Here is a 57,671-nt window from a genome sequence, read left to right as displayed (position 1 = left end):
CAGCGGCTCGGGCTGCGGGTGCCCGAGGAGGCCGAGGACATCGCCGAACAGCTGCCGATCGAACTCGACGGCCTGGCGAAATGGGATCTGGGCGAACGGATGCTGACCGCACGGCTGACCGGCGCCGACCCCGCCGGTCTGCGCGCCGCGGAATGGCGGCGAGGCACGTTGCCGCCGTTCGGTTTCGGCGCCGCGGTGCTCGACGAGGTGGAAGGCACCGTCGACACCCTCGTGCGCACCGCACTGCCCGACTACGAAGCGTCCCCGCGTGCAGTCGACATCGCGATCGATCTCGGCAACGGCCGCACCCTGGCAGGCACCGTCCCCGAGGTCCGTGGCGAGACCCTGGTGCGCACCACCTACTCCCGGCTGGCACCCAAACACCGTCTGGCGGCGTGGGTGTCGCTGCTCGCGCTCGCCGCGACCGAGGACAGGTCGTGGCGGGCGATCAGCACCGGACGCGGCCAGTTCCGCAGCAGGCCGGTCGCCCGATCGGTGATCGTGGCGCCCGAGGCTCCCGCCGCGCTGGCCGTGCTGCGCGACCTGGTCCGCCTGCGCGACGAGGGGCTGTGTGAACCACTGCCGGTCGCGCCCGCGGCCACCGCGGCCTACGCCGAGCGCCGTTTCCGCGGTGACAGCGTCGCCGATGCCCTGCTCGCCGCCGAACACGCCTTCGACGGCGGACCCAACGGCCCGGACAAATTCGGCGACCACACCGACCGCTACCTGCGCTACGTGTGGGGTCGTGCACCCCGATTCGCCCAGCTCGCTGCCGAATCCGCGCGGGCGGGCGAGGCGGAGAGCACCCGCTTCGGCGCGGTCGCGCGCCGCTGGTGGGCGCCGCTGCTCGCCGCCGAGAGTCAGGGGCAGCCATGACCGGGACGATGTCGGCGCCCGCCGCTTTCGACGCCGCGGGCGCGCTGCCCGAGGGAACCACCGTCCTCGAGGCCAGCGCGGGCACGGGCAAGACGCACGCCATCGTCGGACTCGCCGTCCGCTATGTCGCCGAGGCGGGGATCGGCATCACCGAACTGCTGCTGGTGACCTTCAGCCGCGCCGCCACCCAGGAACTGCGCGAACGGACCAGGGACCGCTTCGTCACCGTCGCCGCCGCCCTGGCCGACCAGGACATCGCGCGCGCCCATCCGGACGAGCTGGTGCGCGCACTGGCCGACACCGACCCCGCGACGCTGCGGCTGCGCAGGCACCGATTGCTCACCGCCCTCGCCGATTTCGACGCGGGCACCATCGCCACCACGCACTCGTTCTGCCAGCGCATGCTCGACGAACTCGGCCTGGCGGGCGAGCACGACCCCGGCGCCCGGCTGGTGGAATCTGTCGACGACCTCGTCGCCACCGTCGCCGACGACCTCTACCTGGCGCGCTACGCCCGCGACCGGGCGCCGTTCACCCTCCGCGAGGCGCACACCCTCGCCCTGGCCGCCGTAGGAGACCGGCACGCCGACCTCGCGCCACGGTCCGACGGCGCGGCCGGTGAGCGGGTCGCCTTCGCGACGGCGGTCCGCGCGGAGACCGAACGCCGCAAACGCCGTGCGGGACTGCGCGATTTCGACGATCTGCTGGTCCTGCTGCACGAGGTTCTCGCCGACCCCGAGCACGGCCGGCGGGCCTGCGCGCGGATCCGGCAGCGGTACCGGGTGGCGCTGGTCGACGAGTTCCAGGACACCGACCCGCTGCAATGGGACATCCTGCGCCTGGCCTTCCACGGACACGCCACCCTCGTCCTGGTCGGTGACCCGAAACAGGCCATCTACGCCTTCCGCGGTGCGGAGGTGCTCAGTTACCTCGACGCCGTCGCCCTCGCCGAACAGCGCAGCGAACTCACCCGCAACTGGCGCAGCGACGCGGGTCTGCTGCGCGCCGTCGACCATCTGTGCGGCGGTGCGGAATTGGGCCACCCCGAGATCAGCGTCTACCCCGTCACGCCGACCCGGCCCGCGACCCGGCTGCACGGTCACCCCGAGGTGATCACGCCGTTGCGGCTGCGAGTGCTGCCGCGCACAGGGGCAGGGCCACGCAACCGGTCGGGGTTCCCCTCGGTCGGCAGGCAGCGGGCGAAGGTGGCCGACGACCTGGCCGCCGACATCGTGACCCTGCTCGAATCCGGGGCGATGATCGAGGCCAAACCCGAACGCGGCGCGGATCATTCGCTGACCGAGATCGGTGACGGGCGGGTGCGCAGGCCGATCGGGCCCGGCGATATCGCGGTCCTCGTGCGTACCCGCACCCAGATCGAGGTGGTGCGGGCCGCGCTGGACCGAGTCGGCGTCGCGTCCGTCCTGGCCGGTGGCACCAGCGTTTTCGCGACCGTGGCCGCCACCGATTGGCTGTGGGTGCTGCGGGCGCTGGAGCAGCCGCATCGCGGCGACCGGGTACGGCTGGCCGCGTGCACGCCGATCCTGGGCGTGACCGTCACCGAGATCGATGCAGGCGGAGCCGATCTCGTCGGCCGGGTCTCCACCCAGTTGCGGGAGGCGGCCCGGCTGTTCGGCCGCGCGGGCTTCGCCGCGGTCTTCGACAAGCTGGCCACCGAAACCGATCTCGCGCCGCGCCTGCTCGCGGTGGACAACGGCGAACGCGAACTGACCGACCTGCGCCATATCGCTCAGCTGCTCGACGAGGTCGCCCTCGCCGATGGGCTCGGCCTGACCGCGCTGACCCGCTGGCTGGCCGATCGGGTGCGCGACCCGGAGGCGGGCAGCATCAGCGGCCGCAGCAGGCGCCTCGACCGGGACGCGGCGGCCGTGCAGATCGCGACCGTGCACGCCAGCAAGGGCCTCGAATTCCCCATCGTCTACCTGCCTTTCGCCTGGGACAGCGCCAAGAACCCCTATCCGGCGACGCTGCTGTTCCACGACGACAACGGCACCCGCGTCCTCGATATCGGCGGCAAGGAGGCGCCCGGCTACAGCGAACGCCAGATGCGCTGTGAGGCCGAGGAATCGGGGGAGGAGCTGCGACTGCTGTATGTCGCGCTGACCCGCGCCATGTGCCAGGTCGTCGCCTGGTGGGCACCCGCGGTGACCACCGGCGCCGCGCCTCTGCACCGGATGATCCTCGGTAGACGGCCCGGGTCGGCCCAGGTGCCGCGGCGGGCGGAGATCCCCACGGATACCGCCGCGATGCAACGGATCTCCGAGTGGGCCGCACCCGCGTCCGAGGTGATCTCGGTGACCGCGGTCGACCGTCCCGAGGATGTCGCGCCACGGCGGGTCCGCACCGAACTGCCGACCGGTGAGCTGGCCGCGGCCGGTTTCACGCGAGTGCTCGACCAGCAGTGGCGACGGACCTCGTACTCCGCGCTCACGGCAGGCGCCCACGATATCGCCGGGGTCACCGAGGAAGAGCCGGAGGACGGCCCTGGTCCCGACGACGAACCGGCCGAAGCTCCCGTCGACGCCCCCACCGGCGGCACGGGCGCGCCCTCCCTGATGAATGCCCTGCCTTACGGCGCCGAGTTCGGCACGCTCGTGCACGGCGTCCTCGAAATGGTCGACACCTCGGCGCCCGACCTCGCCGCCGAGGTCCGCACCCGCTGCGTGGCAGCGGTCGAGCACACCATGGCCGAACTCGACGTCGACCTGCTGTCCACCGCGCTCCTCGAAGTCCTGCGCACCCCCGCCGATTTCGGCTCGCTCGCCGCGATCGCGACCCGTGATCGACTGTGCGAGCTGGAATTCGAACTCCCGCTCGGTGGCGGTGACACCCCCGGCGCCCGGTCGGCGGGAATGCACGCGATCGCCGACCTGCTCCGCACCCATCTGCTCGCCGACGACGTGCTGTCCGGCTACGCCGACCACCTGGCGGCGCTCCCGGACACCGTCCTGCGCGGCTACCTCACCGGCAGTATCGACGCCGTGCTGCGGGTACCCGACGCCGCGGGTGAGCACCGCTACCTCATCGTCGACTACAAGACGAACCGGCTCGGCACCGGTGATCTCACCGTCGAGCACTACCGGCGCGAGCACATGGTGACGGAGATGATCCGCTCCCACTATCCGCTACAGGCCCTGCTGTACGCGGTTGCGCTGCACCGCTATCTGCGGTGGCGGCTGCCCGGCTACGACCCGGCCCGCCACCTCGGCGGTGCCCGCTACCTGTTCGTGCGCGGCATGATCGGCGCGGCCACCCCGCCCGGCCACGGAATCTTCGACTGGCATCCTCCCGCCGAACTCGTTGTCGCACTGTCGGATCTGCTCGCAGAAGGGGCGCGATGACGTCTATCCAGGTGGCGCAGAGGGGAACTGGGCTCCTGCGTGTCTTCAACGAAGCCGGAGTGCTCTCCGCCGCCGATGTGCACGTCGCGGTGCGGCTGGGGCGGATGGGTCGTGAGGCCGACGAGGATGTGCTGTTCGCGGCCGCGCTGGCGGTTCGCGCGGTGCGGTCGGGGTCGGTGTGCCTGGAGCTGGCGCGGATGCGGGAGATCGGCATCGATGCCGACGAAACCCGCGACACCGCAACGGGAATCGACCCGGCGACACTACCGTGGCCGGACACCGATCGGGTGCTTGCCGCATTGCGGCGCAGTCCGCTGATCTGCGGTGGGCAAGCCGGGCCGTTGCGGCCGTTGCGGATTGTCGAAGCCGACGCCGAGGGTGGCGCGCTGCTCTACCTCGCCCGGTACTACCAGCAGGAGCAGACCCTGCGGCGGGTGCTCACCGAGCGCAGTGCCGATCACCCGTCGATCGACACCGAACTGGTGCGCGCGGAACTCGATCGGCTCTTCGCAGACCCCCTCGCTGAGGGCCCGGACCGACAGCGGTTGGCCGCCGCGCTCGCCGCTACCCACTGGACCACCGTCGTCGCGGGTGGCCCCGGCACCGGCAAGACCCACACGATCGCCCGGATCCTCGCCCTGCTCACCGCACACCGCCGCGCCACCCCGAAACTGCCCGCCCTGCGCATCGCGCTGGCCGCGCCGACCGGCAAGGCGGCCGCGCGACTCCAGGAAGCGGTGCGTGAGCAGGCCGCCGAGCTGGGTCTGCCCGAGCTGACCGCCGCGACCCTGCACCGCCTGCTCGGCTGGCAGCGCGGACGCACCACGCGGTTCCGGCACCACGAACACAACCGGCTGCCCTACGACGTCGTGGTGGTCGACGAGACGTCCATGGTGTCGCTGACGATGATGAGCCACCTGTTCTCCGCATTGCGGCCCGACACCCGGCTCGTCCTGGTGGGTGACCCGGACCAGCTCGCCTCCGTCGACGCGGGTGCGGTGCTGGCGGATCTGGTCGCCGGGCCGATCGGCGGCGCACCGAACCCGGCGCTGCGGGAGTTGCTGCAGTCCGATTCGACGTTCGGCGCGGAGCTTACAGAAGACGGCGCGGCTGAGTCGCCGCTCTGGACGGGCGCATCGGCGAATCTATCCGGGCCGCAAGCGGATACGGAATCGCTCACCGCGCTGGAGCAGCGCCGCCTGCGCGGTGGCATCGTGCGGCTGACGCGGGGCAGGCGCTTCGGCGGCCGGATCGCGGACCTGGCCGTCGCCGTGCGCGCGGGTGACGCGGATGCCGCGCTGGCGATCCTGCGGGCGGGCGGTGACGATGTCTCGCTGTGCGCGCCCGACGACACCGCCGCGGTGCGCGCGGACGTGACCACCGCGGCCCTCGCCGTCACCGAGGCCGCCAACGCCGGCGACGCGGTCGGCGCCCTCGCCGCGCTGGAATCGCATCGACTGCTGTGCGCCCACCGGCAGGGCCCGTTCGGTGTGGAGCGCTGGGACCGGATGGCCGCGGACTGGGCCGCGGCGGGCGGCGCGGGACCTGAAGGGCCGCAATCGGTCTGGTACCCGGGCCAGCCGCTGCTGGTCACCGCCAACGATCACGAGGCCCGCATCTACAACGGCGACACCGGGGTGATCGTGCGCCGCCCCGACGGTTCCCTGCGCGCGGCCCTGCAACGCGGCAGCGAACCGTATTTGGTGCACCCGACCCAGTTCCCCGCGGTGGTCACCGTGTTCGCGATGACCATCCACCGCAGCCAGGGCAGCCAGTACGACACCGTCTCGGTGGTTCTGCCCGAACCCGAATCCACGCTGCTGACCAGGGAATTGCTCTACACCGCCATCACCCGTGCCCGGGTCCACGTGCGCATCATCGGCACCGAGGAGTCGATCCGCGCCGCCATCGGACGGCGGGTGCTCCGGGCCAGCGGACTGTCCCGGAGCACCCCGCCGTCATAGCGGTCAGCGGGCGGAACTGCGCGAGAAGTTCCAGGACCACCAGTGGTCGTCGTCGAGGTCGGCGCGGATGGGCTCCTCGATCTCGGTGCGGAGCTCGGGCGGCAGCTGCGTCAGCGCGGGAATGATGTCGGGGGAGAGGTCGCTCAGATAGGCGGTGTCGAGGCGTTTGCCGTGCTCCCAGCGATCGATATTCCGTTCGGCGACAAGATGTTCCGGGTTGAGGATCGCCAGCGCGATGAGCGTGCCGAGCGCGGTGCCCACCGCGGCGCGTGGCACCCAGCTCCACCGCAACCGGGCGATCGCGACCAGGACGAGCACGTACACCACGCCCACCCACAGCTCACACACCTCCACCAGCAGTCGCAGCACCGTGAACCCGTAGGCCTGCTGATAGGTCCACATCCGCGCGAGCGCCGACCCGACGATCACCAGCGCCAGCACGCTCACCGCGCTCAGCAGAATCCGCAGCCAGCGCCGGTCGGCCGCCGTCTCGTGCGAGGACCAGCGCAGCACCGCCAGGATCACCGCCAGCGTCAGGATGCTCACCGCCGACAACTGCCAGAACCCACTGCGCGCGTACTCGGCGTAGGTCAGGCCGGCGGTCCGCTGGACGTAGTCGTTACCACCGAACAGCGCGACGAACTGGGCACCGACGAACACCCCGAACAGCACGGTCAACGCACCGACCGGCAGTACCCATTCACTCCGCGACCACAATCGCGCGGGCCGCGGTGACGCCGCCGCCGCGGCAGGCGGACCTGCGAGCAGATACAGCGCACCGAGCGCACCCACCGCGACCACGCCGAACAACAGAATCCACTGCCAGGCGGTCGCCGCGTCCACGGTGGGCACCAACCCGCTCAGCAAGTCGGCGAACGTCGCGTCCGCCCCACCCAGCAACGGCACGAACACCACCAGCAACGCCACCGTCGCCGCGACCGACACCCCGTACCGCCGCACACTCGACAGCTCCGCGGGCCGCGCCTCCCGCAACCCCGAAAACGCCCACGGCACAGCACCGAACGAGGCGAACGGCACCGCGGCCATGTCGTGCACGATGCCCCGCGACGTCCGCCGTCCCAGCACCGCCAGCGAACCCGCGACACACGCCGCCAGCACACACAGCGCGAACAACCACCCGGCGGCGCGGACGGTGCCGACCCCGAGCAGTACGAGCGCGGCGATGGTCCACCACAGGCGATCGCGAGCGGTGACGGGCTCGGCGCTCAGCGCATTGCCACCGTCGGTGGCGTCGTCCGCGGGCGAAGAGCTGCCCGGCGCCGCGGCAGTCGAATCCTTGTCGCCCCCTGTGGGCTGATCAGTGCCGGCCGCGGGCAGTTGGGCTGACGCGTGGCCTTCGCCCGTGCTCGGGACACAGTCCGCGTCGACATCGGCTGACCCCTCGACAGCCGATGTCGCCGCGGCATCCTGAGTGTCGTCGGCGGGATTCTGCGCCGCGGCCTGCACTTCCGCAATGGCCGCACCTGTTGTCCCGGTCGTCACGGCTGTCTGCGCGTCGCTGTCGGGTGCTGTCGGTTCAACAGCAGATGAGTCCGTTGCATCGGTCGCCGCGAGGGCGGGCGTACCTGCCGCTGTGCTGTCGGCTGACTGCGAGTTCCCCGTGGCGGCAGCCGGTTCCGCTGCATTGCCGCTGACGGTGTCGCGGGAGCGGGCGCGGTAGTCGACGACGCACAGGGCGCCGGCGATGACGCCGCCGGCCAGGAGCCAGCCGATGCCGGGGCGGTCGACCGGAATCACTGTCGCGCCGACGATTCCGGCCACGGCGGCAGCGGGGAGGACACCGGCCGGTCGGGCGACACACTGCCAGCGCTGTGGGGCCGGGGGTGGTGGCGGAGGTAGTGGGGGCATGGGGCGTACCGGGGACATCGTGGCGGCGGCCTGCCAGCCCGCGGTCCACGGCTGTGGTGTGTCGGTACTGCTCTGTCCCGCAGGCGACATCGTGCCGGGGGTGGGCTTCTCGGTAACGGTGACTGCTGGTTCCGGTCCGTCGGGTGTTCGCGGGGTGGCGGGCTTTTCGGTCATGATGTCCCCTCACATGGGTGTGCTGGATCGTCCCGGGACCTGAGGTCCGGGAGGGTGTGTCGGGAGTGGTCGGGTCAGTCGGTGGGCAGGACGACGCGGATGCGGGAGCCGGGGTCGGCGACGGCGATGGTGCCGCCGTGCAGGTCGATCACCCAGCGGGCGATGGCGAGGCCGAGGCCGGTGCCGCCGCCGTCGGTGCGGCCGCCCCGGGTGAAGCGGTCGAAGACGGTGGCGCGGTCGGCTTCCGGGATGCCGGGACCGTCGTCGGAAATCTCCAGCACGGTCGCCCCCGGCGCGGTGTGCGCCCAGACCCGGACCTCGCCGCCCGCCGGGCCGTGCCTGGCGGCATTGTCGAGCAGGTTGAACAGCACCTGGTGCAGCCGGGCCCGGTCGGCGTGCACGGTGGCGTCGGCCGGTTCGATCGAGGTGGTGAAGCGGACACCGCGACCGAGCGCGGCCGTCATCACCTCGGCCTCGGCGATCACCTCCGCCAACAGCGGTGCGAGCGGCAGTTCTTCCCGGTCCAGCGTGAACGCGCCCGCCTCGATGCTGGACAGATCGAGCAGCTCGGACACGAGCAGGCCGAGCCGTTCGGTCTGCGCCAGCGCGGTGCGCAGTGTCGCCGGATCGGGTTCGCTGATCCCGTCGACGATGTTCTCCAGCACCGCGTGCAGCGCTGTCACCGGCGTGCGCAGTTCGTGGGAGACATTGGCGATGAGGTCGCGGCGCTGCCGATCGGCCGCGGCCAGATCCGCCGCCATCTGGTTGAACGCGGTCGCCAGCTGACCCACCTCGTCACGGGAACTGGCCCTGACCCGGAAGCTGTAGTCGCCGTGCGCCATTCGCCGCGCGGCCGCGGTCATCTCGCGCAGCGGCCGGGTGATGCCGTGCGCGAGGAACTGCGAGGTGATCAGCGCGATGATCATCGCGGTGAGCGTGGTGAACGTCGGCAGCCAGCCGATCCGCAACCAGAAGTAGGCGAACGCCACCGCACCGGAACAGACCATGAGCACGGCCAGCTTCAGCTTGATCGAGCGCAGCGGGTCCAGCGGTCGCGGCATCCGGTCGGCGACCCGATCGAGAAACCTGCGCGGCGCCTCGCCCGCCACCTCGCTCATCGCGCGTCCAAGGCGTAGCCGACACCGTGCACGGTGCGGATCAGATCGGCGCCGAGTTTGCGGCGCAACGCCTTGATGTGACTGTCGACCGCGCGGGTGCCCGAGGCGTCCGACCAATCCCAGATGTCCTCGAGCAGCCGCTCCCTGGCCAGCACCGCCCGCGGCCGTTGCGCGAGACGGGTGAGTAGATCGAACTCCAGCGGGGTCAGCCTGGCCTCGGTGGCGCCGCGCCAGACGCGCCGCTCGTCGAGGTCGATGCGCAGATCACCGACGACGATCGCACTGTCACCGCGCTCGGCGGCCCGCTCGACCCGCCGCAGCAGGGCGTGCACCCGGGCGGCGAGCACCCGCATCGAGAACGGTTTCGTCAGGTAGTCGTCGGCGCCGACACCGAGCCCGATCAACTGGTCGGTCTCGTCGGTGCGTGCGGTCAGCATGAGCACCGGGACATGCCGGTCGGCCTGGATGCGCCGGCACACCTCGAGCCCGTCGAACCCGGGCAGCATCACATCGAGCACCACCAGATCGGGTTCCCCCGCGGCGGCCGCTGCCACCGCACCCGGACCGTCGTGCGCCAGGTCGACCGCGAACCCCTCGGCCCGCAACCGCGCCGCGACCGACTCGGCGATCGTCACCTCGTCGTCGACGACGAGGATCCGCCGCGCGGGCTGTCCTGACCCGCCCCCACTGAATTCCATGGTCAGACCCTAGCGAGCGGGTGTGGAGGGTTGCGTCGCCAATTGTGGAGATTCTGTGTGCAGCGCGCTAGGCGGCATGCAGCATGGCGGGCATGGAGCGGTAGCTGTTCAGGTTCACCAGGCCGCGCGGGATCGGTGGGCCGTCCAGGTGGAGGTCGGGGTACCGCTCGAAGAGGGCTCGCAGCGCGATGGTGCCTTCCATCCGGGCGAGGCTGGATCCCAGGCAGCTGTGCACCCCGCCGCTGAACGAGAGATGTTCCGCGGCATTGGGTCTGGTCACATCGAATCGTTCGGGCTCGGCGAAGACGGTGGGGTCCTTGTTGGCGCCCGCCAGCAACAGCAGGACAAAGGAACCGTATTCGACGTGCTGATCGGCGATGTCGATGTCGGAGCTCGCGATGCGGCCCGTGATCCGGATGGGACCGTCGTAGCGCAGGATCTCCTCGACCGCGCCCGGCCACAGCTCCGGCCGCTCCATCAGCATTTCCAGCTGGTCCGGATGTCGTGTCAGCAGGGCGATTCCGTTGCCGAGCATGTTCACCGTCGTCAGGAATCCGGCGTCGAGCAGCAGGGCCGCGTTGGCGACCTGTTCGCGGTGGGTGAGCTCGCCACCGGTCACCAGCGTGCTGAGCACGTCGTCGCCCGGGTCCTCGGTGCGCTGGGCGATCTGCTCGTCGAAATACGCCTGCCCCTCGGCCATGTCCTCGACGGCGCGGCGGAAAGTGGCCCAGGTCAGGCCTCGGTCGAGCAGCGGCGCACCGGTGTCGCCCCACCGCAGCAGGGTGGAATGCATGTCGTCGGGCAACCCGAGCAACTCGGCGATGATCGCGATGGGCAACCGCTCGCAGAACTCGTCGATCAGATCCGGTCGCGGCGTCGATTTCATGCTGTCGAGCAGGTCATCGGTCACTTCGACAACCCGCTCCCTGAGCTTGGCGATCGCCTTCGGCGCGAAGGCCTGTCCGACCAAGCGGCGGTAGACGGTGTGTTCCGGCGGATCGGTCACCAGCATCGAGGGCGGTTCGGCGAGGTTGGGAAGTTCCAGATCCGTCTTGGTCAACACCCAGCGCATCAGCTGCGGCAGGGCTTGATTATTGGGCGTGACCACGCCGAAGCGACGGTCCCGCAGGATGAGCTTGCAAATTTCGTGGTCCGCGGTCACGCGCACCTTCGAGACGGTGGGCATCCGGCCCAGCTGCCGGATCTCCTCGATGGAACGCGGCGCGCCGCGCCCGCGATCCGGTCCGGCCAGGATCTGCGCGAGGGGATCGCCGCGCCGCAACGCCATCAGGAGATAGGTCCGAGTCATGCGATGGACAATCAGCCACCGAAACCATGCGCGCGTCAACATCGTCGTCACCTCCCACGCAAGATCTCCCCATGGTAGAGCGCCTCAGGCACGGTTGGCTAATTCTCGGCTAGCCTGAATCGGCAAGCCTTCAGCTCAGGTGAGGTGCACCATGGACAGGCGCGGATTCATCAAAGGTGTCGGCCTGGCGGCGACGATGCTGACCACGGGCACGTCCACGGGCACGTCCGCGGCGTGGGCGCAAGACTACGGCCTCGGCCCCCATGCCTTGGTGTACCGCGCACTGGTGCCGGAGATCTTCGCGCCGCTGCCGGATCCGGCCGACCATGTGCCCGCGATCGTCATCGGATCGGGATTCGGGGCGTCGATCGCCGCGCTGCGCCTGGCCCAGTCCGGGACCGAGGTCGCCGTGCTCGAGCGCGGGTCGCGCTGGCCGAATGATCTCTGGCGTGACATCTTCGCCGTCGATACGTTTCCGGACGGCCGTGGCTTCTGGCAGCGCACCGCCTTCACCGCCGTGACCGGGAGGCCCATCGCGCTCGATCCGTTCGGCGGGGTCCTCGACATCACCGATTACCCGGGCATCGACGTGTGGCGCGGTGCGTGTGTCGGCGGCGGCTCGGTGGTGTTCACCGGAGTGATGGTCGAACCGGAGCAGCGGTTCTTCGACCAGGTGTTCGGTGGTGTGGTCGACTACCGCGAGATGCGCGATGTCTACTACCCCAGGGTCCGGGAGACCTTGCGGCCGAGCCCGATACCCGACGATATCTACCACTCCATCGCGTTCGCGCACGCGCGAGCCTGGGACGGGCAGGTCCGCACGGCGGGCTATACGCCGCAGCGCATCGATGGCATGTGGAATTGGCACATCCTCCGCGACGAGCTGGCCGGAAGGTCGTTGCCGTCGGCGACGGTCGGCTTTTCGAACCTCGGCAATTCCAACGGCGCGAAGTTCGATCTCAACCAGAACTACTTGCGCTACGCCGAGGCCACCGGTCGTGCCCGGATCTACCCCGGACACCGGGTGGACGCCATCGCGCACCAACCGGGCGGGCCGGGTCGTTATGTCGTCAGCGTGACCAAACTGGCACCTACCGGCGAGGTGCTCCGAACCCGGACGCTGACCTGCGACAAGCTGTTTCTCGGTGCGGGCTCGATCGGCACCTCCGAGCTGCTGGTGCGCGCGCGGGACACCGGCGCGCTGCCGAACCTGAACGAGCACATCGGCGAGGGCTGGGGCAGCAACGGCGATGTCGGCTTGGCCCGGCCCCTGACCTCACTCGAGGTGGGCACCCAAGGCGCGCCGTCCACGAGCCGGATTCTGGACGAGGCGGGCGCACCGGTGTCGCTGGAGAGCTGGTTCATCCCCGGCGCGCTGCCGTTCGACGTCGGCACGCTCGCATCGCTGGGCATGGTGCTCGACGACACCCGCGGCCGGTTCGTCTACAACCCGGCCGATGGCCGGGTGAACCTGCAGTGGCCGCCCAACGGCCAGGCCGGCTACCTCGCGCGAGCGCAGGAAGTCAACGACAAGATCGCCGCGGCCTGCCACTGCGTGCCCATCGGCCCGCCGGTCGCGAGCGGGGACGCCTCGTTCACCTCACATCCGCTGGGTGGCGCGGTGATCGGACGCGCGACAGACGGATACGGCCGGGTAGTCGGCTATCGGGGCCTGTACGTCATGGACGGGGCGGCGGTGCCCGGTAGCACCGGAACGGTGAACCCGTCGTTGACGATCAGCGCGCTGGCTGAGCGCAATATCGAGCAGATCATTGGTTCGGGGGAGTAAAAGCGACCGTGAGTGTTGCAGATGCACCCTGCAATTGGGCGTCGAAGTAATTGCAGTGGGGTATCGAAGTCGCGCTGCATATCGCTTTCGTAAATTTATTCATTACTTCGCGGTCAGGATCGTCGGTCCGGGGTACACGGCGGCCGATCAGTCGGCTTACACTGGCGCGGTGGGTTCTGGAGGCCGCTGATGACCACTGCGCGACAACAGTTTCCGTCAGACCGGGGTAATCGGCCGGTGCCATTGTCGGCGGGGCAGCGGGGGCTGTGGCTGGCGCAACAATGGAGCCCGGACGTGCCGATATGCGAGGCGCAGTATCTCGAGTTCCATGGGGATCTGGATCTCGAGATACTGCGTACGGTGTCGATTCAAACGGGTTACGAATTTCAATCGGGTTATTTGCGGCTGGTGGAGGTCGACGGAGAGCCGTATCAGTTGTTCGACCCGGCATTGGCGTCGCGGGGGCCGCTCATCGATCTGCGTGGGGAACCGGATCCCATGGCGGCGGCCTTGCAGTGGATGCGCCGGGAGTACACCACACCGTTGGATATGACCAGGGACCGGTTGGTCGCCTGGGTGGTCGTGCAGGTCGGGGATCGGCATTTCCTCTGGTACCTCAGGGTTCACCACGTCGCCGTGGATGGTTACGCCGCGATGACGATCGTGAACCGGGTCGCGGCGCTGTATACCGCGGCGGTGGAAGGCCGGACAGCCGAGCCGAATCGGGCGGCGGACCTGCGCACTCTCTACGAGGCCGACCACAGTTACCGGGAGTCGACGCGGTTCACCAGCGACCAGGCCTATTGGGTGGACAGACTCGCCGATGTCGAGCTCGAGTCCAGCCTGGCCGTCGGGTCCGCCCCCGCGAGCGCGGACAGTGTGGTCGCGAAAGCCGAACTGCCCACCGTGACGGTGGGACGGATCGGTCATTCCGCGGCACTGCTGGAGGCGACCCCGGCCGCGGTGGTGATCGCGGCATTCGGGACCTATCTGGCCCGGATGACCGGCCGGGACGAGGTCGTGGTCAATATTCCCGTTTCGGGGCGCACCACCGCGGTATTGCGGCGGTCCGGGGGAGTGTTCGTCAACGTTGTGCCGCTTCCGATCGTGCTCGGCCCTGGGGACACGGTCGCGTCGCTGGTGCGGCGGGTGCAGGCCGACCTGATAGGGGCTTTGCGGCATCAGCGCTGCGGCCTGGCCGACATTCGCGCCGCCGCGGGGAGCAACGGGCAGCGGCGTTTCGCCGGCCCGGTGGTGAACGTGATGTTCTTCCCCCAGGAACTCCGGCTCGGGTCGATGACCGCGGAATTCCACATACTCAGCTCAGGCCCGGTCGACGATTTGCTGGTCGACGTGTATCAGACCGGAGACCCGCCGGAGACGATCCTCCACTTCCTGGCCAACCCCAACCGCTACACCGAGCCGGAACTCTCTGCGCATCACACCGGATTCACGGAGTTCCTCGACGCGTTCGCGGACGCCGCGCCGGACACTGCCCTCGGGCAGGTGCATTCCGAGAGCGCGCGCCACGGCGCCGGGATACGGCGCCGACGCGAGGATCTGGCGTACTGGCGAGCCACGCTCGCAGATCTTCCCCTGGAACTTCGGCTGCCGACCGACAGGCCGCGGCCTGCTGTGCTGTCCACGCGGTCAGCCACTGTCGACTATCCGGTCGATGCCGGGTTGCTGCTGACGCTGGAAAGGTTTGCGCGGCACTATCGTTCGTTGCTGCCCATGGTGATTCAGGGCACGCTGGCGGTGCTGCTCGCCCGGTTGAGCGGTACGACCGATATTCCGATCGGCATGCCGGTCGCCGAGCGTGGCGGAGCCGTGCTGGTTTTGCGGACCGAGATCGATCTCGATGAATCGTTCGCCGATCTGCTCGGCCGGGTCGGACAGGTCGATCTGGATGCCTTGGAGCATGCCGATGTCCCGTTCGAACAACTGGTGGACGACATCGCTCCGCAGCGGTCGCAGTCCCGGCATTCCGCGTTCCAGGTGCTGTTGGCATTCCAGAATCCGGATCGGGAGGAGTTGCCCGATGAGGTGACTCCACTCGATCTGCGAATTGTGCTGTCGGACAACCACGATGGTGGCGGGACGGCGGTAGCGATCAGCTACGCCACGGATCTGTTCGACCAGGCGACGATCGATTCTCTGATGCGCCGGTGGATTCGGATACTCGAGTCGGTGACCACCGATCCGACGGTGCCGGTCGGGATGATCGAAGTCCTCGAGCCCGCCGAGCGAGCAGATCTGTTGTCACGCTCCGGTGCACCGACCGCGCCGCCGACCACGCTGGCCGACTTGCTGGCCACGGCCGTTGCGCATGATCCCGAGGCCGCGGCCATCGTCTTCGATGGGCAGCGGCTGAGCTATGCGGAGCTGGACGCGCGTTCGAATCGATGGGCCCGGCTGCTGATCCAGCGTGGTATCGGCCCCGAGGATGTTGTCGCCATCGGTATGCCGCGTTCCCCTGAATCCGTGCTCGCGGTGTGGGCTGTCGCGAAATCGGGAGCAGCGTTCCTGCCGATCGATCCGACCCACCCCGGTGAACGCATCACGCACATGCTGGCCGATTCGAAAACCGCGATCGGCCTGACGGTTTCGTCGGTGCGAACTCGGCTGCCCGGCACCATCACCTGGTTGACACCGGAGGATCTCGACGAGGGTGAGAACCTTCCCGTCGCCGGCGGTGACCGGGTGCGCCCGCTGCGTGTCGACGATATCGCCTATGTCATCTACACCTCCGGCTCGACCGGGCTGCCCAAAGGTGTCTCGGTCACCCATCGCGGACTCGGCAACTGCGCCATCGAGCACCGGAATGCGATGCGCATCGAATCCGATTCCCGTACTTTGCATGTGGCCTCGCCGAGCTTCGATGTGTCGGTACTGGAATTGCTGCTGGCTTTGTGTGCCGGCGCGACGATGGTCATCGCACCCCACGATGTCTACGGCGGCGACGAACTCGCCGCACTGCTCGATCGTGAACAGGTCACCCACGTCCTCATCACACCCACGGCATTGTTCACCATCGACCACACCCGCTGGCCGCTACCGGATTTGCGGTATCTGCTGGTCGGTGGCGAGAACTACGGCAGCGAACTGGTCCAGCGCTGGAATGGAAGCCGTAGCGTGTTCAACGAGTACGGGCCCACCGAGACCACTATTGCCGCGACGATGTCCGCACCGTTGGTGGCGGGCGAGCTGGTCACGATCGGCGGCCCGATTCGCGGTGTCTCGCAATGGGTGCTGGGTCAGCGGTTGCAACCGGTACCGGTCGGTGTGGCGGGCGAACTGTATGTCGCGGGACCGCTGCTGGCCCGCGGATACCACCGCCGCGCCGATTTGACCGCTGAGCGTTTCGTCGCGTGCCCGTGGATACCTGGTGAACGGATGTACCGGACCGGTGATGTGGTCCGGTGGACGGCCGATGGGACGATTCAGCATCTGGGCCGATCCGATTTCCAGGTGAAGATTCGTGGTCTGCGGATCGAGCTCGGCGAGATCGATGCCACGCTCGCTGCCCACGAGACGGTCGACTTCGCCACGACCATCGGCCATCACAGCGAGTCCGGCGCCACCTCGCTGGTGTCGTATGTCGTTGCCGCGCCGGGGCGTTCGATCGATACGAAGGCCCTCGCCGAGTACCTCGTCAGCCGGTTGCCGTCCTATATGGTTCCGGCGTCGATCATGGTGCTGGAGCGGATTCCGTTGACGCCGGTGGGCAAACTGGACCGAAAGGCATTGCCGGATCCGGTATTCACCGACCGCAAGCCGTTCCGGGCGCCCGAGACACCGATCGAACGCATGATCGCCGAAGCTTTCGCCGACGTGTTGAGAATCGACGCGGTCGGCCTCGACGATTCGTTCTTCGCCCTCGGTGGTGACAGCGTGGTCGCGACCAGGGTGGCAGCGCGACTCGGGGCCACACTGGATACCGAGATTCCGGTGCGGGTGTTGTTCGAGGCCCCCACGGTAGCCACGCTCGCGGCCCAGATAGCGCAGTATTCCGGCACCGGGCGACGACGCCCACCGCTGATCGCCGGGCCGCGCCCCGATCTCGTGCCCTTGGCTCCGGCCCAACAGCGGATGTGGTTCTTCAACCAGTACGACACCAGTTCGGGTGCCTACAATGTGCCGATCGCCATCCGGCTGCGTGGCGAGCTGAACGTCGACGCCCTGCGCTCGGCCATGGTCGACGTGCTGCGCAGGCACGAGTCTTTGCGGACGCGGTACCCGGACCACGACGGAACACTGATCCAGCTGATCGAACCCGCCGACGAGGTGGAGCCCGAGCTGGCACTGGTCTCGGTGTCGTCGAGCGAACTCGACGCGGCGATCACCGAATTCGTGGCCGCAGGCTTCGACGTCAGCGTTCGGGTGCCGGTCCGTGCCCGATTGTTCCGTGCCGCCGGCAGCGAGGAGCCCGTCTACGTCTTGGCTGTCGTGGTGCACCACATCGCCGCGGACGGTTTCTCCATGACACCGCTGGCCCGCGACGTGACGACCGCTTACACCACCCGGATCCGCGGCGAAATCCCTTCGTGGACACCGCTGTCTGTCCAGTACGCGGACTACGCGCTGTGGCAGCGAGCGGTCCTCGGTTCGCCCGACGATCCGGAATCGCTGTCCGCCCGGCAGATCCGATATTGGACGGCGATGCTGGACGGAGTCGCCGAGGAACTTCGTCTACCGGCTGACCGGCCGCGGCCGGCGGTGGCCTCCCATCGGGGCGCCACCATCGGCTACACGGTCGATGCCGAGGTGATCCAGGCATTGGAAACGCTCGCGCGGCAACACAATGCCTCCCTGTTCATGGTGATCCACGGCACGCTGGCGGTGCTGCTCGCCCGGTTGAGCGGCACCACCGATATTCCGATCGGCACACCGGTCGCCGGACGCGGCGCGGCCGAACTCGACGACGTGATCGGCATGTTCGTCAACACCCTGGTCTTGCGGACCGAGATCGATCTCGATGAATCGTTCACCGACCTGCTCGACCGGATCAGGCAGACCGATCTGGATGCCTTCGGACACGCCGACGTTCCCTTCGAACAGCTGGTGGATCGACTCGCTCCGCACCGCTCCCCGTCCCGGCACCCACTGTTCCAGGTCATGCTGGCATTCCAGAATCTGGAACAGGTGCGGCTGAACTTGCCCGGTCTCGACGTTGCGGTGCTCGACCTGCCCAACGAAGTGTCGCGCTTCGACCTGCAGCTGGTGCTGTCGGACAACCACGTCGGCGGCGAGATGGCTGTGGCGGTCACCTACGCCACGGATCTGTTCGACCCCGGCACGATCGATGCTCTGATGCAGCGGTGGATCCGGATACTCGAGTCGGTGGCCACCGATCCGACGGTGTCGGTGGGGGCCGTCGAGATACTGGACTCCGCCGAGCGAGCCGATCTGCTGGCACATTCCGGTGCGCCCATGACAACGCCAACCACGTTGGCCGACTTGCTGACCGCGGCTGCCGCACGGGATCCCGACGCCATCGCGATCGTGTTCGAGGGGCAGCAGCTCAGCTATCAAGAGCTGGACGAGCGTTCGAACAGATGGGCCCGGCTGCTGATTCGACGTGGTGTCGGTCCGGAGGATGTCGTCGCGATCGGGATGCCCCGTTCGACCGATTCCGTGCTCGCGGTGTGGGCTGTCGCCAAGTCGGGCGCCGCGTTCCTGCCGATCGACCCGACCCACCCCGGCGAACGCATCACGCACATGACGGCCGATTCGACAACCACGATTGGTCTCACGGTAGCCGCGGTGCGCGCGCAATTGCCCGACGATATCGAGTGGTTGACACCGGAGGATCTCGACGAGGGGGAGAACCGTCCGGTGCCCGACAGTGACCGGGTGCGCCCGCTGCGTGTCGACGATATCGCCTACGTCATCTACACGTCCGGGTCGACCGGGCTACCCAAAGGTGTCGCGGTCACCCATCGCGGACTCGGCAACTGCGCGGCCGAGCACCAGATCGCCCTGCACATCGAATCCGATTCCCGGACTTTATATCTGGCGTCGCCCAGCTTCGATGTATCGGTACTGGAACTGTTGCTGGCGACGTGCGCGGGCGCGACCATGGTCATCGCACCCAGCGATGTCTACGGCGGCGACGAACTCGCCGAACTCCTCGACCACGAACACGTCACCCACGTCCTCATCACGCCCACCGCACTGTCCACCATCGACCACACCCGGTGGCCACTGCCGGATTGGGGACACCTGGCAGTCGGTGGCGAGGACTACGGCACCGAGCTGGTCGAGCGGTGGGGCGGCACCCGCGACATGGTGAACGAATATGGTCCGACCGAGGCCACGATCACGACCAACCAGAGCGCGCCGTTGGTGGCGGGGGAGCTGGTCACGATCGGTAGCCCGATTCGCGGGGTGTCGGAATGGGTGCTGGATCAGCGGCTGCAGCCGGTGCCGGTCGGGGTGGCGGGTGAACTGTATGTCGCGGGGCCGCTGCTGGCGCGTGGATACCATCGCCGGGCGGCGCTGACGGCCGAGCGTTTCGTCGCGTGCCCCTGGATGCATGGTGACCGCATGTATCGCACCGGTGATGTGGTCCGGTGGACGGCCGATGGGACGATTCAGCATCTGGGCCGATCCGATTTCCAGGTGAAGATTCGTGGTCTGCGGATCGAGCTCGGTGAGATCGATACGATGCTCGCTGCGCACGAGACGGTCGGTTTCGCCACGACCATCGGTCATCACCGCGAGTCCGGGGCGGTATCGCTGGTGTCGTATGTCGCTGCCGCACCCGGTCGTTCGGTGGATACGACGACGCTCATCGAGTACCTCGACGGCCGGTTGCCGTCCTATATGGTTCCGGCTTCGATCATGGTGCTGGAGCGGATTCCGTTGACGCCGGTGGGCAAGCTGGACCGTAAAGCATTGCCGGATCCGGTATTCGCCGATCACACACCGTTCCGGGCGCCCGAGACACCGATCGAACGCGCGATCGCCGAAGCTTTCGCCGACGTAGTGGGTATCGACGCGGTCGGTCTCGATGATTCGTTCTTCGCCCTCGGCGGCGACAGCATCATGTCGATCCAGGTGGTCAGCCGAGCCAGGACGGCGGGCGTGGTGTTCTCCGCACGCGACGTCTTCGAGCGCAAAACGGTCGCCGGACTGGCCGCGATCGCCGTCCGCGACAACACCGCGGTGACCGGCCTTCCGGCGGAACTGCCCGGCGGGGGTGTCGGGCCGATGCCGCTGACGCCGAGCATGCGATCGCTGATCGAGCGGGCGGAGTCGGGGTTCGACCGCCTCTCGCAGGGAGTAGTGCTGGATCTGCCGGTGGGGATCGACCGGCCGCGGCTGGCGGACGCGGTGCAGGCCGTCCTCGATCGGCACGACATGCTGCGCGCGCGGCTGGGCGCGGCCGGCGGCGGGAGCTGGACGTGGGAGGTGCTGCCGGTCGGGGCGATTCGGGCCGACGATGTCGTCCATCGGGTGGCGATGGCGGGAAGGCCGGGAAGCGTCGAGTTCCGTGCGTCGGCGTCGGCGGAGCTGGATGCCGCCGCGGACCGGCTCGATCCGGGCGCCGGGACCGTCCTGCAGGTGGTCTGGTTCGATCCGCCCGACGCCGGGGAACCCGGCAGAGTACTTGTGCTGGTGCATCATTCGGTGATCGACCGGGTTTCCTGGCGCGTGCTTGTGGGGGACCTCGCGGCTTCGTCGGCACGGATGGCCTCCGGCGAGCTACCTGACCTGGCCCCGGTCGGGACATCGATGCGCAGGTGGGCGCACGGGCTGGTCGAGGCAGCCCGACGTCCGGAGCGGGTCGCCGAACTCGAACTGTGGCAAGCGATGACAGCCGGGGAAGATCCGGTGATCGGGTCCCGGCCTCTCGACCCCGCGATCGACGTGGCTGCCACCACCCGCACGGTCGAAGTCGAAGTCTCTGCCGAGGTGACCGAGGCGCTGCTGACCGCGGTGCCCGCGGCATTCCACGGCAGCGTGGACGACGGACTGCTGGCCGCACTGGCGATAGCGGTGACGACGTGGCGGCGCGAGCGTGCGACGGCAGCCTCCGGCGACCCGCGCACGGATGTGGTGATCGGTCTCGAAGGGCGCGGCCGCGAGGAAGACGCCGTCCCCGGCTCGGATCTGAGCCGGACGGTCGGCCGGTTCTCGACGAGTTACCCGATGCGCCTGGATCTTTCGGGCATCGATCTCGACGACGCGGGTGCCGGTGGCCCGGCACTGGGCGCGGCGGTCAAGTCCGTCAAGGAGCAGCTGCTGGCGGTCCCGGATCATGGAATCGGCTACGGCTTGTTGCGGTACCTCGACGACGAGACCGGACCGATACTCGCGACTCTGCCGACGCCGCAGATCAGGTTCGACTATGTCTCCGAAACAACGCCGTCGGCCGGAGGGATGCCGATGGACGATCTCACCGGTGCACAGAATCCGGCTACGCCGGTGTCGACGGCGCTCGACATCCACGCCGCCACCGTCGACAGCGAGGGCGGGCCACGGTTGCGGGCGGTCTGGTCGTATCCCGCGGGGGTGCTCACCGCCGACGAGGTGCGCGAGGTGGCGGAATCGTGGTCCCGGGTACTGACCGCGCTGGCGACACACATCCACCGCGCCGGGACCGGCGGCCGCACGCCGTCGGATCTCGAGGTGGTCAGGCTCGGGCAGTCCGAGATCGAGCGACTCGAAGCAGGCTATCCGGCAGTGCGCGACGTCTGGCCGTTGACTCCGCTTCAGGAGGGTTTGCTGTTCCATACGCTGGTATCCGAGGATTCGATGGACGCCTACCTGGTGCAGTTGGTCCTCGAGTTGCGCGGTCAGGTCGATCCGGAGCGGCTGCGCCGAGCCGGGCGGGTACTGCTCGACCGGCATCCGAATCTGCGCAGCGCCTTCGTCGCCGACACCGCCGCGGGACCGGTGCAGGTGGTCGATGACGACGCCGAGGCCCCCTGGTCGGAGGTCGACCTGTCCGGGCTCGACGACGAGGCACGCGGTCGGGAGTGGGATCGGCTGATGGCCGCGGACCGGGCGACCCGCTTCGACCCGGCTCGCGCCCCGCTGCTGCGCTGGATGCTGGTCACCACGGGGCCGCAGCGCTACCGGCTGGTGCTGACCAATCACCATCTGCTGCTGGACGGCTGGTCGACGCCGTTGCTCCTCAAGGAGTTCCTGATCCTCTATGCCACCGACGGTGACCCCGCGATACTGCCGGATGTCCGTCCCTATCGGGACTTCCTGGCGTGGATCGCCGGGCGGGACCCGGCCGCCTCGCTCGCCGCCTGGACGCGCGCGTTCGACGGCACCGACGGACCGACCCTGGTGGCCCCGGCCGACCCCGGCCGCCGATACACCGGATTGCGTGCGGTGCTCGGCGAACTGACCGAGGAACAGACCGCGGCGCTGACCGACCTCGCGCGGGCCCGTGGCATCACCGTCAACACCGTGATCCAGATGACATGGGCGATCGTGCTGGGCGCGTTGACCTCCCGCGACGATGTGACCTTCGGCGCCACGGTATCCGGACGACCCGCACAGGTCGCGGGCATCGAATCCATGATCGGGCTGTTCATCAACACCCTGCCGGTGCGCGTGCGGCTCGACCCCGCCGAGAGCGTGGGGCAGCTGCTCGACCGGATCCAGGCCGAGCAGGCCGCCTTGCTCGAGCACCACTACGTCGGCCTGACCGACATCGAGCGGGTGGCCGGGCCGGGGACGGTATTCGACACGATCACGGTGTTCGAATCCTTCCCGATCGATCGTGGTGGGCTGACCGCGGACACCGATATCGCCGGCATGCGGCTGGTCGACGTGACCGGCACAGACGGCGCGCACTATCCACTGGGCATTGTCGCGCGCATCGACAACACGCGACTACACCTGGAACTCAAGTACCTGCCCGAACTCTTCGACCTGGACACGATGGCGGCGACCCTGCAGCGGGTTCTGCACGTGATCGGCGCCGCCGTCGCCGACCCGGATCTGCCGCTGGCCCGGCTGGATCTGCTCGCCCCGGCAGACCGCCGGGAGCTGGCGCCGGTGTCGGGTGCTCCGGCGCTGCCGGAGCAGGTGTTGCCGGAGTTGCTGGCGGCAGCGGTGCAGCGGGATCCGGGGGCGGTCGCCGTGGTCTGCGGGGATCGGCGGTGGACCTACGGCGAGCTGGACGCGGAGTCGAATCGGCTGGCTCGCGTGTTGATCGGTCAGGGGGTGGGGCCGGAGGCGAGTGTCGCGGTGGGATTGCCGCGATCGGTCGAAGCGGTTCTGGCGGTATGGGCGGTGGTCAAGTCGGGGGCAGCGTTCGTACCGGTGGATCCGCAGTACCCGGCAGGCCGGGTCGAGCACATGCTCTCCGATTCGGGTGTGGTGGTGGGAATCACCCTGTCGGAGTGGTGTGCTCGGCTGCCCGGGCAGGTGCGGTGGCTGGTTCTCGACGAGCCGGCGTTCGCCGCGGAGGTCGCGGAGGTGCCCGCGGGGCAGGTGACCGATACGGAGCGAACATCGCCGGTGCGGGCAGGCACTGCGGCGTACGTGATCTACACATCCGGCTCGACAGGTGTGCCGAAGGGGGTGATGGTGTCGCATCGAGGTGTGGCGAATCTGGTGGCCGAACAATGTGCGCGATTCGGCATCGGGCCGAGTGCCCGGGTGTTGCATTTCGCGTCACCCAGTTTCGATGTGGCGGTGCTGGAACAGCTCTGGGCGTTCGGGGCGGGCGGGCGACTCGTGATCGTGCCGCCGAACGTCTACGGCGGGGGCGAGCTGGCGCAGATCCTGTTGCGCGAGAAGGTGACCCACACCGTGATGACTCCGGCGGCCTTGGGGACGGTCGATCCGGACGGGCTCGATGACCTCGGCACCGTCGTTGTCGGCGGCGAGGCGCCCTCACCCAAACTGGTGTCGCGGTGGGCACCGGGCCGTAGCTTCTTCAACGCCTACGGTCCGGCGGAGGCCACGATTCTCACCGATGCCGGTCCGCCGCTGGCGCCGGGCGTGGCGGTGACGATCGGCGGACCGATTCGCGGGACCGGGCAGGTCGTGCTCGACGGGTGGTTGCGGCCGGTGCCGCTCGGGGTCACCGGGGAGTTGTATCTGGCGGGCCCGGGTCTGGCGCGCGGTTACCGCAACGCGAGGGGTTTGACCGCGTCGCGGTTCGTTGCCGATCCGTTCGCGGGCCCGGGACAGCGCATGTATCGGACCGGCGACCTGGTGCGGTGGCTGCGGCTGCCGGACGGGAGTCTGGCGCTCGACTATGTGGGCCGGTCGGATTTCCAGGTCAAGATTCGTGGTTTCCGCGTCGAACTCGGCGAGGTCGAAGCTGCTCTGGTGGCCTGTCCGGGCGTGGCCGACGCGGTGGCGACGCTGCATCGGGACCCCGTCATCGGCGATCGGTTGATCGGGTATGTGGAGCCCGAGCCCACCGCCGACCTCGACGCGGCCGCGATCCTCGCGTTCGCCGGCGAGCGGCTGGCTTCGCACATGGTGCCCGCGACCGTCGTGGTGCTCGATACGCTGCCGGTGACGGCGAACGGCAAGCTCGACCGCACCGCACTGCCCGAGCCGGACTTCACCACCGGCCGAGCCGAATTCCGGGCACCGGCCACCGAGGTGGAGACGACGCTGGCGGGACTGTTCGCCGAGGTGCTCGGCATCGACACGGTCGGTCTCGACGATTCGTTCTTCGCCCTCGGCGGCGACAGCATCATGTCGATCCAGTTGGTGACCCGGGCCAGGGCCGCCGGTGTGGCCTTCTCCGCGCGCGAGGTGTTCGAGCGCAAAACCGTTGCCGGACTGGCCGAGATCGCCGTTCTCGACGACAGCGCGGCGGCAACCGCCCTCCCCGCGGAACTGCCCGGTGGGGGTGTGGGGCCGATTCCGCTGACGCCGATCATGTGCTGGATGTTCGAACGCGGCGGCTTCGACCGGTTCTGCCAGTGGGTGCTGCTCACCGTGCCGACCGGCATCGACGCCACCGGCATCGACGCCACCGTCCAGGCGGTGCTCGACCATCACGACATGCTGCGGGCCCGCCTGCACCCGGAACCCGCGCATACCTCGGGCTGGGCGCTGCGGGTACAGCCGACCGCGCCGCCCGTCGGCGAACTGATCCGGCGCGTGCCGGTGGACGCGGCGCCCGGCAGCAGCGCCTTCGCCGCCCTGCTCGACGCCGAGGCGAATGCCGCGGCCGAGCGCCTCGATCCCGCGGCCGGGATCACGCTGCAGCTGGTCTGGTTCGACCGGGCCGGACAGCCGGGCAGGCTGCTCGTCGTCGCACACCATCTGGTCATCGACGGCGTGTCGTGGCGGATCCTCATTCCCGATCTCGCCGCGGCGTGGGCCCAGCGCAGCGTCGGTCAACGGCCGCGGCTCGCCCCGGTCGGCACCTCGATGCGACGCTGGGCGCACGCGCTGGAGACCGCCGCCGATGGCCTCGACGAACTCGACTGGTGGCGGTCCACGCTCGGCGCGGCCGATCCACCGCTCGGTGCCCGCCCGATCGATCCGGCCGTCGACGTGCAAGCCACCGCCGCCACTGTCGAGGTGGCGCTCCCTTCCTCGGTGACCCGCGCCGTCCTCACCACCCTGCCGCGGGCGTTCCACGGCAATGTGGACGACGCCCTCGTCGCCGGGCTCGCCCTGGCGCTGACCCGGTGGCGGCGCCGCCGCGGCGACACTGTCACCGAGACGCTGCTCACCCTCGAAAGCCACGGCCGCCACGACACCGTGCTCCCCGGCGCCGATCTCACCCGCACCATCGGGTGGTTCACCGCCAACTACCCGGTGCGGCTCGACCTGTCCGATATCGACCTCGACGACGCGTTCGCCGCCGGGGCCGCCGCGGCGGCGGTCGTCAAGTCGGTCAAGGAGCAACTCCGGCAGGTCCCTCACCGCGGGATCGGCTATGGGCTGCTGCGCTATCTCAACGCCGAGACCGCTGCCGTCCTGCGCGAACTGCCCACCCCACAGGTGAGTTTCAACTATCTCGGCCGGCTCGACACCGCCCCCGCGACGCTGCGCGATATCGGGTGGGTGCCCGCCGGTGACGACACCGATGGCGGCAGCATCCAGAACCCCGACGCACCCGTCGCCGCCCTGCTCGGCGTCAACGCGGTCACCATCGACACCGCGGACGGGCCGACGCTGACCGCCGCCTGGGAGTTTCCGACCGGCCTGCTCACCGCCGCCGAAATCACCGAGCTCGCCGACACGTGGCGCGACGCGATGACCGCGCTGGCCACCCACGCGTCCCGACCCGGAGCAGGCGGCCTGACTCCCTCCGACCTCGCCCTCGTCGACCTCGACCAGGAGGCGATCGACCAGCTCGAGGCCGGACGTCCGGCGCTGGACGACATCTGGCCACTCACACCGCTCCAGACGGGATTGCTGTTCCACGCCCAGCTCGCCGACGGCACCATCGACGCCTACCTGGTGCAACTGTGGGTGGAACTCGGCGGGCACGTCGACCCGGACCGGCTGCGCCGCGCGGCACAGACGCTCCTCGGACGGCACCCGAACCTGCGGACCGCGTTCCTGCGCACGGGCATCGGCGACGCGGTCCAGGTGGTGCACCGGTACGTCGACGTGCCGTTCACCGAGCTCGACTGGACCGAGCGCGACGACATCGAGGCCGCGCTCGACCAGCTCATGGACACCGACCGCCGCGACTGCTTCGACCTCACCACGGCGCCGTTGCTCCGGCTCACCCTGATCAGCACCGCGCCCCAGCGGTACCGGCTGCTGGTGAGCATGCATCACATCCTCGTCGACGGCTGGTCGACGCCCCTGCTGATCCGGGAACTGCTGACCCTCTACGCGGGCGCGGGCGACGCCACGATGCTGCCCCCGGTGCGCCCCTACCGTGACTACCTGAGGTGGCTGACCGCCCAGGACCAGGACGTGGCGGAAGCCGCGTGGGCACGGGCACTCGACGACATCGCCGAGCCGACCCTGCTGGCGCCCGCGGACCGCGGCCGCCGGACCACCGTCGCCGCGCGCGAAGTCCGGGTGCGGCTGAGCGAACAGCGCACCGCCGCCCTGATCGAGACGGCCCACCGGCACGAGGCCACCCTCAACACCGTCGTCGAAGCAGCCTGGGGGATCGTGCTCGCCACCTCGACCGCCCGCGAGGACGTGGTCTTCGGCACCACCGTCTCCGGGCGTCACCCGCAGATCCCCGGTATCGAATCGATGGTCGGGCTGTTCGTCAACACCGTGCCCGTCCGGATCCGGCTCGACCACCGCGAAACCCTGGCCCAGCTGTTGCGGCGCGTCCAGACCGAGCAAGCCTCGCTGCTCGACCACCAGCACCTCGGGCTCGCGCAGATCCAGCGCGTGGCCGGGCCCGGCGCGATGTTCGACACCGTGACCGTCCTCGAGTCCTATCCGGTGGATCGGGCGGGGCTGTCCGCGGACACCGACATCGCGGGCATGCATGTCCTCGACGTGCACGGCCGCGACGCCGCGCACTACCCGCTCGGCCTCGTCGTCCACCACGACACCCAGGTGCACCTGACGTTCAAGTATCTGCCGGAGCTGTTCACCCAGAACCAGATCGACGTCATCGCCGACCGGATGCTGCGCGTGCTCGACACCATCGCCGAACACATCGACCTCCCGCTGAGCCGGCTGCAACTGCTCTCGCCGGTCGAGCGAGCCACGCTGGTACCCGTTCGCGGCAGGCCCGGCGTGGTCATGTCGGTGTTGCCGCAGGTGCTGACGGCCGCGATGACGCCGGACTCCGAGGCGGTGGTCTGCGACGGAGTCCGGCTGTCCTACCGCGAACTCGACGAAACCGCCAACCGATGGGCCCGGGTTCTGATCGACGCCGGGATAGGACCGGAATCGTTGGTGGCCATCGCGTTACCGCGCTCGCTCGACGCCGTGATCGCCGTGTGGGCGGTCGCCAAATCCGGCGGCGCGTTCGTCCAGATCGACCCCGCCCATCCGCACGACCGGATCACCCGCATCCTCACCGATTCCGGTGCCGCCGTGGGGCTGACACTGTCCGCCCACCGAGAGCTGCTGGCGGACACCACGAGCTGGCTCGCCCTCGACGACCCCGCCTTCGCCACGGCGACAGTGTCGGCGTCGCCCACCGCGATCACCGACGCCGACCGCACGAGCCCGCTGCGGCCACAGCATCCGGCCTACCTGATCTACACCTCGGGCTCGACCGGGATTCCCAAAGGTGTCCTGGTCACCCACAGCGGGATCGCCGATCTCGCCGCCGAAACGCGGGACCGGTTCGGTCTCACCCCGGACTCGCGCGTACTGGCCGCCGCCGCGCTGACCTTCGACGTCTCGGTTCTCGAATTGGTCAGCGCCGCGGCGGCAGGTGCCACCCTGGTTCTCGCCCCCGCGGCGGTAGTCGCCGGCGCCGAACTGGCCGAGACGATCGCCGCCGAACGCGTCACCCATGCCGCCTTCACCCCGACGGTGCTCGCCTCGCTGCCCCCCGGCGAACTACACACCCTGCGCACCCTGATCCTCGGCGGCGAGACCTGCCCACCAGCCCTGGCCCGGCAATGGATACCGGGCCGCACGGTGATCAACTCCTACGGCGCCACCGAAACCACCATCATGAGCTGCGCCGACGATCCCCGGACCAGCACCGACGACAGCCCGATGACCTTCGGCGGCCCGACCCGCGGATTCACCGCCGTCGTCCTCGACCGCAGGATGCGCCCCGTCCCACCCGGCGTCGCGGGCGAACTGTACGTGTCCGGACCCGGCCTCGCTCGCGGCTACCAGAGGCAGCCCACCACCACGGCGGCCCGGTTCGTCGCCGACCCCTACGGACCACCGGGGACACGGATGTACCGCACCGGCGACCTGGTCACCTGGACCGCCGACCGGACACTGCACTACAAAGGCCGCAGCGACCTGCAACTCAAGATCCGCGGCCACCGCATCGAACGCGGCGACATCGAAGCCGCGCTGCGCAGCCACCCCGACATCACCTACGCCGCCGTCACCGTCCATACCCATCCCAACGGCACCGACCAGCTCACCGGCTACGTCGTTCCCGTCCCCGACACCACACCCGACACCGGCGCACTGACCGGCTACCTCGCGACCCGGCTACCCACACACATGATCCCCACCGCCATCCTCACCCTCGACCGAATCCCCCTGGCCCCCACCGGGAAACTCGACTACAAGGCCCTGCCCGCACCCGAGCTGGGACCCGCCCGGTTCCGGTCGCCGTCCACCCCGCTCGAGGCCACCGTCTGCGACGCCTTCGCCGGGACTCTCGACATCGAACGCGTCAGCGTCGACGACGGCTTCTTCGCCCTCGGCGGAAACTCGCTGGCCGCCACCCAACTCGTGGCGCGGCTGGTGGAATCGACCGGTGCCGACGTGCCGATCCAGTGGGTCTTCACCGATCCGACACCGCAATCGCTGGCCCGCCGCATCGACGCCCGCCTGCGCGGCCTCGACGAACAGGAACCCGGCGACGCACTCTCGGTCCTGCTCCCGCTGCGTGCCGCCGGATCCGAGCCACCGCTGTTCTGTGTCCACCCGGCCGTCGGAGTGGCGTGGGGTTTCAGCGGACTCGTGCAGCACCTCGACCACGACCGTCCCGTCCTCGGGCTGCAATCCCCGACGCTGAGCGACCCCACCGCACGGTTCGACTCGCTCGACGACCTCGCCGCCCGCTACGTCCGGGAGATCCGGTCCGTCCAGCCGCACGGCCCCTACCACCTGCTCGGCTACTCGCTCGGCGGCACCATCGCCCACGCGATCGCCGTCCAGCTGCGCCGGGACGGCGAATCCGTCGCGACCCTGGCCATGATGGACACCCGCGTCGTCACCGACCGCAGCAGCCGCACTCCCACACCCACCGCCGTCGACCTGCTCACCGAGTTCGGCGGCCTCACCGCCGCCGAGCTTCCCGCCGAGCCCACCCTGGAGCTCGCGGCCGAGCTGCTGCACCGGCAAGGCGGCCTCTTCACCGCCCTGACCCCCGACCATCTGGCGACCCTGCACCGCGACTACACGCGGCTCGTCGACCACACCCGCGACCACCGTCCGGAACTGTTCGACGGTGACCTGATCTACTTCAGCTCCGCCGCGGACGACACCGACGACGGCGCCGCACCGGCTCTCGCCTGGCACGACCACATCACCGGCCGGATCACCGAGCACCGCGTTCCCGTCCGGCACGAACGGATGACCGACCCCGACGCACTCCGCGCCATCGGCGTCGCCCTCGCCGAATACTTCAGGCGCGGTGGAGCTGGTTCCGGGGTGAGCGCGGGTCAGGCGTCGCGGAAGAGGCCGGGCAGTTCCATGGCGTAGGCGAGGTCGTCGCGGGTGCCGAGGGTGACCAGCAGGACGCGGATCATGGTGACGCGGGCTTCGGAATCCAGCGCCGGATCGGGATCGCTGCCAGGTTCGGTGCCCGCGGTGAGCCGGTAGACGATGTATTCGCAGACATGCAGGGCCGCGTCCATATCGAGCGGGGCTGGCACAGGGCGGCCCAGCTCACCGAAGGTTTTGCGGACCAGGTCGCGGATGTCGTCGAGGGCGCGCTCGCGGTAGGCCGAGACGGGGGAGCCGGGGTCGTGGAGCTCGGCGAAGAGCGGACGCAGCATCGGGCCGTGGCCGCGAGCCCAGTCCACATAGGCGTCGATCAGCCGGATGCCCAGCTGGACCGGTTCGTCGGTGCCGGTCAGCGCCTCCCGGATCCCGCCGACCAGACCGTCGTTGGACGCGGTCAGCACCGCGTGCAGCGGCTCGGTGGCATTGCCGAAATAGCGGTAGAAGGTGGGCCTGGCCAGCCCGGCCTCCTCGATGATCTGGGCGACGCTCAACCCGCGCGAACCGGTGCGCGCGAACACGGCGGCCGTCGCCTCGACGATCCTGGCGCGGACCTCCTCGGCCTGCTCTTGCGTCTGCGGCGGGCGCCCACGGCGCACCGTGGCGGAATCACCGGACATCGCACCTCCCTCACAACCGCGGGACAACAGCGGAAAGCTTGACACGGTACCGCCATCAACCATTAATCTAACACTAGTGTTCAGGCAAATAGCCGAACCTGCGCGATCGATCCGCGCGACCCATCTGTTGAGGAGAAGGGCCGACAATGACGACAGCCCCCGAGCTGACCGCCGAACCAACCGCGCTGCCGACCGCGCTGGTCAAGCCCCTGTTCGACCGTGCGGTGGCGGGTGGCGCCGCGTCGGTGCCGGTCTTCGCCCCTGCCACCGGATACAAGATCGGCGATCTGCCGCAGTCCTCGATCGACGACATCGACCGCGCCTTCGCCGTGGCCCGCCACGCGCAGCGCGACTGGGCCAAGGTGCCGGTCAAGCAGCGCGTGGAGATCGTGCGCCGCTTCCACGACATCGTGCTCGCCGAGCAGGACACCATCCTCGACATCGTGCAGACCGAGACCGGCAAGTCGCGCCCGCACGCCTTCGACGAGGTCGCCGACGTCGCGCTGAACTCGCGCTACTACGCCGCCGTCGCGCCCAAGCTGCTCGCCGACCGCAAGCCGCGCGGCGTGCTGCCGGTGCTCACCTCGGTCGACGTGCGCCACCGCCCCAAGGGCGTCGTCGCGGTCATCTCGCCGTGGAACTACCCGCTCGCGCTGTCGGCTTCGGACGCGCTGCCCGCTCTGGTCGCGGGTAATGCCGTCATCGCCCGCCCCGACAACCAGACCGCGCTGTCGGCGCTGTGGGCCATCGACGCCGCCGAGCGCGCCGGTCTGCCGCGCGGCCTGTGGCAGGCCGTGCTCGGCCGCGGCCGCGAGATCGGCGGCGACGTGATCGCGCGCGCCGACTACGTCGACTACACCGGCTCCAGCGCCACCGGCCGCACCATCGCCCAGCAGGCCGGTGAGCGCCTGATCGGCTACTCGCTCGAGCTCGGCGGCAAGAACCCGCTGCTCGTGCTCGCCGACGCCGATGTCTCCAAGGCGGCCAAGCTCGCCGTGCGCGCCTGCTACTCCTCGGCGGGTCAGCTGTGCGAGTCGATGGAGCGCATCTACGTCGACGCCTCGGTCTACGACCAGTTCGTCGCCGAGTTCGTCGGCAACGTCAAGAACATGACCCTCGGCGGCGAGCTCGACTACAGCAAGGACATGGGCTCGCTGACCTTCCAGCGCCAGCTCGACACCGTCACCGCGCACGTCGACGACGCTGTCGCCAAGGGCGCGAAGGTGCTCGCCGGTGGCCGTGCCCGTCCCGACCTGGGCCCGTACTTCTACGAGCCCACCGTGCTCGCCGACGTGGCGCCCGGCATGACGGTCTACCGCGAGGAGACCTTCGGCCCGGTCGTCTCGGTGTACAAGGTCGACTCCGACGAGGCCGCCATCGAGGCAGCCAACGACACCGCCTACGGCCTCAACGCCAGCGTGTGGAGCAAGGACGCCGAGCGTGGCAAGGCGGTGGCCGCGCGGATCAACGCCGGCTCGGTGAACGTCAACGAGGGCTTCAGCGCCGCCTGGGGCAGCGTCGACGCGCCGTCGGGTGGCCTCGGCATCTCCGGCCAGGGGCGCCGCCACGGTCCCGAGGGGCTGCTGAAGTACATCGACACCCAGACCATCGCGGTCCAGCGGGTGCTGCCGATCGCGCCGCTGCCCGGCATGTCCGAGCAGATGTGGGCCAAGACGATGACGCTGGTCTTCGGCGTCATGAAGACGCTACGCCAGAAGTAGCGGCAAGCAGGAAACGAAGCAGGGGTAGGCATTACATGAAACTGGAGACGGTCGCGGGCAAGCGGGTGCTGGTCACCGGCGCCGCCATGGGCCTTGGCAAGTTGTTCGCCGAGACGGCGGTCCGTGAGGGCGCCGACGCGGTGGTGCTGTGGGACGTCAACGAGATCGCCCTGCGCGAGACCGCGGCGCAGCTGACCGCCCAGGGCGGCAAGGTGCACTCCTACATCGTCGACGTGTCCTCGCAGGACTCGATCCGCGAGGCCGCCGACGCGGTGCGCAACGAGATCGGCGGGATCGACATCCTGGTCAACAACGCCGGAATCGTGCGCGGTAACACCTACTTCTGGGAAACCGAGAACCGCGGCGACATCGACATGACCATGGCGATCAACTCGCTGGCCCCGATGTACATCGCCCTGGAGTTCCTGCCGGGCATGGTCGCCGGTGCCGGTCAGGCGCGTGTCCTCAACATCGCGTCCTCGGCCGGTCTGGTCGCCAACCCGCGCATGGCCGTCTACGCGGCGTCGAAGTGGGCGGCGCTGGGCTGGTCGGACTCGGTGCGCCTGGAGCTCGAGCAGGCGGGCCACGACCACGTCAAGTTCACCACGGTCTGCCCGACCTACATCAACACCGGCATGTTCGACGGCGCCAAGGGAATCCTGTTCACGCCGATGCTCGAGCAGAACGAGGTCGTCGAGACGTCGTGGCGGGAGATGAAGAACGGCGGCGCCCTGGTGGTGCTGCCGTGGACCTCGCGGATGAACCGCGCGCTCACGGGTCTGCTGCCGATCAAGGTGCGCGACTTCTACCTCAACGCGGTGGGCGTGTACCACTCGATGGATCAGTTCACCGGGCGCAAGTAGGCGCCGGAGGGGATGCCCCCGCCGACCGGCCGTGGATGCGGTGGTCGGCGGGGGCATCGTCGTTCAGCTACCCGGGTGGCGGGTCCCGAGGACGACGGTGGCGTAGTGCTCCTCGGAGTGCTCGACCCGCGGCACGAGACCGTGCTCCGCGAGCACCGCACACGCCGTCTCGACCTGTCCCGTCGAGGTTTCCACGAGCACCGTCCCGCCCGGCGCCAGCCAGCTTGCCGCGCCGTCGGCGACTCGCCGGAACACATCGAGCCCGTCCGCACCGCCGTCGAGCGCCACGAGCGGTTCGTGCTCGCGCGCCTCCGGCGGCATGTCCGCGACCCGCTCGCTCGGCACATACGGCGTATTCGCCAGCAGCACATCGATGCGCCCCCGCAGATCGCCGGGCAGCGCGTCGAACAGATCACCGCCGAACACCGGCGCGCTCAACGGCGCCAGATTCTCCCGCGCACAGGCGACGGCCACCGGATCGATATCGGCGGCCACGAGCTCGACAGCGCACCCGCGGGCGGTGAGTTCGGTCGCCGCGGTCAACCCGAGCGCCCCACAGCCACAACACAGATCGACCACGCACGCCTGGGCCGTCCCCGGCGCGACACCGGCTACCGCCTGCTCGACCAGGAACGCGGTGCGCTGCCGCGGCACGAAGACACCGGGCCGCACGCCGACCCGCACCCCGCGGAATTCGACCCAGCCGAGCAGATATTCGAGCGGCGTCCCCGCGACCCGCTGCGCGACGAGCGCGTCGAGGCGGGCCGAGTCACCCGCGGCGGCCTCGAGCAACAGGGCGGCCTCGTCTTCGGCGAAGACACAGCCTGCGGCACGCAGCGCGAGGATCACGTCGGCGGGGGCGGCGGAAACATGCATGCAGCGATTGTCCCTGACCGGACAACCGATTTATCAGCGCGAGCTGTCGAGCTCGAACGTGCGGGTGGCGTCCAGGTAGATCCCGCGCTGCGCGGCCTTGGCAGGCGGCGGCAGCTGCGAGACCAGCTGTTCGAGTGAGGTCATCGCCCCGACGACGTTGGTTCCGGCGACGAGAAAGTCGGCGACCGCGCGCCGGATGTGGTTGGGCGAGGTCACCACCACGGCACTGGTCGCACCGAGATCACGCAGCATGCGGGTGCTGAACAGCGCGTTCTGCACCGTCGACCCGGCCCGGTCCTCCACGTGGATCCGCTCACCCGGCAGGCCGCGCCCGACCAGCCAGCGCCGCATCGCCTCCGCCTCGGAGATCCCGTTCTGCGGATTGCCACCGGTGACGATCACCGGCGAGAACGGCGCGGCGACGGCTTGCAGCCAGGCCGCGGTGAGCCGGTTCTCCAGCTCCGGCCGCAGCGCGCCGTCGGGCAGCAGCCCGTAGCCGAGGACCACGATCCCGGTCTGCGGACCGATCAGCGCGGGCAGCGGATTGGGTAGCGTCGACGCCGCCGCGGTGACCGCGCGCAGCACATTGGACGTGCCGGCGGCCATGCCGGCGTCGACGGCGCCGAGCCGCGCCATCGCCTCGCCGACCGCGGCGTGGTCACCTGCGTAGTGCGACCAGATGGCCTGCAGCGCGAGGGCGTCGGCGTCGTGCGGATCGGCGGCGATGAGGGTGCGCAGGTCGGCGCGGCCCGCGGCATCGTCACCGTCGGTGAAATGCCGCTGCGCGGAGTTGTAGAGCGCGGTCACGTCCGCTTCGGCGGTGGCGGGGCCGATGGTGGCGCTCGTGACCGCGGCGACCGCGGCGACGGCGGCAGCCACCTGTTTCCAATGCCTCGAGATCTTCACGACAGTCGACACCCTTCCCGCGAACGGTTCGGCACGTGCTGGCAGAGCTGGTGGCAGAGCTGCCGACACCCTACGACCGCGTGCGGCGGGCGCCCCGGATCCCGATGACGTTCCGCGCGTCGCCGCCCGGTGGACCGCTCAGGGGGTAACGACGGATAAGCTGACCCACCGTGGATACCGCTTCGCTGACCGGCAAGGAACTCGCCGCCGCCATCAACGCCGACACGAAGGAGCGCGCCGCCGCGCTCACCGCCGCGGGCACCGCGCCGACGCTGGCGCTGATCGTGGCCAACGACGACCCGGCCAGCGCGTGGTACGTGAACTCGCTGCGCAAAGCCGCCGAGCGCCTCGGGATCGCGTGCGAGCGCATCGATCTCGGCGCCGACGCGAGCGCGGAGACGATCCGCGCCGAGCTGACCGCGCGCAGCGCCGACCCGGCCACCGACGCGATCATGCTGCAGACCCCGCTGCCCGCCGGCGTCAGCCTCGACGACGTGAGCTCGGCGATCGCCGCGAGCAAGGACGTCGACGGCGTCAGCCCGCTGTCCCTCGGCCTGCTCGCCTCCGGCCTGGACGGTTTCGTCCCCGCCACCTCCGAGGCCGTGGTCGAGCTGCTGAAGCATCACGGCATCGCGCTGCAGGGCCGCCTGGTGACCGTCGTCGGCCGCTCCAACATCGTCGGCAAGCCGCTCGCGCAGCTGCTGCTCGCCGAGAACGCCACCGTCACCGTCGCGCACTCGCGCACCGCCGACCTGGCCGCGGTCACCACCCCCGCCGACATCGTGGTCGCCGCCGCGGGCCGGATCGGGCTGGTCACCGGCAAGCACATCGGTGACGGCGCCGTGGTGATCGACGTGGGCACCAACGAGGCCGCCGACGGTGGCATCGTGGGCGACGTGGACGCGGCAACGGTCGACGGCAAGGCGGCCGCGCTGAGCCCCGTCCCCGGCGGCGTCGGCCCGGTGACCACCGCGCTGCTGATGCGCCACGTGGTCGTCGCGGCCGAGAAAGCCCGCGCCTGAGCGGGTTTCGAGCCGACCTCGATCGGGTCTAGCGCACCGGCCCGATCGAGGTGATCAACGTCTTCCCGCCGACCTTGGCGGTGCCGACCAGCTGCGGGTTGTAGATGATCGGCGCCGAGTCGGGCCGGAACTCGGTGATCACCACGAAGTACTGTCCGGCGAACGCCGCGGGCGTGATCGACAGGCAGTGGGTGGTGCCCACCGGGATCGTGTCGATGCCTGCCTGGATATCCGCGCCGGAAGGCAGTGCCGCATCGCCGGATACCAGCGTCCGGGCCTGATCACCGGAGCGCGCAACGTAATACGCGTGCTGGAACGCCAGGATGGCCGCGACGCCGTTCTCGGTGCCGCCGGCACCGTTGCCCTGGATCTTGCTGCCGACCTGTTCGGCGGGGCAGTCGCCGGCGACCGGAACCGTGCTCGCGGGCGCGGGCTCCAGCACGGTGCTCGCGGCCGCGGATTCCGGTGCGGGACCGCGCAATTGGTAGTAGCCGCCGCCGATCAGCAGCGCGCCCGCCATCGAGGCGGCCAGCGGCGCCGCCCAGCGCGGCGGGCGTCGGTGTCGCCGCGACCGGTCGATCATCCGCGCGAAGACCTCGTCGTCACCGGAGTAGTCGGGCGTGGGGCGCGGTGCCGGTTCCTGCTCGGCCGTGACCCAGTCCGCCCATGTGCCTCCGGGCGCGGGGGCGATGATCGGCAGTCTGTCGGTGTTCGGCCCGTTGTCGGGTTCGGGGCTCGCCATCGGCGGGTCCGGAAGTGCGTGGCGCGCACCGGGATCGAACGGGCCGCCGACGATGGGCAGCCGATCGGTGGCGTAGCTGTCCGCCGGGGCGAGACTGTGCAGGGGATCGGGCTGCCCGATCCGCTCGGGCGCGCGCGCCGCGGACAGGGAGATCACCGGAATACCCGCCGGGGTCGCAGGCCCATCGATCCGGTGCCGCGGGCCGGTAACCGGCTGCGGACCAGTCGTTTCGGTCAGCCTGCGCGGCCGCGGCGCACCCAGCTCACGACCGGGTCGCCACGGCGTGGCAGCAGTGAACGGATCACCGGCCGAACCGGGGTCGTGCTGTCGAGCCCCGGTCGGTCTGTGTGCATCCGGTCGATCCATCGCCCCACCTTCATCAGGGGAGTCGCCGTCAGGTTCCGTCCCGCAACGATTTCGTTACGGGCACGATACTGCGCTGACGGTGGGAACGCCGAATGCCACGAGGGAATTACTCACCAGTGAATGTAGACCGGGTCACCGATGCCGACATTTTCGTAGTACCAGGCCGCGTCGCCGGGGGCGAGATTGATGCAGCCGTGGCTCACGTTGGCGTAGCCCTGCGAGTCCACCGACCACGGTGCGGAGTGCACGAATACGCCACCCCAGGTGAGCCTTTCGGCCCATTCACCGTCGATGATGTAGCCCTCGGGATCGTCGAGCGGGATGCCGATGGTGCGCGAGTCGAAGACCACGGAACGGAACTTCTCCAGCACCGTGAAATTGCCCGTCGGCGTTTCGAAACCGGGCTTGCCCATGGACGCGGGCATGTCGCGCACGACCTGTCCGCCCATGCTGACGATGAACCGGTGCGTCGACAGGTTCCCTTCGGCGTAGACGCCCTGGTTGGTCTGGAATTCGGTGCGCTGGTTGCCGAATTGCACCGAGATCGGTGAGCTCGCCGGCAGCGTGCCGGTGGGAGTCCAGCGCAACCGGGTGTCGTCGACCCAGGCGAAGGTGCCGGGCAGCGCGTCGGTGGACCGGATCGCGACGGCGCGTTCGGCGCCGGCGCGGTCGGCGACCGGCGCCGCGAAGGAGAACGTGACGGGCGCGGCGACGCCGACGACCTGTCCGTTCGCCGGTGATATCGCGGTGACCGTAGCGGTCGGAGTTCCGTCGATCAGAGCCGCCGATGCGGATCCGGACCAGAATGCGGCCAGCAATGCCGCCATGGCCGCGACGAACAGGAAACGAAGTGCGTTCCTCATAAACGCCACCCCTTCAGTCACTCGTAGGCGGATTCCAAGTCTAAGCCGCCATGATCAACTAGACCTATCGAAGTGGTAACGGCCGACAGGCCTGCGGAGTGTCGCCTTGTGTTCGCACAGGTGAGGGCCCCGAGAAAGCGATCCCACATCGATACCGGTTCAGCGGACAGAGCCGGGGCGCGGCAGCGGTGCGGGCTCGATCCCCTGGGCGGCGTCGAATTCGGCTCTGGCGGCGGTGATCTCGTGATGGTGGTCCACCACCCAGGCGCCCATGGCGTGGCTGATCCGGCCCAGGTCGGCCCCGAGTGCGGTGATCGCGTACTCGACCCGGGGCGGGACCGTCGGATAGACCGTGCGCCGGACGAGACCGTCGCGTTCCAGGTCGCGCAGGGTTTTGGTGAGCATCTTCTGGGTGATGCCGTCGAGGCGCCTGCGCAGCTCGTTGAACCGCACCGGGCCATCCGCCGCGCGCAGGGCGCCCAGCACCAGCAACACCCATTTGTCGGCCAGTACGGACAGCAGTTGCCGTGCTGGGCAGTCCCGCAGGAACGCCTCGACCGAGTTCGCGCGATCACCAGCGGCCCGGGTGGTATCCATGGGGTACCACGGTATCCGAAAGGTGCCTACTACCGCAGAGATACCACTCGGCGCAGACTTGCCCGCATGTGGCAGATGACGCAGCGCAGTTTCGGTGGACCGGACGTGTTCGAGCGGGTGGAGGTGCCGCGGCCCGAGCCGGGGCCGGGGGAGGTCCTGGTCCGGGTGGTGGCCACGAGCGTGAACGCCGCGGACTGGAAGCTGCGCGGCGGCCTGATCCGCAAACTCGGGGAGCCGCCGCTGGTACTCGGTCTCGACGTCTCCGGTGTCGTCGTCGAGCGTGGCGACGACGCGACGCGATTCGCGCCGGGGGACACGGTGTTCGGCATGGTGTTCGGCGGGGCGAACGCCGAATACGTGGTGGCGCACCAGGATCGGCTGGCGGCGGTGCCGTCCTCGCTCGATCCGGTGCGCGCGGCGGCCCTGCCGGTCGCCGGGCTCACCGCCTGGCAGTCGCTGGCCTCGGTGCGCCGAGGGGAGCGGGTCCTGGTGCACGCGGCCGCCGGTGGCGTCGGGCACCTGGCCGTCCAGCTCGCCGCGCGCCGCGGTGCGGAGGTCGCGGGCACTGCACGGGCCGCCAATCACGATTACCTGCGCGAACTCGGCGTCGGCGAGCCGATCGATTACCGCACCACGGATTTCACCACCGCTGTGCGGGAGGTCGATCTGGTGCTCGACCTGGTCGGGGGCGACAACACCGACCGGTCACTGCGCGTGCTCAGCGCCACCGGCCGGGTGATCGCGGCGGAAGGCCCGGAGACGCACCCGGATTCGCGGGTCAGCCGGTTCTATGTCGACCCGACGACCGCGGCGCTGACCGAGCTGGCCGCCGCCGTCGACCGGGCCGACCTCGACCTGCGCGTCGCGACGATCCTGCCGCTCACCGAACTCGCCGCCGCGCATCGGCTCGGCGAGTCCGGTGGGGTCCGCGGCAAGATCGTGCTCACCGCGGCCTGAATCAGCCGCGCACTGCGTGCAGCACGTCGGCGTGCAGGGCGTCGGCGCGCGCGGCGATCGTGTCGACGCGCAGCAGCGCCGCGGCGAAGCCGTCACCCAGCGCGGCGGGCAGCGAACCGACGTTGATCTCGATGTTGAGTTGCGAGCTCATCGCCGCGGCGCGGGCGGCGTCGGCGGCCGCGCCGATGTCGGTGACCACGTTGGGGTTACCGATCGGCAGGAGTTCGGCGGCCAGCGACAGGATCTCGTCGGCCTCGTCGACCACCGCGGCGGGCACCCGCGCGGCCTCGACGAGTGCGGCGTTGATCGCCTCGGTACGGGCGGCGATCTCGTCGTCGGTGTCCTTGGGCAGCTTGTAGGCGGCACCGACGGCGGTGAAGGCGGCGGCGTCGGCATCGGCCAGCGCCAGCGACCGCGCCTGGGCGCCGTCGGCGGCCTCGATGATCCGGTCGACGATCGGCCGGTGCACGGCATCCTTGGCGCGGGTGGTGTAGCGCGCGACCATCGCGACCAGCGCCGCGGCCTGGGCCGCGTGCAGGGCGGCCACCGCCCCGCCACCCGGTGCGGGCACCTTGGCGCCCAGCTCCGACAGATAGTGCTCCAGGGTCACCGACCCGAACGAGGGGGCGATCTGCTGCGGCGAGGCGGTGGGCTGCGACACGACGTGGTGACCTTTCGATGCGGCGAGAACTGCGGTGGTACTCGCCTTTAACGCTACCGCGTGCCGACCGGAACACCCCGCCCGACCAGCACCTGCGCCCACAGACCGACCGGTCGGGGTGGCTGCGCGCGCCGGGGCTATGTTGGGTGCATGCGGATCGGATTGAGCATCAACTACTCGGGCGGGTTCAAGGAGGTCGCGACCGAGGTCGCCGACCTGGAACGCGCAGGCCTCGACATCGTCTTCGTGCCGGAGGCGTACTCGTTCGACGCGGTCAGCGCCCTGGGCTTCCTGGCCGCCCGCACCGAACGAGTGCAGTTGGCCTCGGGCATTCTGCAGCTCTACACCCGTACCCCCAGCCTCACCGCGATGACCGCGGCGGGCCTGGACTTCGTCTCCGACGGCCGCTTCATCCTCGGCATCGGCGCGTCCGGCCCGCAGGTCATCGAGGGCTTCCACGGCGTGCCCTACGACGCCCCGATCGGCCGCACCCGCGAGCTCGTCGAGATCTGCCGGAAGGTCTGGCGGCGCGAGAAGCTCAACTACCAGGGCAAGTACTACCAGATCCCGCTGCCCGCCGACCGCGGCACCGGGCTGGGTAAAGAGCTCAAGCTGATCAATCACCCCGTGCGCGAACGCATTCCGGTGCTGCTCGCCGCGCTCGGCCCGAAGAACGTCGAGCTGGCCGCCGAGCTCGCCGAGGGCTGGCAGCCGATCTTCTTCCTGCCCGAGAAGGCCAAGGACGTCTGGGGCGACGCGCTGGCGGCGGGCAAGGCCAAGCGCGACCCGTCGCTGGGGCAGCTCGAGATCTTCGCGGGCCCGCCGCTGGCGATCGGCGAGAACGTCACCCCGCTGCTGGACTTCGTGAAGCCGCACCTGGCGCTCTACATCGGCGGCATGGGCGCCAAGGGCAAGAACTTCTATCACACGCTGGCCACCAAGTACGGCTACGGCGCGGCCGCCGACCGTATCCAGGAGCTGTACCTGGCCGGTGACAAGCAGGCCGCCGCGCAGGCCGTGCCCGACGAGCTGGTCCGCGACGTGTCGCTGATCGGTCCGGAGGGCTTCGTCAAGGATCGCATCGCGGCCATGGCCGAGGCGGGCGTCACCACGCTGAACGTCACGCCGCTTGCCGAGAACGCCGCGGGCCGGATCAAGCTGATCGAGCAGCTGCGCGCGCTCTGCTGACCCGCCCACGACAACGCGCCGCCGCTGGGAGAACTCTCCGGGCGGCGGCGCGTTTTTCTGGGGTCAGGACGTGAACGACGCCAAGGCGGCGGCCAGCGTGGTGTGCATGGCGAACACCTGGTCCAGGCTCGTCATCTTCAGCTGACGGCTGGTGGCGGGCCCGTCGGCGACGATCGCGATCGCCGTGGTCTGGCCTGCCCGCTGATGCGCGGCGACCAGGGTCGCCATGCCCGCCGAGGCCAGGAACCCGACCGCGGTCAGGTCGATCACCAGCGTTGCCGGTTTGTCGGCCAGGATGGCCTCGATCGTGGCGTCGAGCGCGGGCGCGGTCGCCAGGTCGACCTCGCCGGTCACCGTCAGCACCGTGACGCCGTCGTGTACCGCCGTCGTGGTGGTCATCGTGTCCGTGAGTGGATACGCGTCTCCGGATGAGTTGGTCACGACTCAACAACACACAACTTCGCCCGAATACGCAAGCCGTTGCCGGTGCCGAACCGGTCGCACCTATACTGGAAAACCTGTGTGAGTCCTCCGTTGACCCGCCGGGCCAGCGCCTTTGTCAAGGGAGTGCCGATGCTGCCCGATCCCGTCGACGCCACCGACCTCAACATCTACGGCACCGACAAGCTGCCGTGGAGCCGGGCGCGCGCCGCCATCGAGAACGGCATCGCCGCCCTGGAGACCGCCCAGTTCCTCGGCACGGTCGGTCCCAACGGCCGGCCCCACTCGGCAGGCATCGGCGCGACCCTCGTCGGCGCGTATTTCTACTTCACCAGCGGCCCGGACACCCACAAGTCCCGGTATCTGGCCGCGAACCCGGCGTGCACCCTGTCGTTCCGTTTCCCCGACGACGTCGACCTGGTCTTCGAAGGCACAGCGGTCCGCACCACCGACCATGCCGAGATCGACCTGGTCACCGCCGACTACCGAGCCACCGGCTGGCCCGCCGAACGGGCGGGCGACGCCGTCACCGCCCCTTTCAGCGCCCAGAGCGCGGGCCCGGCGCCCTGGTACCTCTACCGCTTCACCGTCCACGCCGCGGTCGGTGTCGCCCTGACCGATCCCCACGGCGCCACCCGCTGGCGATTCGCACAGCGGTCTTGAGCCGTACTCACCGCGGGGGCAACGGCTGGTGTTATTCCGAAGTCGTCGTACTGTGAGGGCGTGAACATCGATGTGACGCCTTTACCGGGGATCGGCGTGTGCAAGGACTTCCCGCTGGCGCAGGCGCGTCGCCGGATCGGCGTGATCGAACACCGTGACGGCACCGTCGATCTGGTCGTCTCGCGGGCGGGGGACTATGACACGACCACGTCGATTCCCTTGTCGAGCAACGAGATCGGCGTGCTGGCCGGTCTGCTCGGTGCGCCGCAGGTGGTGCAGAAGACCGCGGCCGTCCATGGCGTCGGGGAACTGTCGACCAGGCAGTTCGCGATCGATCGCGGCAGCCCGTTCGACGGTCGGCCGTTGCGCGACACCGCGATGCGCACCCGCACCAAGGCCTCGGTCGTCGCGGTGGTCCGCGCGGGGGATGTGACCCCTTCGCCGGGAACGGATTTCACCTTCATCGCCGGTGATCTCGTCGTCGTTGTCGGCACCGACGAGGGGCTGGAGGCCGCCGGAAGGTTGCTCGACCAGGGCTGAGCGGCCGTGCGAATGGTAAAGAGAAGGTAAGGTATCGCCTAGCTGAGGTTAGGTGATCCAATGAATGTAGATGTGACTTCCCTGCCGGGAATCGGTGTCCGGAAAGAGTTTTCGCTGACGAAGGTGGACCGCCGCATCGGCGTCGTCGACCATCGCGACGGTGGCACCGATCTGATCTTCACCAAGGTCGGCGACCCGGATGCCACCGTGCAGATTCCGCTGTCGAGTACCGAGGCCCGCACTCTGGCCGGTTTGCTCGGCGCGCCCCAGTTGGTCGCGCAGCTGCGCGAAGAGCACCGTGACCTCGACGGGGTGAGCACGCGGTCGATGCCGGTGCCGTCGAACTCGGCCTACGCCGGGCGGCGCCTCGGCGAGACCGAGATGCGGACGAGGACCCGCGCGTCGATCGTGGCGGTGCTGCGCGCGGGGCAGGTCCATGCCTCACCGGGACCGGAGTTCGAGTTCCTCGGCGGTGACATGGTCGTCGTAGTCGGCACGCACGCCGGACTCGACGCTGCCGCCGCGATCCTCACCGACGGCTGAGCCGGTGCAGATCAGTGGATCCGCGCTGGCTTTGATCCAGCTCGGGGCGGTGTTCTTCGGTTTGGGTGTGCTCGGGCGAATCGCGGCCCGCGTCGGCCTCTCGCCCATCCCGCTCTATCTGCTCGGGGGTTTGGTCTTCGGGACCGGCGGCCTGATCGAGTTGCACGAGGTGGAGGATTTCATCCACATCGCCAGCGAGATCGGCGTCGTCCTGCTGCTGCTGTTGCTCGGCTTGGAGTACACGGCGGGGGAACTGGTCACCGGCATGCGCAAGTCGTGGACGGCGGGCCTGCTCGACCTGGTGCTCAACGCGACACCGGGCGTCATCGTGGCGCTGATGCTGGGGCTGGGGCCGACCGGCGCGATCGCGATGGCGGGCGTCACCTACATCTCCTCCTCCGGCATCGTGGCGAAGGTGCTCAACGACCTGGGCAGGCTGGGTAACCGGGAAACCCCGGTGGTCCTGTCGATCCTGGTGTTCGAGGACCTGGCGATGGCGGTCTATCTGCCGGTGCTCACCGCCGTGCTGGCCGGTGTCGGCTTCGTGGCCGGGTTGACCACCGTCGGCATCGCGCTGGTCGCGGTGACCGTGGTCCTCGTCGTCGCGCTGAGATACGGCAAGTACGTCTCGGCCATCGTGGCCAGCGAGGATCGGGAGATCTTCCTGCTCAAGCTGCTCGGTTCGGCGCTGCTGGTGGCCGGTGTCGCCTCGGCGGTGCAGGTGTCGGCGGCGGTGGGCGCGTTCCTGCTCGGTATCGCGATCTCCGATTCCACCGCGCACGACGCCACCAAGATCCTCGAACCGCTGCGCGACCTGTTCGCGGCGATGTTCTTCGTCCTGTTCGGGCTGAGCACCGATCCGGCGACGATTCCGCCGGTCCTGGGCTGGGCGGTGCTGCTGGCCGTGGTCACCACCACGACCAAGGTCGCCACCGGCTGGTGGGCGGCCAAACGCGCGGGCGCGTCCCAGCTCGGCCGGGCCAGAGCGGGCACGGCGCTGGTCGCCCGCGGCGAGTTCTCGATCGTCATCGCCGGCCTGGCCGTGGCCGCCGGTGCGGTGCCCGACGGGTTCGCCGCGCTGGCGACCACGTATGTGCTGCTGATGGCGATCATCGGCCCGATCGCGGCGCGTGTCGTCGAACCGGTCATGCGGGCCACGGTCGGCCGCAAGCAGCGCGTCGCGGTGGACTCGACCGCGGAGTGAGCCGCGTCCTCGGCCCCCGCAGCCTGCCGGCGCGGGGGCCGTCGGCGTTCTCACGGCTCGATCAACCCCGCGCGGATCGCGTAGCGGGTGAGTTCGAGCCGGTCGCGCAGCCCCAGCTTCTGCAGGATGTTGGCGCGATGCCGGTCGACGGTCTTCGCGCTGATCACCAGCGTGGCGGCGATGTCGCGGGCCGAGTAGCCCTCGGCGATGAGCTTGAGCACCTCCTCTTCGCGCGGAGTCAGAATCGCCTCGGGTAAGGCGGAGCCCTGCCTGGCCAGCTGGAGGTAGTCGCGGACCAGGGCGGTGACCGCGCCCGGGTACAGGAACGACTCGCCGCGCATGGTGGCCCGGCACGCCTCGATGAGGTCGCGGTCGGCCACCGATTTGAGCACGTAGCCCGACGCGCCCGCTTTCAGCGATTCGAAGAAGTACTGCTCGTTGTCGTACATCGAGAGCATGAGGATGCGCACGCCGGGCCGGGTGCGGGTGATCTCGCGGGCGGCCTGGATACCGGTCATCCGCGGCATGGCGATGTCGAGGATGACCAGATCGATCCGGTCGCCGGCCAGCGCGGTCACCGCGTCGAATCCGTTGGCCGCCTCGGCGACCACGCGCAGGTCCGGCTCGTTGTCCAGGATCATCCGCAGCCCGCTGCGGACCAGGGCGTGGTCGTCGGCCAGCAGGATCCGGGTCGGCTCGCTCATATCGGTGCTCCGTTCTGCCGCACGGGAATCGCGAGTTCGACCGCGGTGCCGCCCGCGATCGGCGAGGTGATGGTCAGCGTCGCGTCGATGAGCATGGCGCGTTCGCGCATGCCACGGATGCCCGCCCCGTTCTCGAGCACCCCGCCGCGGCCGTTGTCGGACACCCGCAGGATCACCGTGTCCGCGCGCGGTGTGAGTTCCAGCTGCACCTCGTCGGCGCCCGCGTGGCGCAGCACATTGGTCAGGCTCTCCTGCGCGATGCGATAGCAGACGAGTTCGACATCCGGATCGAGCCGGTCGATGTCCGGGTCGAGCCTGCGGTGCACGGGAATGCCCGCGGTGCGGGTGAATTCGTGACACAGCGCGTTGACGGCACTGTGCAGACCGAGGTCTTCGAGCACGTCGGGCCGCAGGCGTGCCGCGATCCCGCGGACCTCGTCGAGGCATCCGCGCACCGTTTCCTGCGCCTCCTCGACCTCCTCGCGCAAGCCGGCGGGCGCACGGTCGAGTACCCGTTTGAGCCGCAGCAGCGCCACGGTCAGGCTCTGCCCGATCTCGTCGTGCAGCTCGCGCGCGATGCGCTGCCGCTCGCCCTCCTGCGCGGCCAGCGCGGTCGCGCCGGCGACGGAGCGTTCGGCCTCGAGCCGGTCGAGCATGGCGTTGAACGTCTCGATCAGGTGGTGGAAGTCGCCGCTCGCGCGCCGGTCCAGCCGGGCGGCCCGGTTGGGTGGGTCGACCCGGCGCATCGAGGCGACGAGCTCGTCGAGCGGGGCGAAGCTGGTGCGCAGGGCGATCGCGTTGGCGGTGAGGATCACCGCGAGCCCGATCACCAGCACCGGCACCTCGGTCAGCCGGACCCTGGCGGAGACCGTAGCGGGGGAGAGCGCCAGGATCAGCGTGCCGAGGGTGAACACGACGCCGTTCAGCAAGCAGACCCGCCAGAACAGAGCCGTCACCGGTGTCCGGGCTGCTAGACGGTTCATACGACCCAGCATGCTGGTGCGCCTGCTCTGTGTCCATGGGGTCCGGCACCCATTCGGCACCCGCCCCGCCTGCCCCTGAGCAGGGAGAAATGGGTGTCACGGCCGATGGTGACGACGGCCAGGTCCGCCGAGACTCGATGCGTAAGCGCATTCGATCACGTCTGGAAGGACTCGCTCTCCGATGGACACCGATCGCACGACGATCCCCGGCACCGGCGTGCTGCACAACTTCCGCACCAGCGCAGGCTTCCGCTTCGCGCTGCTGACCGAGTCGACGGGAACTCGCCACCTGCTCACCTACGTCGCGGGCAGCGACGAACCGGCCGCCGATATCGCCCTGACACCAGACGAAGCCGACCAGATCGCCGAACTCCTGCACAGCAGTTCCGTCCGCGACCGGCTCTCCCGGCTCGAGCAGCGCATCGCCCTCCTCGCGGACCGGGGCTGAATCACCATGCGCGCCAGAGACATCGCGATGAATCTGCCGACCGTGCGGCCCATCGACCCGGTGGCCAAGGCGGTGCGGCTGATGGTCGTCAACCGGCTGCCCGGCCTGATCGTCGTCGACGACGCCGACCGGCCCATCGCCGTGTTGCCCGGCACCCAGGTGCTGCGCCTGGTGATTCCCGGCTCCTACCAGAACGATCCGACGCTGGTCCGCACGATCGACGAGGTGCACGCCGACCTGTTCTGGCAGGAACCGGGCAGCCTGACCGTCGGTGACTGCCTGCCCGACGGCGCGGTCTCCCCGGCGACCGTCACCCCGGACGCGACGCTGCTCGAGATCGCGATCCTGATGGCGCGCAAGCACAGTCCGCTCATCGCCGTGGTCGACCGCTCGCGCACCCTGCGCGGCGCGATCACCCTGGAACGGCTGCTGACGAGCCTGGCCGTCGCCGGCCCCGGCGACTGAGGCGGGACCGATGGCCGCAGCCCTCGCCGTGCTGATCTTCGTGGTCGCGTTCTACTTCATCGCCACGGAAAAGGCCGACAAGGTCAAGACAGTGCTGATCGCGGCGGGCCTGATGGCGGTGTTCGGGCTGATCCCCGGCGAGCAGGTGTTCTTCTCCCCGCACGAGGGCATCGACTGGAACGTCATCTTCCTGCTGCTCGGCATGATGATCATCGTCGGCGTCGTCAAGCAGACCGGCCTGTTCGACTACCTGGCGATCTGGTCGGCCAAACGTTCCCGCGGCAACCCGTACCGGCTGATGGTGATGCTCATGCTGATCACCGCGGTGGCCTCGCCGTTCCTCGACAATGTCACCATCATCATGCTGGTGGCGCCGGTGACGGTGGTGGTGTGCCGCAGGCTCGGCCTCGCCGCGCAACCGTTCCTGATCGCCGAGGTGCTGGCCGCCAATATCGGTGGCGCGGCGACGCTGATCGGCGATCCGCCCAACATCATCATCGCCAGCCGCGCCGGCCTGACCTTCAACGACTTCCTGATCCACATGGCGCCGATCGTCGTGCTCACCTTCGCCGTGTTCGTCGTGCTGACCCGGCTGCTGTTCTGCTCGGCACTGCGCACCGAGCCCGGATCGGTCGACGCGGTGCTGGCGTTGCAGGAGCGCCGTGCGATCCGCGATCCGACACTGCTGGTCCGCTCGCTGATCGTGCTCGCCGGGGTGATCGTCGGGTTCTGCCTGCACGGCATCGTGCACGTGTCGCCGTCGGTGATCGCGCTGGTCGGCGCCGGCGTCATGGTGCTGGTCTCCGGGCTCGACATCGGTGAGATCCTGCAGGAGGTGGAATGGCCGACCCTGGTGTTCTTCATGGGGTTGTTCGTGATGGTCGCGGGACTGGTCCACACCGGTGTGATCGCCGCGATCGGCACCGCCGCGACCGGGGTGGTCGGGGACAACTACTTCCTCGCCGCCACCGCGCTGGTCTTCGGTTCCGCGCTGCTCGGCGCGTTCGTCGACAACATCCCGTACACGGCGACCATGGCACCGGTGGTCGAGGGCATCGTCGCCGACGCACCCGACCCGGAAACCGGCCGTTCCCTGTGGTGGGCCTTCGCGCTCGGCGCCGACTTCGGTGGCAACGGCACGGCGGTCGCGGCCAGCGCGAACGTCGTCGCCCTCGGTATCGCCGCTCGCGCCGGACAGCGAATCACCTTCTGGCAGTTCACGAAATACGGCATCCTGGTCACCGTTGTCAGCACGACGATGGCCTGGATCTATGTGTGGCTGCGCTACTTCTGACCGTTCGGTTCAGCGGGCACGTGCCGGGTGACAAGGCGGTGGATCAGGCGGGCGGCGGTGCGGGCGGTGCGCTGGTCGATATCGAGGCCGGGGTTGAGCTCGGCGACATCGACCACGGCGAGTGTGCCACTGGCGGTGACCTGATCGCAGACGGCCTGGATCGTCGACAGCGCGACGCCGTAGGCGGCGGGCGCGCTGACGCCGGGAGCGACCGCGGCGGGCAGCACATCGAGATCGATGGTCAGATATAGCAGATCGATCCCGGCCAGGAAGTCCGCGACGAACGCGGTGACCCTGGCCGGTTCGCAGTCGTCGTCGAGCAGATACCGCACGCCGAACCGGTCGGCGGTGTCGAACAGGGCGGTGGTGTTGCTTGGCTGGCTGATCCCGACCACCGCGTAGCGCACGTCGGGGTCGGCCTCGAGGATCTGCCGGAACGGCGTGCCCGAGCTGGGTACCGGATCGGGGCGCAGGTCGAAATGCGCGTCCAGATTGAGGATTCCGACGATGGTGCCCGGCGTGCGGCGGGCCGCACCCGCCACCCCGAGGTACGTGCCGTAGGCGACTTCGTGCCCGCCACCGAGGACGACCGGGAAGGCGCCGTCGTCCAGCAGGTCCGACACCGTCGCACCGAGCAGGCGCTGACCGTCTTCGAGCCGGTCGTCGGTGACCGCCACGGTGCCCGCGTCGAACGCGCGCAGCGGGGTGCCGAGCGCCATCGGTGACAGCGCGCGGCGCAGCGCCTCCGGCCCCTGCGCCGCACCCCGGCGACCCTTGTTGCGCCGCACCCCTTCATCACTGGCGAAGCCGACGAACACGCACGCACCGGGATCGGCGCCCGGCTCGTACGACGTGACCGCCTGGTGCCAGCGCAGATGCTCGGGCCTGGTGCCGTCGATCCGGCCGGTCCACGAGGATTCCGACATCATCGGGCAGACCTCATCGAGAGAGCTCCGAGGAAACCCCGGGCTTCAGCCGTGGGGAGGAATCGGAGCTAAACGTTTTTCTGGTTCTCGACATAGCGTTTCACTACCTCCAGGGTTGCGCCGCCGACAGTGGCGACGAAGTACGAGTTGGTCCACAAGGTGGGCAAGCGGGACTTGAGGGCGGGGAACTCGGCGCGCAGGACGCGGGAGGAGCGGCCCTTGATCTGTTTGACCAGGCGGTGAATCCCGAACTGCGGATCGCATGAGACGAGCAGGTGCACTTGGTCGGGCATGGTTTCCAGCTCGATGATGTGTGCGTCTCGTTCGGTGCAGACTTCCTGGATGAGTTGCTCGAGACGGTCTTCGATGCGTCCGTCGATGACTGGCCGCCGGTATTTCGGGCACCACACGACGTGGTAGGTGCAGCAGTAGACGACGTTGTTGTTCGATCGGATCTCGTCCACGCTAACAGTATATTGCTCAGTGCTGTATAACCGAACGTATGGGCGAGACCGTGCGCTACACCTACCGCTTGCGCCCCGGTGCGCAAGCGGTGCGCGCGCTCGAATCCGAATGGCATCGCTGCCGTTTCCTGTGGAACGAAGCCGTCCACCAGCAGTGCGACGGTGAAAGGCCCACCTTCTCTCGCCTGTCGAAGATGCTCACCGAAGCCCGTGCCCGCACCGCATGGTTGCGGGAGGGATCGCAGGTCGCCCAACAGCAGATGCTGCGCACCTACTCCCAAGCATTGGACCATTCGTTCAAGGTGAAGGGACGCGGCCGACCGACCGTCAAGCGGCGCAGGACTTCCCTGCCGTCGTTGGAGTACACGACACGCGGGTTCGGTATCGCCCACGGCAAGCTCGCCTTGCCGAAGGGCGTCACCATCCCGGTCGTGTGGTCGCGGGGGCTGGCGTCCCCGCCGTCGTCGGTCCGCGTCTACAAGGATTCGCTCGGCCACTGGTACGCCTCGTTCGTCGTCCGCCGCGAAGTCGAACCCGCTCCCATCGCCACGGGCGCGATCGGTATCGACTGGGGTGTCTCCACCACGGCAACCACCACCAGCCCCGCCCATGACCTGCCGTATTCGGGGCATCGCCGCCGCTGCGCCGCCGAACTCGCGCGCGCCCAGCGGAAGATGGCCCGCCGACGACGCCCCAGGGGCCAGGCCCCCAGCCGCGGCTACCAGCAGGCGCGGCATGAAGCTGCCCGCCTGCACAAGAAAGCGGCCCGGCAGAACGCCTATGCGGCACGAGTGTGGGCGCGTCGTGTCGTCGCCAACCACCACACAATCGCGGTTGAGGACTTCAAACCGAAGTTTCTCACTCGTTCCACGATGGCGCGGAAAGCGGCGGATGCTGCGATCGGTGCTGCGAAACGAGAACTGATCGAGCGTGCCATGCGGGCGGGGCGAAAGGTGGTGTTGGTTCCGCCCGCATACACGACGATGACCTGCGCGAGCTGTGGAGCGAGAGCCAAGCAGCGGCTTGCCTTGCAAGTGAGGATCTTCAGTTGCGAGTCCTGCGGGCACACCGCAGACCGTGACCGGAACGCCGCCACCGTAATTCTGGCGGCCACGGTAGAACTCGACCGTGCCAGTGCTGACGACGTAAGACATTGCGGGCCTCCCTCCGGGGCGGTCAGTGGTGCAGTCCGAGCTGGAAATCCCCCGGCTTCAGCCGTGGGGAAGGGTTAATTCGAGTAGGCGAGCACGCCGCCGCGCCACACCTGGCTGATCAGCGGGACTCCGGGACGATAGGCCAGATGCAGGTGCGACGGAGCGTCCAGCGCGATCGCGTCGGCCCGCACGCCGGGCGTGAGCGCGCCGATATCGGTGCGCCGCAACGCCTGTGCGCCACCCGCGGTCGCCGCCCAGACTGCCTCATCGGGAGTCATGTGCAAGTCCCGGACCGCCAGGGCGATACAGAACGGCAGGCTCGTCGTGTAGCTCGTGCCGGGATTGCAGTCGGCGCCCAGCGCCACGGTGACGCCTGCGTCGAGCAGTGCCCGCGCGTCGGGATAGCTGTTGCGGGTGCAGAAGTCGGCGCCGGGCAACAGCGTGGCCACGGTCTCGCTGCCCGCCAGCGCGTCGATATCGGCGGCGCTCACATGCGCGACGTGATCGACCGACGCGGCGCCCAGCTCCACCGCGAGCTGCACACCGGGTCCCTGATGCAGCTGATTGCCGTGCACGCGCGGCACCAGACCGTGCGCGATGCCCGCCGAGAGCACCGCGTGGGCCTGCTCGCGGTCGAATGCGCCCTGCTCACAGAACACATCGATCCACCGGGCGTGCGGCGCGCACCGTGGAATCATCTCGGCGCACACCATCGCCACGTAGTCGTCGGCCCGCCCTGCGTACTCCGGCGGCGGCACATGCGCGGCGAGCAGGGTCACCTCGTCGGTGAACCGGCCCGCGATCACGACGCTGCGCAGTTCGTCGGCGATGGTCTGGCCGTAGCCGCTCTTGCATTCGACCGTCGTGCTGCCCGCGCGCAGCGACTCGTCCATGAGCCGCTGCACATTCGCCGCGAGCTGCTCGTCGGTCGCCGCGCGGGTGGCCTCGATGGTGGTGCGAATACCTCCGGCCCCGTAGGGGCGCCCGGCCATCCTGGCCGCGAACTCCTCGGCGCGATCACCGGCGAACACCAGGTGCGAGTGGGTCTCGACGAATCCCGGCAGTACCGCCCGCCCGCCGAGGTCGACGCCGGTGTCGGCGGCGGGCGCGTCGGCGCTGTCGCCGACCCAGACGACGGTGTCGCCGTCGAAGACGACGGCGGCGTCGCGCCGGATGCCGAGCGGACCGTCGCCCAGGGCGGGATCGTTGGTGACGAGGGTGCCGATATCGGTCAGTGCGGTGGTGGGCACTGGGGGAGTCCTCCTAGCTGCGGGTGTCGACCATCTCGGTGTGCGTGGGGTAGATCATGCGCGCGGGCGGGTCGGCCGTGCGGCGCGCGATCGGGTAGTAGATCGCGCCGGTGAACACGATGCCGACGATCCAGGAGATATCGGCGCCGCCGAGCAGGTGCGTGATCGGACCGGTGTAGAGCTTCTGCGCGAGGAACGGGATCTGGGCGAGGACGCCGAGGCCGTAGCAGAGCAACGCTGGCACGTTCCACGCCCCGTAGCGCCCGTTCGGATCGTAGAGCGCGGGCAGGTCGACCCGTTCCTTCGAAATCAGGTAGTAGTCGATCAGATTGATCGCGCTCCACGGCGTGAACACCATGAGCAGCACCAGCACGAAGTTCTTGAAGTTGTTCAGGAAGTCCGCGCTCGCGGCGAGCGCGATCACCATCGAGACGCCGACGAAGCCGACGATGTACAGGGTGCGAGCGCGGGTGGAGATCTGCGAGCGGCCGTCGAACGCGGTCACGGTGGTCAGGATCGACATGAACCCGCCGTAGGCGTTGAGCACGTTCACCGTCAGCTTGCCCACCACGATCACCAGATACACGCAGAACGCGAGGAACGCGGGCCCGGCCAGCTCGCCGAGGAACCCGACTTGATCAGCGAGGAATGCCTTGCCCGCGACCGCGGCCACCAGCGCGCCGAGAGTCATCGACCACTGCGAGCCGAGCACGCTGCCCAGGAACGTCGACCAGAACGTGGTGCGCTCGCTGGTGCTGCGCGGCAGGTACCGGGAGTAGTCGGCGACGTACGGGCCGAAGGTCAGCTGCCAGCCAGCGCCGAGGGAGATCGCGAGCAGGAAGGTCGCCGCGTCGAACCCGATCACGCCGACGAAGTCGCCGACCGGATACTCGGCGAACAGCCGGACCGTCAGATACGTGAACCCGACGATGCCGATCACCGTCGCGACCCGCCCGACGACATGGATCAGCCGATACCCGGTGACCGCGACGAACGCGGTGAGCGCCCCGAAGATCACGATGCCGATCACCGGATTTTCGACATGCAGCATGTTGTTCACCGCCTGCCCGGCCAGCACGGTGCCGGTCGCGGCGAAGCCGAGGTACATCAGGATCACCAGCACCAGCGGGACCACCGCGCCCTTGACCCCGAACTGGGCCCGGCTGGAGATCATCTGCGGCAGGCCCATGCGCGGTCCCTGCGCCGAGTGCAGCGCCATCACGACTCCGCCGAAGACATTGCCCAGCAGCAGGCCGATGATCGCCCACAGCGCGTCGGCGCCGAACACCACCGCGAGCGCGCCGTCCACGACCGCCGTGATCTGCATATTCGCCCCGAACCACAGCGTGAACTGGCTGCGCGGTGTGCCGTGCCGTTCGCTGTCGGGGACGACGTCGATGGTGCGGCGTTCGGGCGTGAGGAGGTCCTCGGAGCCGGTCGTTGTCATAGCGGCCTGTCTTTCTGCGGTGACGCCGTCGACCCGAGCATGTGCGCTGGGTCACGTTCGATATGTATATGCCTGTATAGACAGGTACGTCAAGCGCTAGGCTCCCGGTCGACCACGCCGCGCATTGACACGGCTGTATATACAGGTTTATACATGTACCGGTCGCTGTGACCGGCCCCACAGGCGAATCCATCGGGTGATCACCCGCTCCGTGCGCCTTTCCGATCCCGGGAGAATGGTTTGAACAAGCCCGTTGCTGTGCTGACGCGCGGACTCACCGCGCGCCACATCCGTTTCATCGCGCTCGGCTCGGCCATCGGCACCGGCCTGTTCTACGGCTCGGCGGAGGCGATCCACCGCGCGGGCCCGTCGGTGCTGCTGGCGTACCTGATCGGCGGCGCCGCGATCTATATCGTGCTGCGCGCCCTGGGCGAGATGGCGGTCAGCAACCCGGTCTCGGGCTCGTTCGGCGAATACGCCAGCAAGCACCTCGGTCCGCTGCCCGGCTTCCTGACCGGCTGGACCTACACCTTCGAGATGCTCATCGTCTGCCTGGCCGACGTCACCGCGTTCGGCGTCTACATGGGCTTCTGGTTCCCCGACGTGCCCCGCTGGATCTGGGTGCTGTCGATCATCTTCTTCATCGGCGCCGTCAACCTGCTCAGCGTGAAGGTGTTCGGCGAGGTCGAGTTCTGGTTCAGCCTGGTCAAGATCGTCGCCATCGTCGCGATGATCGCCGGCGGCATCGCCATCCTGATCTTCGGCTTCGGCATCCACGACACCAGCGGCGGCGTGCAGAATCTGTGGACCGACGGCGGCTTCTTCCCGACCGGCTTCGGCGGCTTCGTCGCCTGCTTCGCCATCGTGATGTTCGCCTTCGGTGGCACCGAGATCATCGGCATCACCGCGGGAGAGGCCGAGGACCCGCAGCGCACGATCCCGCGCGCGATCAACACCGTGCCCATCCGGATCATCCTGTTCTACGTACTCACCCTCGCGGTGATCATGGCGATCAACCCGTGGCAGAGCATCGGCGACGAGGGCAGCCCGTTCGTGCAGATCTTCCAGAGCCTTGGCCTCGGTCCCGCGGCGGCGGTGCTCAACGTCGTCGTGATCACCGCGGCGCTGTCGGCCATCAACAGCGACATCTTCGGCGCGGGGCGGATGATGTATGGCATGGCCCAGCGTGGTCAGGCGCCCGCGGTGATGCGGCGGGTCTCGCGCAACGGCGTGCCGTGGATGACGGTGGTCGTCATGACCGTCACCCTGCTTGTCGGTGTGCTGCTGAACTACCTGATCCCGGACAAGGTGTTCCTGGTGATCGCCTCGATCGCCACCTTCGCGACCATCTTCGTCTGGCTGATGATCCTGTTCTCGCAGTACCGCTCGCGACAGCGGATGTCGGCGCAGCAGGTCGCCGCGCTGAAGTTCCCGGTGCCGTTCTGGCCGTACGGGCAGCTGATCACCATCGGTTTCCTGGTGTTCGTGATCGCGGTGATCGCCTTCGACGCCGACAGCAGGGTGGCGCTGGTCGTCGGCGCGGTGTGGCTGGCGCTGCTGTGCGTGGCCTACCGCCTGTGGGTGCGCCCCGTTCCGGCCGAGCCCGAAGCGGTTCCCGCGCCGGAACCCGTCGCCGATATCGCCTGAAAGTTTTTGTCTCGCACAGAGTTCGGAATGGAGAAGCATAGTGAGCATCGACTCGGACCGGTCCGCGCCGGTCACCGTGGAACCGGTCGTCGTCGGCACGGGTCCGGTGGCGCCGCAGGACGTGGTGCGGGTGGCCAGGGACGGCGCCGCGGTGCGGCTGTCCGACGCGGCGCTCGCGGCGATGGGGGAGAGCAGGCGGCGGATCGAGGCGCTGGCGGCCGACCCGAAGCCGGTGTACGGCGTGTCCACCGGGTTCGGCGCGCTGGCCGTCCGCCACATTCCGCTCGAACTACGTAAGCAGTTGCAGCGCAGCCTGATTCGCTCGCATGCGGCGGGTTCGGGTGCCGAGGTGGAGCGGGAGGTGGTGCGCGCGCTGATGCTGCTGCGCCTGTCGACCCTGGCCACCGGCCGGACCGGCGTGCGGCCGGTCGTCGCGCAGACCTATGCCGCGCTGCTGTCGGCGGGGATCACGCCGGTGGTCTACGAGTACGGCAGCCTCGGCTGTTCCGGTGACCTCGCGCCGCTGGCCCACGTCGCGCTGGCCGTCCTCGGTGAGGGCACGGTCCGCGACGCCGACGGCGCCTTGCTGCCCGCCGCGGAGGCGCTGGCGGCCGCGGGCATCGCCCCGGTCGAGCTGGCGGAGAAGGAAGGCCTGGCGCTGATCAACGGCACCGACGGCATGCTCGGCATGCTGGTGCTCGCCTGCCACGACCTGCGCGATCTGCTGCGCCTGGCCGATGTGACCGCGGCCATGAGCGTGGAGGGCCTGCTCGGCACCGACAAGGTCTTCGCCGCCGACCTGCAGGCCCTGCGCCCCCAGCCCGGCCAGGCGATCGCCGCCGCCAATATGACCCGTCTGCTCGCCGATTCGGCGATCGTGGCCAGTCACGCGACCCCTGACTGCACCGTCGTCCAGGACGCCTACTCGCTGCGCTGCGCACCGCAGGTGGCGGGCGGCGCCCGCGACACCCTCGCCCACGCCGAACGCGTCGCGGGCTACGAACTGGCGTCGGCTGTCGACAATCCCGTGGTCACCCTCGACGGCCGTGTCGAGTCCAACGGCAATTTCCACGGCGCCCCCGTGGCCTATGTGCTGGACTTCCTCGCCATCGTCGTCGCCGATGTCGCCAGCATCAGCGAACGCCGCACGGACCGCTTCCTGGACAAGGCCCGCAACCACGGCCTGTCCCCGTTCCTCGCCGACGATCCCGGCGTCGACAGCGGCCACATGATCGCCCAGTACACCCAGGCCGCCATCGTCTCCGAGCTCAAGCGCCTCGCCGCGCCCGCCTCGGTCGACTCGATCCCGTCCTCGGCGATGCAGGAGGACCACGTCTCGATGGGCTGGTCGGCGGCCCGCAAGCTCCGCCGCTCCATCGACGGTCTCACCCGGGTTCTCGCGATCGAGGCCCTCACCGCCGCCCGTGCCCTCGACCTGCGTGCCCCGCTGACCCCGGCCCCGGCGACAGCGGCCGTCCGCGATGTTCTGCGCGCGCACGTCGACGGCCCCGGCCCCGACCGTTACCTCGCCCCCGAGATCGACGCCGCAGTCCGCCTCGCCGCCTCCGGTGCCCTCCTCGCCGGCGCCGAATCGGTGGTCGGACCGCTAGGCTGACTCGTTTCGCCGACGGTGCCCCTGCCGAAATCGGCAGG

General features: G+C 69.4%; 38 protein-coding genes and 2 pseudogenes (1 of these 40 running past the window's edge). 22 read left to right on the top strand and 18 right to left on the bottom strand.

Going from position 1 to position 57,671, the window contains the following annotated elements:
- The 3 genes in view from recC to recD are tightly spaced (each overlapping or abutting the next) and all read left to right on the top strand, a layout consistent with a single transcriptional unit that may run on beyond the window.
- Positions 1–876, top strand: partial view of an exodeoxyribonuclease V subunit gamma gene (recC, locus tag ACWF9G_RS14455; protein WP_452515680.1) — the end only. It extends 2,487 nt beyond the left edge of the window; only the last 876 of its 3,363 coding nucleotides appear in the window; its start codon lies beyond the left edge, outside the window; it ends in the stop codon at positions 874–876.
- A complete protein-coding gene (locus ACWF9G_RS14450; protein WP_452515678.1) occupies positions 873–4,238 on the top strand; it encodes a UvrD-helicase domain-containing protein in 3,366 nt (1,121 codons plus the stop codon). Before recC ends, ACWF9G_RS14450 begins: the two co-directional genes overlap by 4 nt.
- A complete protein-coding gene (gene recD, locus ACWF9G_RS14445; protein ID WP_452515676.1) occupies positions 4,235–6,202 on the top strand; it encodes an exodeoxyribonuclease V subunit alpha in 1,968 nt (655 codons plus the stop codon). Before ACWF9G_RS14450 ends, recD begins: the two co-directional genes overlap by 4 nt.
- A gap of 3 nt (positions 6,203–6,205) precedes the next feature.
- On the opposite strand, the gene ACWF9G_RS14440 is transcribed toward recD, so the two are convergent.
- From ACWF9G_RS14440 to ACWF9G_RS14425, 4 genes are all read right to left on the bottom strand, one after another.
- Entirely contained in the window at positions 6,206–8,245 is a 2,040-nt protein-coding gene (locus ACWF9G_RS14440) for a DUF4153 domain-containing protein (RefSeq protein ID WP_452515674.1), read from the bottom strand.
- 74 nt (positions 8,246–8,319) lie between these two features.
- Entirely contained in the window at positions 8,320–9,363 is a 1,044-nt protein-coding gene (locus tag ACWF9G_RS14435) for a HAMP domain-containing sensor histidine kinase (protein WP_452515672.1), read from the bottom strand.
- Entirely contained in the window at positions 9,360–10,061 is a 702-nt protein-coding gene (locus ACWF9G_RS14430) for a response regulator (RefSeq protein ID WP_379309531.1), read from the bottom strand. Before ACWF9G_RS14430 ends, ACWF9G_RS14435 begins: the two co-directional genes overlap by 4 nt.
- 67 nt (positions 10,062–10,128) lie before the next feature.
- The gene (locus ACWF9G_RS14425; protein WP_452515670.1) at positions 10,129–11,370 is read right to left on the bottom strand and encodes a cytochrome P450; all 1,242 of its coding nucleotides are present in this window, start codon (positions 11,368–11,370) and stop codon (positions 10,129–10,131) included.
- Between the two features lie 151 nt (positions 11,371–11,521).
- Here ACWF9G_RS14425 and ACWF9G_RS14420 point away from each other — a divergent pair, with 151 nt between their 5' ends.
- From ACWF9G_RS14420 to ACWF9G_RS14405, 4 genes and pseudogenes are all read left to right on the top strand, one after another.
- A complete protein-coding gene (locus ACWF9G_RS14420; protein WP_452515668.1) occupies positions 11,522–13,159 on the top strand; it encodes a GMC oxidoreductase in 1,638 nt (545 codons plus the stop codon).
- Positions 13,160–13,348: 189 nt separating this feature from the next.
- Positions 13,349–23,164, top strand: a pseudogene (locus ACWF9G_RS14415) (amino acid adenylation domain-containing protein); the annotation flags it as partial.
- 18 nt (positions 23,165–23,182) lie between these two features.
- Positions 23,183–26,452 (top strand): annotated as a pseudogene (locus tag ACWF9G_RS14410) (amino acid adenylation domain-containing protein); the annotation flags it as partial.
- Positions 26,453–30,442 carry an amino acid adenylation domain-containing protein gene (locus ACWF9G_RS14405; RefSeq protein ID WP_452515792.1) on the top strand — a complete coding sequence of 1,330 codons (3,990 nt, stop codon included), beginning with the start codon at positions 26,453–26,455 and terminating at the stop codon, positions 30,440–30,442.
- On the opposite strand, the gene ACWF9G_RS14400 is transcribed toward ACWF9G_RS14405, so the two are convergent.
- On the bottom strand, positions 30,403–31,083 hold the full coding sequence (locus tag ACWF9G_RS14400; protein ID WP_452515666.1) for a TetR/AcrR family transcriptional regulator: 681 nt from the start codon (positions 31,081–31,083) through the stop codon (positions 30,403–30,405). The genes ACWF9G_RS14405 and ACWF9G_RS14400 overlap by 40 nt on opposite strands.
- 146 nt (positions 31,084–31,229) lie before the next feature.
- On the opposite strand from ACWF9G_RS14400, the gene ACWF9G_RS14395 reads away from it, so the two are divergent.
- Together ACWF9G_RS14395 and ACWF9G_RS14390 are read left to right on the top strand one after the other, a co-directional pair.
- Positions 31,230–32,804 (top strand): succinic semialdehyde dehydrogenase, encoded by a 1,575-nt coding sequence (locus ACWF9G_RS14395; protein ID WP_379309536.1) that lies wholly within the window; start codon positions 31,230–31,232, stop codon positions 32,802–32,804.
- Positions 32,805–32,839: 35 nt separating this feature from the next.
- Positions 32,840–33,667, top strand: coding sequence for an SDR family NAD(P)-dependent oxidoreductase (locus ACWF9G_RS14390; protein ID WP_379309537.1), 828 nt, complete (start codon positions 32,840–32,842; stop codon positions 33,665–33,667).
- Between the two features lie 63 nt (positions 33,668–33,730).
- Here the strand turns inward: ACWF9G_RS14390 and ACWF9G_RS14385 are convergent, their stop codons facing one another.
- Together ACWF9G_RS14385 and ACWF9G_RS14380 are read right to left on the bottom strand one after the other, a co-directional pair.
- Positions 33,731–34,543, bottom strand: a complete 813-nt coding sequence (locus ACWF9G_RS14385; RefSeq protein ID WP_452515665.1) for a putative protein N(5)-glutamine methyltransferase — start codon at positions 34,541–34,543, stop codon at positions 33,731–33,733.
- A 33-nt stretch (positions 34,544–34,576) separates the two neighbouring features.
- A complete protein-coding gene (locus ACWF9G_RS14380; protein ID WP_452515663.1) occupies positions 34,577–35,449 on the bottom strand; it encodes a YdcF family protein in 873 nt (290 codons plus the stop codon).
- 170 nt (positions 35,450–35,619) lie between these two features.
- On the opposite strand from ACWF9G_RS14380, the gene ACWF9G_RS14375 reads away from it, so the two are divergent.
- On the top strand, positions 35,620–36,471 hold the full coding sequence (locus tag ACWF9G_RS14375) for a bifunctional 5,10-methylenetetrahydrofolate dehydrogenase/5,10-methenyltetrahydrofolate cyclohydrolase (protein ID WP_378852372.1): 852 nt from the start codon (positions 35,620–35,622) through the stop codon (positions 36,469–36,471).
- Between the two features lie 28 nt (positions 36,472–36,499).
- On the opposite strand, the gene ACWF9G_RS14370 is transcribed toward ACWF9G_RS14375, so the two are convergent.
- The 3 genes from ACWF9G_RS14370 to ACWF9G_RS14360 form a co-directional block, all read right to left on the bottom strand.
- A complete protein-coding gene (locus ACWF9G_RS14370) occupies positions 36,500–37,579 on the bottom strand; it encodes a hypothetical protein (RefSeq protein WP_452515661.1) in 1,080 nt (359 codons plus the stop codon).
- A gap of 110 nt (positions 37,580–37,689) precedes the next feature.
- Positions 37,690–38,442: a L,D-transpeptidase gene (locus ACWF9G_RS14365; RefSeq protein ID WP_379309541.1), complete on the bottom strand. Its 753-nt coding sequence runs from the start codon at positions 38,440–38,442 to the stop codon at positions 37,690–37,692.
- A gap of 159 nt (positions 38,443–38,601) precedes the next feature.
- Positions 38,602–39,039 (bottom strand): winged helix-turn-helix transcriptional regulator, encoded by a 438-nt coding sequence (locus ACWF9G_RS14360; RefSeq protein ID WP_452515659.1) that lies wholly within the window; start codon positions 39,037–39,039, stop codon positions 38,602–38,604.
- A gap of 66 nt (positions 39,040–39,105) precedes the next feature.
- Between ACWF9G_RS14360 and ACWF9G_RS14355 the strand changes: the two genes are divergently transcribed.
- Entirely contained in the window at positions 39,106–39,996 is an 891-nt protein-coding gene (locus ACWF9G_RS14355; RefSeq protein ID WP_452515657.1) for an NADP-dependent oxidoreductase, read from the top strand.
- A gap of 1 nt (position 39,997) precedes the next feature.
- On the opposite strand, the gene ACWF9G_RS14350 is transcribed toward ACWF9G_RS14355, so the two are convergent.
- Positions 39,998–40,657 (bottom strand): cyclodeaminase/cyclohydrolase family protein, encoded by a 660-nt coding sequence (locus ACWF9G_RS14350; RefSeq protein ID WP_379309544.1) that lies wholly within the window; start codon positions 40,655–40,657, stop codon positions 39,998–40,000.
- A 150-nt stretch (positions 40,658–40,807) separates the two neighbouring features.
- Between ACWF9G_RS14350 and ACWF9G_RS14345 the strand changes: the two genes are divergently transcribed.
- Entirely contained in the window at positions 40,808–41,845 is a 1,038-nt protein-coding gene (locus ACWF9G_RS14345) for an LLM class F420-dependent oxidoreductase (RefSeq protein WP_452515655.1), read from the top strand.
- Positions 41,846–41,908: 63 nt separating this feature from the next.
- Here the strand turns inward: ACWF9G_RS14345 and ACWF9G_RS14340 are convergent, their stop codons facing one another.
- Positions 41,909–42,244 (bottom strand): STAS domain-containing protein, encoded by a 336-nt coding sequence (locus tag ACWF9G_RS14340; protein WP_189023137.1) that lies wholly within the window; start codon positions 42,242–42,244, stop codon positions 41,909–41,911.
- Between the two features lie 174 nt (positions 42,245–42,418).
- Between ACWF9G_RS14340 and ACWF9G_RS14335 the strand changes: the two genes are divergently transcribed.
- From ACWF9G_RS14335 to ACWF9G_RS14320, 4 genes are read left to right on the top strand one after another with little or no spacing between them, the layout of a single operon-like run.
- Complete coding sequence (locus ACWF9G_RS14335) at positions 42,419–42,949, top strand: pyridoxamine 5'-phosphate oxidase family protein (protein ID WP_452515654.1); 531 nt, start codon at positions 42,419–42,421, stop codon at positions 42,947–42,949.
- A gap of 60 nt (positions 42,950–43,009) precedes the next feature.
- Positions 43,010–43,489: a cation:proton antiporter regulatory subunit gene (locus ACWF9G_RS14330; RefSeq protein ID WP_379309548.1), complete on the top strand. Its 480-nt coding sequence runs from the start codon at positions 43,010–43,012 to the stop codon at positions 43,487–43,489.
- A gap of 60 nt (positions 43,490–43,549) precedes the next feature.
- Positions 43,550–44,032: a cation:proton antiporter regulatory subunit gene (locus ACWF9G_RS14325; protein WP_379089301.1), complete on the top strand. Its 483-nt coding sequence runs from the start codon at positions 43,550–43,552 to the stop codon at positions 44,030–44,032.
- A gap of 10 nt (positions 44,033–44,042) precedes the next feature.
- The gene (locus ACWF9G_RS14320) at positions 44,043–45,236 is read left to right on the top strand and encodes a cation:proton antiporter (RefSeq protein WP_379309549.1); all 1,194 of its coding nucleotides are present in this window, start codon (positions 44,043–44,045) and stop codon (positions 45,234–45,236) included.
- A gap of 50 nt (positions 45,237–45,286) precedes the next feature.
- Here the strand turns inward: ACWF9G_RS14320 and ACWF9G_RS14315 are convergent, their stop codons facing one another.
- Both ACWF9G_RS14315 and ACWF9G_RS14310 read right to left on the bottom strand, forming a co-directional pair.
- Positions 45,287–45,940: a response regulator gene (locus ACWF9G_RS14315; protein ID WP_379033301.1), complete on the bottom strand. Its 654-nt coding sequence runs from the start codon at positions 45,938–45,940 to the stop codon at positions 45,287–45,289.
- Entirely contained in the window at positions 45,937–46,923 is a 987-nt protein-coding gene (locus tag ACWF9G_RS14310; protein WP_379307010.1) for a sensor histidine kinase, read from the bottom strand. The genes ACWF9G_RS14315 and ACWF9G_RS14310 overlap by 4 nt, the downstream gene beginning before the upstream one ends.
- 181 nt (positions 46,924–47,104) lie before the next feature.
- On the opposite strand from ACWF9G_RS14310, the gene ACWF9G_RS14305 reads away from it, so the two are divergent.
- From ACWF9G_RS14305 to ACWF9G_RS14295, 3 genes are read left to right on the top strand one after another with little or no spacing between them, the layout of a single operon-like run.
- Positions 47,105–47,371 (top strand): hypothetical protein, encoded by a 267-nt coding sequence (locus tag ACWF9G_RS14305; RefSeq protein WP_452515653.1) that lies wholly within the window; start codon positions 47,105–47,107, stop codon positions 47,369–47,371.
- A 27-nt stretch (positions 47,372–47,398) separates the two neighbouring features.
- Positions 47,399–47,836 (top strand): CBS domain-containing protein, encoded by a 438-nt coding sequence (locus ACWF9G_RS14300; RefSeq protein ID WP_452515651.1) that lies wholly within the window; start codon positions 47,399–47,401, stop codon positions 47,834–47,836.
- Positions 47,837–47,846: 10 nt separating this feature from the next.
- On the top strand, positions 47,847–49,130 hold the full coding sequence (locus tag ACWF9G_RS14295; RefSeq protein ID WP_452515650.1) for an SLC13 family permease: 1,284 nt from the start codon (positions 47,847–47,849) through the stop codon (positions 49,128–49,130).
- Here ACWF9G_RS14295 and hutG read toward each other — a convergent pair.
- Positions 49,121–50,059, bottom strand: a complete 939-nt coding sequence (gene hutG, locus ACWF9G_RS14290; RefSeq protein ID WP_452515648.1) for a formimidoylglutamase — start codon at positions 50,057–50,059, stop codon at positions 49,121–49,123. The two genes, ACWF9G_RS14295 and hutG, sit on opposite strands and share 10 nt — an antisense overlap.
- 65 nt (positions 50,060–50,124) lie before the next feature.
- Positions 50,125–50,520: an IS200/IS605 family transposase gene (gene tnpA / locus ACWF9G_RS14285; protein WP_452515646.1), complete on the bottom strand. Its 396-nt coding sequence runs from the start codon at positions 50,518–50,520 to the stop codon at positions 50,125–50,127.
- Between the two features lie 38 nt (positions 50,521–50,558).
- Between tnpA and ACWF9G_RS14280 the strand changes: the two genes are divergently transcribed.
- Positions 50,559–51,752 carry an RNA-guided endonuclease InsQ/TnpB family protein gene (locus tag ACWF9G_RS14280; RefSeq protein ID WP_452515645.1) on the top strand — a complete coding sequence of 398 codons (1,194 nt, stop codon included), beginning with the start codon at positions 50,559–50,561 and terminating at the stop codon, positions 51,750–51,752.
- Here the strand turns inward: ACWF9G_RS14280 and hutI are convergent.
- Entirely contained in the window at positions 51,749–52,924 is a 1,176-nt protein-coding gene (gene hutI / locus ACWF9G_RS14275) for an imidazolonepropionase (protein ID WP_452515643.1), read from the bottom strand. The genes ACWF9G_RS14280 and hutI overlap by 4 nt on opposite strands.
- 13 nt (positions 52,925–52,937) lie before the next feature.
- A complete protein-coding gene (locus tag ACWF9G_RS14270) occupies positions 52,938–54,371 on the bottom strand; it encodes a purine-cytosine permease family protein (RefSeq protein WP_452515642.1) in 1,434 nt (477 codons plus the stop codon).
- Positions 54,372–54,611: 240 nt separating this feature from the next.
- Between ACWF9G_RS14270 and ACWF9G_RS14265 the strand changes: the two genes are divergently transcribed.
- On the top strand, positions 54,612–56,018 hold the full coding sequence (locus ACWF9G_RS14265) for an amino acid permease (protein WP_452515641.1): 1,407 nt from the start codon (positions 54,612–54,614) through the stop codon (positions 56,016–56,018).
- A gap of 40 nt (positions 56,019–56,058) precedes the next feature.
- Positions 56,059–57,633 (top strand): histidine ammonia-lyase, encoded by a 1,575-nt coding sequence (gene hutH / locus ACWF9G_RS14260; RefSeq protein ID WP_452515639.1) that lies wholly within the window; start codon positions 56,059–56,061, stop codon positions 57,631–57,633.
- The last annotated feature ends 38 nt before the right edge of the window (positions 57,634–57,671 follow it).

The sequence above is a fragment of the Nocardia sp. NPDC055029 genome (assembly GCF_053608525.1).
Note: the sequence above shows the minus strand (reverse complement) of the source record. Positions and strands in the feature narration are given on the sequence as shown.

Excerpts from the sequence above, each read along its gene's own strand:
- ACWF9G_RS14450 (WP_452515678.1), top strand. The coding sequence starts at position 873 with ATGACCGGGACGATGTCGGCGCCCGCCGCTTTCGACGCCGCGGGCGCG.
- ACWF9G_RS14305 (WP_452515653.1), top strand. The coding sequence starts at position 47,105 with ATGGACACCGATCGCACGACGATCCCCGGCACCGGCGTGCTGCACAAC.
- ACWF9G_RS14435 (WP_452515672.1), bottom strand. The coding sequence starts at position 9,363 with ATGAGCGAGGTGGCGGGCGAGGCGCCGCGCAGGTTTCTCGATCGGGTC.
- ACWF9G_RS14395 (WP_379309536.1), top strand. The coding sequence starts at position 31,230 with ATGACGACAGCCCCCGAGCTGACCGCCGAACCAACCGCGCTGCCGACC.
- hutG (WP_452515648.1), bottom strand. The coding sequence starts at position 50,059 with ATGATGTCGGAATCCTCGTGGACCGGCCGGATCGACGGCACCAGGCCC.
- ACWF9G_RS14360 (WP_452515659.1), bottom strand. The coding sequence starts at position 39,039 with ATGGATACCACCCGGGCCGCTGGTGATCGCGCGAACTCGGTCGAGGCG.
- ACWF9G_RS14300 (WP_452515651.1), top strand. The coding sequence starts at position 47,399 with ATGAATCTGCCGACCGTGCGGCCCATCGACCCGGTGGCCAAGGCGGTG.
- ACWF9G_RS14295 (WP_452515650.1), top strand. The coding sequence starts at position 47,847 with ATGGCCGCAGCCCTCGCCGTGCTGATCTTCGTGGTCGCGTTCTACTTC.
- ACWF9G_RS14370 (WP_452515661.1), bottom strand. The coding sequence starts at position 37,579 with ATGGATCGACCGGATGCACACAGACCGACCGGGGCTCGACAGCACGAC.
- ACWF9G_RS14400 (WP_452515666.1), bottom strand. The coding sequence starts at position 31,083 with ATGTCCGGTGATTCCGCCACGGTGCGCCGTGGGCGCCCGCCGCAGACG.
- ACWF9G_RS14440 (WP_452515674.1), bottom strand. The coding sequence starts at position 8,245 with ATGACCGAAAAGCCCGCCACCCCGCGAACACCCGACGGACCGGAACCA.
- ACWF9G_RS14280 (WP_452515645.1), top strand. The coding sequence starts at position 50,559 with ATGGGCGAGACCGTGCGCTACACCTACCGCTTGCGCCCCGGTGCGCAA.
- ACWF9G_RS14355 (WP_452515657.1), top strand. The coding sequence starts at position 39,106 with ATGTGGCAGATGACGCAGCGCAGTTTCGGTGGACCGGACGTGTTCGAG.
- ACWF9G_RS14270 (WP_452515642.1), bottom strand. The coding sequence starts at position 54,371 with ATGACAACGACCGGCTCCGAGGACCTCCTCACGCCCGAACGCCGCACC.
- ACWF9G_RS14385 (WP_452515665.1), bottom strand. The coding sequence starts at position 34,543 with ATGCATGTTTCCGCCGCCCCCGCCGACGTGATCCTCGCGCTGCGTGCC.
- ACWF9G_RS14390 (WP_379309537.1), top strand. The coding sequence starts at position 32,840 with ATGAAACTGGAGACGGTCGCGGGCAAGCGGGTGCTGGTCACCGGCGCC.
- ACWF9G_RS14345 (WP_452515655.1), top strand. The coding sequence starts at position 40,808 with ATGCGGATCGGATTGAGCATCAACTACTCGGGCGGGTTCAAGGAGGTC.
- ACWF9G_RS14420 (WP_452515668.1), top strand. The coding sequence starts at position 11,522 with ATGGACAGGCGCGGATTCATCAAAGGTGTCGGCCTGGCGGCGACGATG.
- ACWF9G_RS14315 (WP_379033301.1), bottom strand. The coding sequence starts at position 45,940 with ATGAGCGAGCCGACCCGGATCCTGCTGGCCGACGACCACGCCCTGGTC.
- ACWF9G_RS14425 (WP_452515670.1), bottom strand. The coding sequence starts at position 11,370 with ATGACTCGGACCTATCTCCTGATGGCGTTGCGGCGCGGCGATCCCCTC.
- ACWF9G_RS14340 (WP_189023137.1), bottom strand. The coding sequence starts at position 42,244 with ATGACCACCACGACGGCGGTACACGACGGCGTCACGGTGCTGACGGTG.
- ACWF9G_RS14310 (WP_379307010.1), bottom strand. The coding sequence starts at position 46,923 with ATGAACCGTCTAGCAGCCCGGACACCGGTGACGGCTCTGTTCTGGCGG.
- ACWF9G_RS14335 (WP_452515654.1), top strand. The coding sequence starts at position 42,419 with ATGCTGCCCGATCCCGTCGACGCCACCGACCTCAACATCTACGGCACC.
- ACWF9G_RS14325 (WP_379089301.1), top strand. The coding sequence starts at position 43,550 with ATGAATGTAGATGTGACTTCCCTGCCGGGAATCGGTGTCCGGAAAGAG.
- ACWF9G_RS14365 (WP_379309541.1), bottom strand. The coding sequence starts at position 38,442 with ATGAGGAACGCACTTCGTTTCCTGTTCGTCGCGGCCATGGCGGCATTG.
- ACWF9G_RS14430 (WP_379309531.1), bottom strand. The coding sequence starts at position 10,061 with ATGGAATTCAGTGGGGGCGGGTCAGGACAGCCCGCGCGGCGGATCCTC.
- recD (WP_452515676.1), top strand. The coding sequence starts at position 4,235 with ATGACGTCTATCCAGGTGGCGCAGAGGGGAACTGGGCTCCTGCGTGTC.